The organism is Paenibacillus silviterrae, assembly GCF_030167925.1.
Lineage (GTDB): Bacteria > Bacillota > Bacilli > Paenibacillales > NBRC-103111 > Paenibacillus_G > Paenibacillus_G silviterrae.
In genome coordinates this window covers 3,675,001-3,732,518 of sequence record NZ_JASKUT010000001.1, presented here as the reverse complement: position 1 = coordinate 3,732,518, position 57,518 = coordinate 3,675,001, and the positions used below count along the sequence as shown (strand labels likewise).

At 52.1% G+C, this 57,518-nt stretch carries 60 protein-coding genes, 1 tRNA gene, 1 pseudogene and 1 riboswitch (2 of these 63 only partly in view); of the genes and pseudogenes, 60 read left to right on the top strand and 2 right to left on the bottom strand.

The features are described from left to right. Positions 1-22, bottom strand: the 5' portion of a protein-coding gene (locus QMO62_RS17125; RefSeq protein WP_284642823.1) for a hypothetical protein. It extends 497 nt beyond the left edge of the window; 22 of the gene's 519 nt are visible here — the first part of the coding sequence; its start codon is at positions 20-22; the stop codon falls past the left edge of the window. Between the two features lie 184 nt (positions 23-206). On the opposite strand from QMO62_RS17125, the gene QMO62_RS17120 reads away from it, so the two are divergent. The 10 genes from QMO62_RS17120 to rsmI all read left to right on the top strand — a co-directional run bounded on the left by QMO62_RS17120 (position 207) and on the right by rsmI (position 7,620). Further along, positions 207-404 (top strand): sigma factor G inhibitor Gin, encoded by a 198-nt coding sequence (locus tag QMO62_RS17120; RefSeq protein ID WP_284642822.1) that lies wholly within the window; start codon positions 207-209, stop codon positions 402-404. 97 nt (positions 405-501) lie between these two features. Then, complete coding sequence (locus QMO62_RS17115; RefSeq protein WP_284642821.1) at positions 502-1,968, top strand: aminotransferase class I/II-fold pyridoxal phosphate-dependent enzyme; 1,467 nt, start codon at positions 502-504, stop codon at positions 1,966-1,968. Between the two features lie 58 nt (positions 1,969-2,026). After that, entirely contained in the window at positions 2,027-2,665 is a 639-nt protein-coding gene (tmk, locus tag QMO62_RS17110) for a dTMP kinase (RefSeq protein WP_284642820.1), read from the top strand. A 183-nt stretch (positions 2,666-2,848) separates the two neighbouring features. Next, positions 2,849-3,178 carry a cyclic di-AMP receptor DarA gene (gene darA / locus QMO62_RS17105; RefSeq protein ID WP_284642819.1) on the top strand — a complete coding sequence of 110 codons (330 nt, stop codon included), beginning with the start codon at positions 2,849-2,851 and terminating at the stop codon, positions 3,176-3,178. A 22-nt stretch (positions 3,179-3,200) separates the two neighbouring features. After that, the gene (locus QMO62_RS17100) at positions 3,201-3,647 is read left to right on the top strand and encodes a YaaR family protein (RefSeq protein ID WP_284642818.1); all 447 of its coding nucleotides are present in this window, start codon (positions 3,201-3,203) and stop codon (positions 3,645-3,647) included. A gap of 45 nt (positions 3,648-3,692) precedes the next feature. After that, positions 3,693-4,670 carry a DNA polymerase III subunit delta' gene (holB, locus tag QMO62_RS17095; protein ID WP_284642817.1) on the top strand — a complete coding sequence of 326 codons (978 nt, stop codon included), beginning with the start codon at positions 3,693-3,695 and terminating at the stop codon, positions 4,668-4,670. A gap of 2 nt (positions 4,671-4,672) precedes the next feature. Continuing rightward, on the top strand, positions 4,673-5,476 hold the full coding sequence (locus QMO62_RS17090; protein WP_284642816.1) for a PSP1 domain-containing protein: 804 nt from the start codon (positions 4,673-4,675) through the stop codon (positions 5,474-5,476). Positions 5,477-5,507: 31 nt separating this feature from the next. Next, positions 5,508-5,867, top strand: coding sequence for a DNA replication initiation control protein YabA (yabA, locus tag QMO62_RS17085; RefSeq protein WP_284642815.1), 360 nt, complete (start codon positions 5,508-5,510; stop codon positions 5,865-5,867). Between the two features lie 60 nt (positions 5,868-5,927). Beyond that, positions 5,928-6,719 carry a tRNA1(Val) (adenine(37)-N6)-methyltransferase gene (locus QMO62_RS17080; RefSeq protein WP_284642814.1) on the top strand — a complete coding sequence of 264 codons (792 nt, stop codon included), beginning with the start codon at positions 5,928-5,930 and terminating at the stop codon, positions 6,717-6,719. Positions 6,720-6,735: 16 nt separating this feature from the next. After that, positions 6,736-7,620, top strand: coding sequence for a 16S rRNA (cytidine(1402)-2'-O)-methyltransferase (rsmI, locus tag QMO62_RS17075; RefSeq protein WP_284642813.1), 885 nt, complete (start codon positions 6,736-6,738; stop codon positions 7,618-7,620). Positions 7,621-7,782: 162 nt separating this feature from the next. Here rsmI and QMO62_RS17070 read toward each other — a convergent pair whose 3' ends face one another. Next, complete coding sequence (locus tag QMO62_RS17070; protein ID WP_284642812.1) at positions 7,783-8,037, bottom strand: AbrB/MazE/SpoVT family DNA-binding domain-containing protein; 255 nt, start codon at positions 8,035-8,037, stop codon at positions 7,783-7,785. 373 nt (positions 8,038-8,410) lie between these two features. Between QMO62_RS17070 and QMO62_RS17065 the strand changes: the two genes are divergently transcribed. The 50 genes and pseudogenes from QMO62_RS17065 to greA all read left to right on the top strand — a co-directional run. Further along, entirely contained in the window at positions 8,411-9,706 is a 1,296-nt protein-coding gene (locus tag QMO62_RS17065) for an HD domain-containing protein (RefSeq protein ID WP_284642811.1), read from the top strand. A gap of 110 nt (positions 9,707-9,816) precedes the next feature. After that, complete coding sequence (locus QMO62_RS17060; protein WP_284642810.1) at positions 9,817-10,584, top strand: TatD family hydrolase; 768 nt, start codon at positions 9,817-9,819, stop codon at positions 10,582-10,584. A 222-nt stretch (positions 10,585-10,806) separates the two neighbouring features. After that, positions 10,807-10,992: riboswitch (cyclic di-AMP (ydaO/yuaA leader) on the top strand. A 273-nt stretch (positions 10,993-11,265) separates the two neighbouring features. After that, complete coding sequence (locus QMO62_RS17055) at positions 11,266-12,405, top strand: resuscitation-promoting factor (RefSeq protein ID WP_284642809.1); 1,140 nt, start codon at positions 11,266-11,268, stop codon at positions 12,403-12,405. Positions 12,406-12,605: 200 nt separating this feature from the next. Further along, on the top strand, positions 12,606-13,163 hold the full coding sequence (gene rnmV, locus QMO62_RS17050; RefSeq protein ID WP_284644970.1) for a ribonuclease M5: 558 nt from the start codon (positions 12,606-12,608) through the stop codon (positions 13,161-13,163). Positions 13,164-13,219: 56 nt separating this feature from the next. Then, the gene (gene rsmA / locus QMO62_RS17045; protein WP_284644969.1) at positions 13,220-14,056 is read left to right on the top strand and encodes a 16S rRNA (adenine(1518)-N(6)/adenine(1519)-N(6))-dimethyltransferase RsmA; all 837 of its coding nucleotides are present in this window, start codon (positions 13,220-13,222) and stop codon (positions 14,054-14,056) included. Positions 14,057-14,137: 81 nt separating this feature from the next. Then, positions 14,138-14,983, top strand: coding sequence for a sporulation peptidase YabG (yabG, locus tag QMO62_RS17040; RefSeq protein WP_284642808.1), 846 nt, complete (start codon positions 14,138-14,140; stop codon positions 14,981-14,983). Positions 14,984-15,179: 196 nt separating this feature from the next. Beyond that, a complete protein-coding gene (veg, locus tag QMO62_RS17035) occupies positions 15,180-15,452 on the top strand; it encodes a biofilm formation stimulator Veg (RefSeq protein ID WP_284642807.1) in 273 nt (90 codons plus the stop codon). A 221-nt stretch (positions 15,453-15,673) separates the two neighbouring features. Further along, positions 15,674-15,853, top strand: a pseudogene (locus QMO62_RS17030) (small, acid-soluble spore protein, alpha/beta type); the annotation flags it as partial. 370 nt (positions 15,854-16,223) lie between these two features. Then, on the top strand, positions 16,224-17,078 hold the full coding sequence (ispE, locus tag QMO62_RS17025; RefSeq protein WP_284642806.1) for a 4-(cytidine 5'-diphospho)-2-C-methyl-D-erythritol kinase: 855 nt from the start codon (positions 16,224-16,226) through the stop codon (positions 17,076-17,078). Positions 17,079-17,216: 138 nt separating this feature from the next. Further along, positions 17,217-18,038 (top strand): pur operon repressor, encoded by an 822-nt coding sequence (gene purR / locus QMO62_RS17020; protein WP_284642805.1) that lies wholly within the window; start codon positions 17,217-17,219, stop codon positions 18,036-18,038. A gap of 12 nt (positions 18,039-18,050) precedes the next feature. After that, on the top strand, positions 18,051-18,443 hold the full coding sequence (locus QMO62_RS17015; protein ID WP_284642804.1) for a RidA family protein: 393 nt from the start codon (positions 18,051-18,053) through the stop codon (positions 18,441-18,443). Positions 18,444-18,559: 116 nt separating this feature from the next. Then, complete coding sequence (gene spoVG / locus QMO62_RS17010) at positions 18,560-18,844, top strand: septation regulator SpoVG (RefSeq protein ID WP_018759486.1); 285 nt, start codon at positions 18,560-18,562, stop codon at positions 18,842-18,844. 108 nt (positions 18,845-18,952) lie between these two features. After that, positions 18,953-20,356: a bifunctional UDP-N-acetylglucosamine diphosphorylase/glucosamine-1-phosphate N-acetyltransferase GlmU gene (gene glmU / locus QMO62_RS17005; RefSeq protein WP_284642803.1), complete on the top strand. Its 1,404-nt coding sequence runs from the start codon at positions 18,953-18,955 to the stop codon at positions 20,354-20,356. Between the two features lie 82 nt (positions 20,357-20,438). Continuing rightward, the gene (locus QMO62_RS17000) at positions 20,439-21,095 is read left to right on the top strand and encodes a 50S ribosomal protein L25 (protein ID WP_284642802.1); all 657 of its coding nucleotides are present in this window, start codon (positions 20,439-20,441) and stop codon (positions 21,093-21,095) included. Positions 21,096-21,398: 303 nt separating this feature from the next. Next, on the top strand, positions 21,399-21,962 hold the full coding sequence (gene pth, locus QMO62_RS16995) for an aminoacyl-tRNA hydrolase (protein WP_284642801.1): 564 nt from the start codon (positions 21,399-21,401) through the stop codon (positions 21,960-21,962). Between the two features lie 87 nt (positions 21,963-22,049). Continuing rightward, positions 22,050-22,280 (top strand): anti-sigma-F factor Fin, encoded by a 231-nt coding sequence (fin, locus tag QMO62_RS16990; RefSeq protein ID WP_284642800.1) that lies wholly within the window; start codon positions 22,050-22,052, stop codon positions 22,278-22,280. Between the two features lie 158 nt (positions 22,281-22,438). Continuing rightward, the gene (gene mfd / locus QMO62_RS16985; protein WP_284642799.1) at positions 22,439-25,969 is read left to right on the top strand and encodes a transcription-repair coupling factor; all 3,531 of its coding nucleotides are present in this window, start codon (positions 22,439-22,441) and stop codon (positions 25,967-25,969) included. Continuing rightward, positions 25,956-26,993: a peptidylprolyl isomerase gene (locus QMO62_RS16980; RefSeq protein WP_284642798.1), complete on the top strand. Its 1,038-nt coding sequence runs from the start codon at positions 25,956-25,958 to the stop codon at positions 26,991-26,993. Before mfd ends, QMO62_RS16980 begins: the two co-directional genes overlap by 14 nt. 232 nt (positions 26,994-27,225) lie before the next feature. Then, the gene (gene spoVT, locus QMO62_RS16975) at positions 27,226-27,768 is read left to right on the top strand and encodes a stage V sporulation protein T (protein ID WP_284642797.1); all 543 of its coding nucleotides are present in this window, start codon (positions 27,226-27,228) and stop codon (positions 27,766-27,768) included. Between the two features lie 146 nt (positions 27,769-27,914). Further along, entirely contained in the window at positions 27,915-29,573 is a 1,659-nt protein-coding gene (locus QMO62_RS16970) for a putative polysaccharide biosynthesis protein (RefSeq protein ID WP_284642796.1), read from the top strand. 33 nt (positions 29,574-29,606) lie between these two features. Then, a complete protein-coding gene (yabN, locus tag QMO62_RS16965; protein WP_284642795.1) occupies positions 29,607-31,199 on the top strand; it encodes a bifunctional methyltransferase/pyrophosphohydrolase YabN in 1,593 nt (530 codons plus the stop codon). Between the two features lie 68 nt (positions 31,200-31,267). Then, positions 31,268-31,540, top strand: a complete 273-nt coding sequence (hbs, locus tag QMO62_RS16960) for a non-specific DNA-binding protein Hbs (RefSeq protein WP_284642794.1) — start codon at positions 31,268-31,270, stop codon at positions 31,538-31,540. Positions 31,541-31,543: 3 nt separating this feature from the next. After that, positions 31,544-31,819 (top strand): RNA-binding S4 domain-containing protein, encoded by a 276-nt coding sequence (locus QMO62_RS16955; protein WP_284642792.1) that lies wholly within the window; start codon positions 31,544-31,546, stop codon positions 31,817-31,819. A gap of 946 nt (positions 31,820-32,765) precedes the next feature. Next, positions 32,766-33,047, top strand: coding sequence for a sporulation protein YabP (gene yabP, locus QMO62_RS16950; protein WP_284642791.1), 282 nt, complete (start codon positions 32,766-32,768; stop codon positions 33,045-33,047). After that, on the top strand, positions 33,044-33,631 hold the full coding sequence (yabQ, locus tag QMO62_RS16945; RefSeq protein ID WP_284642790.1) for a spore cortex biosynthesis protein YabQ: 588 nt from the start codon (positions 33,044-33,046) through the stop codon (positions 33,629-33,631). Before yabP ends, yabQ begins: the two co-directional genes overlap by 4 nt. A gap of 13 nt (positions 33,632-33,644) precedes the next feature. Beyond that, positions 33,645-33,974 (top strand): FtsB family cell division protein, encoded by a 330-nt coding sequence (locus tag QMO62_RS16940; RefSeq protein WP_284642789.1) that lies wholly within the window; start codon positions 33,645-33,647, stop codon positions 33,972-33,974. A 102-nt stretch (positions 33,975-34,076) separates the two neighbouring features. Next, positions 34,077-34,556 (top strand): S1 domain-containing RNA-binding protein, encoded by a 480-nt coding sequence (locus tag QMO62_RS16935; protein WP_284642787.1) that lies wholly within the window; start codon positions 34,077-34,079, stop codon positions 34,554-34,556. A 169-nt stretch (positions 34,557-34,725) separates the two neighbouring features. Then, a tRNA-Met gene (locus QMO62_RS16930) sits at positions 34,726-34,799 on the top strand. A gap of 381 nt (positions 34,800-35,180) precedes the next feature. Beyond that, the gene (gene spoIIE / locus QMO62_RS16925; protein ID WP_284642786.1) at positions 35,181-37,676 is read left to right on the top strand and encodes a stage II sporulation protein E; all 2,496 of its coding nucleotides are present in this window, start codon (positions 35,181-35,183) and stop codon (positions 37,674-37,676) included. 176 nt (positions 37,677-37,852) lie between these two features. Further along, a complete protein-coding gene (locus QMO62_RS16920; protein WP_284642785.1) occupies positions 37,853-38,608 on the top strand; it encodes a vWA domain-containing protein in 756 nt (251 codons plus the stop codon). Further along, positions 38,592-39,503: a protein kinase domain-containing protein gene (locus tag QMO62_RS16915; RefSeq protein ID WP_284642784.1), complete on the top strand. Its 912-nt coding sequence runs from the start codon at positions 38,592-38,594 to the stop codon at positions 39,501-39,503. The genes QMO62_RS16920 and QMO62_RS16915 overlap by 17 nt, the downstream gene beginning before the upstream one ends. Before the next feature lie 11 nt (positions 39,504-39,514). Next, positions 39,515-40,966, top strand: a complete 1,452-nt coding sequence (gene tilS / locus QMO62_RS16910; RefSeq protein ID WP_284642782.1) for a tRNA lysidine(34) synthetase TilS — start codon at positions 39,515-39,517, stop codon at positions 40,964-40,966. A gap of 55 nt (positions 40,967-41,021) precedes the next feature. Then, positions 41,022-41,561 (top strand): hypoxanthine phosphoribosyltransferase, encoded by a 540-nt coding sequence (hpt, locus tag QMO62_RS16905; protein WP_284642781.1) that lies wholly within the window; start codon positions 41,022-41,024, stop codon positions 41,559-41,561. Between the two features lie 71 nt (positions 41,562-41,632). Continuing rightward, a complete protein-coding gene (ftsH, locus tag QMO62_RS16900) occupies positions 41,633-43,603 on the top strand; it encodes an ATP-dependent zinc metalloprotease FtsH (RefSeq protein WP_284642780.1) in 1,971 nt (656 codons plus the stop codon). A 263-nt stretch (positions 43,604-43,866) separates the two neighbouring features. Beyond that, positions 43,867-44,805 carry a quinolinate synthase NadA gene (gene nadA / locus QMO62_RS16895; protein WP_284642779.1) on the top strand — a complete coding sequence of 313 codons (939 nt, stop codon included), beginning with the start codon at positions 43,867-43,869 and terminating at the stop codon, positions 44,803-44,805. Between the two features lie 36 nt (positions 44,806-44,841). Then, positions 44,842-46,464 carry an L-aspartate oxidase gene (nadB, locus tag QMO62_RS16890; protein WP_284642778.1) on the top strand — a complete coding sequence of 541 codons (1,623 nt, stop codon included), beginning with the start codon at positions 44,842-44,844 and terminating at the stop codon, positions 46,462-46,464. After that, entirely contained in the window at positions 46,448-47,317 is an 870-nt protein-coding gene (gene nadC, locus QMO62_RS16885) for a carboxylating nicotinate-nucleotide diphosphorylase (protein ID WP_284642777.1), read from the top strand. The genes nadB and nadC overlap by 17 nt, the downstream gene beginning before the upstream one ends. Beyond that, positions 47,314-48,081: a type III pantothenate kinase gene (locus QMO62_RS16880; protein ID WP_284642776.1), complete on the top strand. Its 768-nt coding sequence runs from the start codon at positions 47,314-47,316 to the stop codon at positions 48,079-48,081. Before nadC ends, QMO62_RS16880 begins: the two co-directional genes overlap by 4 nt. A gap of 74 nt (positions 48,082-48,155) precedes the next feature. Then, the gene (gene hslO, locus QMO62_RS16875) at positions 48,156-49,028 is read left to right on the top strand and encodes an Hsp33 family molecular chaperone HslO (RefSeq protein WP_284644968.1); all 873 of its coding nucleotides are present in this window, start codon (positions 48,156-48,158) and stop codon (positions 49,026-49,028) included. A gap of 45 nt (positions 49,029-49,073) precedes the next feature. Continuing rightward, on the top strand, positions 49,074-50,006 hold the full coding sequence (locus tag QMO62_RS16870; RefSeq protein WP_284642774.1) for a peptidyl-prolyl cis-trans isomerase: 933 nt from the start codon (positions 49,074-49,076) through the stop codon (positions 50,004-50,006). 104 nt (positions 50,007-50,110) lie between these two features. Continuing rightward, positions 50,111-51,052 carry a cysteine synthase A gene (gene cysK, locus QMO62_RS16865; RefSeq protein WP_284642773.1) on the top strand — a complete coding sequence of 314 codons (942 nt, stop codon included), beginning with the start codon at positions 50,111-50,113 and terminating at the stop codon, positions 51,050-51,052. Positions 51,053-51,159: 107 nt separating this feature from the next. After that, positions 51,160-52,713, top strand: a complete 1,554-nt coding sequence (locus QMO62_RS16860) for an anthranilate synthase component I family protein (RefSeq protein WP_284642772.1) — start codon at positions 51,160-51,162, stop codon at positions 52,711-52,713. 2 nt (positions 52,714-52,715) lie between these two features. Then, complete coding sequence (gene pabA, locus QMO62_RS16855) at positions 52,716-53,297, top strand: aminodeoxychorismate/anthranilate synthase component II (protein WP_284642771.1); 582 nt, start codon at positions 52,716-52,718, stop codon at positions 53,295-53,297. Next, on the top strand, positions 53,294-54,172 hold the full coding sequence (pabC, locus tag QMO62_RS16850) for an aminodeoxychorismate lyase (protein ID WP_284642770.1): 879 nt from the start codon (positions 53,294-53,296) through the stop codon (positions 54,170-54,172). Before pabA ends, pabC begins: the two co-directional genes overlap by 4 nt. 4 nt (positions 54,173-54,176) lie before the next feature. Beyond that, the gene (gene folP, locus QMO62_RS16845; RefSeq protein ID WP_284642769.1) at positions 54,177-55,013 is read left to right on the top strand and encodes a dihydropteroate synthase; all 837 of its coding nucleotides are present in this window, start codon (positions 54,177-54,179) and stop codon (positions 55,011-55,013) included. A 15-nt stretch (positions 55,014-55,028) separates the two neighbouring features. Further along, on the top strand, positions 55,029-55,391 hold the full coding sequence (folB, locus tag QMO62_RS16840) for a dihydroneopterin aldolase (RefSeq protein WP_284642768.1): 363 nt from the start codon (positions 55,029-55,031) through the stop codon (positions 55,389-55,391). Between the two features lie 5 nt (positions 55,392-55,396). Continuing rightward, a complete protein-coding gene (folK, locus tag QMO62_RS16835; RefSeq protein WP_372516681.1) occupies positions 55,397-55,912 on the top strand; it encodes a 2-amino-4-hydroxy-6-hydroxymethyldihydropteridine diphosphokinase in 516 nt (171 codons plus the stop codon). Then, on the top strand, positions 55,897-56,109 hold the full coding sequence (locus tag QMO62_RS16830; RefSeq protein ID WP_284642766.1) for a helix-turn-helix domain-containing protein: 213 nt from the start codon (positions 55,897-55,899) through the stop codon (positions 56,107-56,109). The genes folK and QMO62_RS16830 overlap by 16 nt, the downstream gene beginning before the upstream one ends. Positions 56,110-56,144: 35 nt before the next feature. Continuing rightward, positions 56,145-57,173, top strand: a complete 1,029-nt coding sequence (dusB, locus tag QMO62_RS16825) for a tRNA dihydrouridine synthase DusB (protein WP_284642764.1) — start codon at positions 56,145-56,147, stop codon at positions 57,171-57,173. 200 nt (positions 57,174-57,373) lie between these two features. Continuing rightward, positions 57,374-57,518, top strand: partial view of a transcription elongation factor GreA gene (greA, locus tag QMO62_RS16820; protein ID WP_284642763.1) — the 5' portion only. 332 nt of this gene lie beyond the right edge of the window; only the first 145 of its 477 coding nucleotides appear in the window; it begins with the start codon at positions 57,374-57,376; its stop codon lies off the right edge, out of view.

The window sequence follows — 57,518 nt, the reverse complement described above, 5'->3', positions numbered from 1 at the left end:
TCGATAGATGACGATCGTTCACTTAGTACCAGCCTGCCTTGTCGTTAGTTCTGTTATTCTTATCAATATATCGGTCTTCTTGTACCAAATTATAAGAACGAGGAACCCATTTTCCCCCACTTTCATAAAAATATATCATCAGGCTCAGGTTTAGATTTAAGAGAATCCGGCGATACTGATAGATAAAAAGAATAGAGGTGACAGCAATGGGTGACGCATTACAGCAAGAAATAACAAACTCTTGCATCATTTGCGGGCATAGCAAAGAAAACGGCATTATGATCATATCAACCTTCATCTGCGAGGATTGCGAGACCGAAATGGTAAGAACGGACGTGCGGGATGCGAAGTATCCGTTCTTCATCCATCAAATGAAGCAAATTTTATATAAAAAGAACGCCTAATTCAGCGTAAAATAGAGACTCTCAATCAACCGAAGGTTGGTGGGGGTCTCTTTGTTTGTTACAATACCAGCATACCTATAAGTAAAGGAGCATTAGCATGAGCACAGGAAAAGCTCCCTTATATGAACAGCTGCTTAAACATCGAACGGCGCGTCCGCACAGCTTTCATGTCCCGGGACATAAACTTGGAAAAGGGATACATCCGAGTGCAAAGGAAGTATTTCAGTCCCTTCTCGAAATCGACATGACGGAAATTCCGGGCTTGGATGATTTGCATCATCCGGAAGAAGCTATTAAGGAAGCACAGGAGCTGGCCGCCGCAGTATTCGGATCCGAACATACCCATTTCCTTGTCGGCGGTAGCACAGTCGGCAATCTTGCCATGATTATGGCGACATGCCAAGCAGGAGATCTTCTTCTTGTTCAAAGAAATGCACACAAATCCGTGATACACGGCTTGATGCTTTCCGGTGCACGGGCTGTGTTCATTACACCGAAGGTGGATCCCGATAGCGGCCTTCCTGTAGGCCTCACCTCAGAACAGGCGGCAGAGGCACTTGAGCGGTATCCGGAGGCCAAGGGCCTTTTGGTCACGAACCCAAGCTATTACGGGTTGGGAACATCCCTGCAGCCATTAGCAGAGCTGCTTCATAAGCAGGACAAGGTCCTGCTGGTGGATGAAGCCCATGGCGCTCATTACGGCTTACATCCTGCGCTGCCGCTATCCGCTATGGCCTCGGGTGCGGATGGAGCGGTGCAATCAACTCACAAGATGCTGACCTCCATGACGATGGGGGCGATGTTACATTTGCAAGGGGATCGGCTGGATCGTAAGGAAGTGGCACGCTACTTAGGTATCCTGCAGAGCTCAAGTCCATCCTATCCCATTATGGCCAGCCTCGATGTATGCCGCATGCAAATGCAGGAGCACGGAAGGGAGCTTCTGGATCAGGGGATCGGGCAGATTACTTATCTTGATGAGTGCCTAAGGAGCACAAAGCGTATACAAGCCTATCGGCCCAAATATCTGCCCAACCAGACACAGGATCCGTTCAAAATCTTACTCTATGATGCTGAAGGTCGCTGGACAGGCTTCGAGTTGAAGGAAAGGCTGGAGCAGCTGGGCTGCTACCCTGAAATGGCCGATCCGCGCTATGTCCTGCTGGTGTGTACCTTAGCGACTACGAAGGAGGATATGGATGCGCTGCTAACCGCAATAAGCCGCATCGAAGAGACAGCCGACCCGGCTTCCCAATCATCGCAACCGGTCCTAAGCACTCATTTGCAGATGCCGTCGCTGTCAGAGCCGGTGCATTTTCATAGAATTATTCGTACACAACAAGACATCGCTTACACGCGAATTGTCGAAGCAAAGGGACGGGTGGCTGCAGAGATGATTATTCCCTACCCGCCGGGAATTCCCCTTCTCTATCCCGGGGAGATCATTTCCGAACAAGCGATCGTATACCTGGAGCAATTGGCCCGAATGGGCTCCAGATTTCACGGTCATGATGTGGCTGCAACAGGCACGATACCAACCTATACGAGCGCTCAAGTTACCTGAATTGCCGGCGATGTGGTATAGTTAAAGGAATATCATCGAAATAGAGGAGCTGCAAGAAGTGAGACCGGGTTACTTTATAACAATTGAGGGCGGCGAAGGCGCAGGCAAAACGTCGGCCATACGGAAAATCGGCGAGCTTCTGGAGGAAAAGGGCTATGAGGTCATCACCACAAGAGAGCCCGGCGGCATCCCGATTGCCGAGAAAATCCGAGGCGTCGTCCTGGATCCCGCGCATACCTCTATGGATGGCAGAACAGAGGCTTTACTCTACGCGGCGGCCCGCAGGCAGCATTTGGTCGAGAAGGTCATTCCCGCTCTGCAAGCTGGAAAGGCCGTCCTATGCGATCGTTTCGTAGACAGCAGCCTGGCTTACCAAGGCCATGCCCGGGGGCTAGGGATCCCTGAGGTGCTTCGCATCAATGAGTTCGCGATCGAAGGCTGGATGCCGGACTTGACCATCCTGATGGATGTATCGCCGGAGGTGGGTCTAGCCAGGATAGACGCTGACCGGGGACGCGAAGTGAATCGGCTCGATATGGAGACGCATGATTTTCACCGGCGGGTCCGGGAGGGCTATTACCGGGTGAAGGACATGTTCCCTGAGCGAATACGAATAGTGAATGCGGATTTGCCGATGGAACAGGTTTTCGAAAGCTTGGCGATCCTGGTGAACCAAAACCTCCCTTCTAGAGTATAATGAAATAAAGCATCCTATCTTGCATTTTCCATATACATTAATGAAGGAATTTTCAGTAGGCTTGTCTAATTATTACTATAGGGAGTTAGCAACCTTTCATCCCAGACCTCACATATGTTGTAAACGTTTGCTGGCCCGACAGGTAGGATGGATTACTTCCCATATGTAAGGAGGCAGGTTATTATGAAATTAGTCATCGCGGTGGTTCAAGATAAAGACAGCAACCGATTGTCCAATGCACTGATTAAGGAAGGCTTTCGTGCGACGAAGCTGGCGAGTACGGGCGGCTTTCTTCGAGCAGGGAACACGACCTTCATGATCGGTACCGAGGATGAGCGGGTGAACGAGGTTCTCCAAGTCATCAAGGCGAATTGCAAAATCCGCGAGCAAATGGTTACACCGGTATCCCCTATGGGTGGCACGACCGATTCTTACATTCCTTTCCCTGTGGAGGTACAGGTCGGCGGTGCAGCGGTGTTCGTGATGCCGGTAGAGCGGTTCGAGCACTTCTAATTGAATTCAGGAGCGAAGACGCATGAAGATTAATCCGGGTTGGCGGCCGCTCGGCAAGGAACTGATCCGCAGTGACAATACGCATGCCCAGCAGACACAGCAAAAATCGTTCTCGGATATGATGAACCATCACCATGAACGGGCAAGCATGGAACAGCTGAAGCAGATCCTGCAGCAGATTGACAACCAAGGCCAGCGGCTGGCCAAGTCGATGACGGTGCGTGAGCTTCGCCAGTACAAGCTGCTGATAAAGCAGTTTCTGGAGGAGACGGCCAGACGCGGCGTTCAGCTTCGCGATACGCGCGGCTGGGACCGCCGCGGTCGTTCCAAGCGGTACAAGCTGCTGGAGGAGATTGATCAGGAGCTGCTGACCTTGGCGGATGAGATGCTGCTGAGTGAGCAGGGACGCATTGATTTATTGCATAAAATCGGTGAAATCCGGGGCATGTTAATTAATCTTGCCTTTTAACAAGAGCCGTCGGACAAGCCGGGTAAGGTAGGAGCAAGGAAAGCTATGTCTTTTAGGCAGGTAGAAGGTCAAGAGCGGGTCAAACGAATATTGCAAAACAGCTTACGGGCGGACAAGGTGTCCCATGCTTATATATTTACGGGTCCGGCGGGCACAGGAAGGCAAGCGATGGCGCTGGCGTTCGCCCAAGCGATTTATTGCAAGGTGCTGCCTGATGACGCATGCGGGGAATGCCTCGATTGCAGAAAGGTCGAGCACGGAAACCATCCAGATCTTCACACGGTCATGCCGGACGGCGCCTCCATTAAGATCGATCAAATCCGCGAGCTGCAGAAGCAGTTCTCGTACCGTGCCAGCGCCTCCGGCGTGAAGATGTACATTATTCATGAGGCGGAGAAAATGACCGTACAGGCTGCCAATAGCCTGCTCAAGTTTCTGGAGGAGCCGACATCGCAGATCGTTGCCATACTGATAACGGAGAATGGGAATGCTCTGCTGCCGACCATTCGTTCCAGAGCCCAATGGATATCATTCCTTCCCATGAACCGGTCTCAAATGACACAGCAGCTGCTGGAGGAGGGCTTGCCGCCGGCATTGGTGAAGGTGGCCGTGCACATGGCTGCCGGACCTGCAGCTGCGCGGGAACGTATTCAAACAAATGGGTTTGCAGAAGTCCGAAATCTAGTGATACAATTAACAAGAGAGAGCTTTACTCGGCTTCCGACGGCGCTGCTTACCGCGCAGCAGAAGCTGACGAAGGGCGCGCTCGCGGAGGAGCTGACTGCTTTCATGGACATGCTCATCTTATGGCTCAAGGATATGGTCCAGCTGCATCTGGGCAATCGGGAGGCGTTGGTGTACGCCGATCAAGCCGAATGGATGGCGCCGCAGGCTCTGACGTATCCCTTAGAGCATTGGATTGCGTGCCTGGAGCAGACCATCGACACGCAGAAGAAGCTGCGATTTCATGCTAATCCCCAGCTCATGCTGGAAACGATATTAATGCAGCTTAAGGGGGTGTAACGTTGTTTTCCGTTGTGGGGGTTCGATTCAAGAAGGCGGGTAAAATTTATTACTTCGATCCCAGCGACTTTCCGGTAGAGCAGGACAGCAGCGTCATTGTAGAGACAGCAAGAGGCATCGAATACGGGAAGGTCGTCATCGGACGCCGGACCGTTGGAGAAGCCGATGTCGTGCTTCCGCTCAAGAAGGTCATCCGGATTGCGGATACGCAAGACGCTCAGCTGGTAGAAGATAATAAGGCGGCGGCCAAGAACGCGTTTACCATATGCCAGGACAAGATTAAGGACCATCAGCTTCGGATGAAGCTGGTGGACGTTGAATATACATTTGACCGGAACAAAATTATTTTTTACTTCACCGCAGAAGGCCGCGTTGATTTTCGTGAGCTGGTGAAGGATCTGGCCAGTATTTTCCGAACACGGATTGAGCTAAGGCAAATCGGCGTACGCGACGAAGCGAAGATGCTGGGAGGAATCGGCCCATGCGGCCGGATTCTGTGCTGCTCCTCGTTTCTGGGGGACTTCGAGCCGGTATCAATCAAAATGGCCAAGGACCAGAACCTGTCGCTGAATCCGACGAAAATTTCGGGTTTGTGCGGAAGATTAATGTGCTGCCTGAAATATGAGCATGATAATTATGAAAGCGCAAAGGATGAGCTTCCACGAGTGGGCAGTGAGGTCGTTACCTCCTACGGGAACGGACGCTTGATTTCCTTGAATGTAAGCGAGCGCTTGGCCAAAGTACAAATTTTCGAATTGAAAAAGGTAATGGATCTTCCATTGGATGATGTAGTGGAACAGCACTAATGTTCTGTTGCTGCGGCCCTGAGGTGAAAGCGTGGATAAAAGAGACATTTTCGTGCAAATCGAGCAGATGGAAGAGCAAGTCGGTGCCTTTTATACCGAGCTTGGTCAAATGAAGAAGCAAATTATCGAGCTGTTGGAAGAAAACAAACGGCTTAGTATAGAAAACGGACAGCTGCGCAAGCTGTTAAAAAAGGATGCCGATCCCGTTCCTTCTCCAGATGAGGAGGAGGCGCAGGATCAATCCCCTTCGGTCAAAGAAGCGACAACCGGGGAAGGCTTGGACAATCTGGCCCGCATTTATCAAGAGGGCTTTCATATTTGTAATGTCTACTACGGACATTTGAGAACGGAAGGCGATTGCCTGTTCTGCTTATCATTTTTAAATAAATAAAGACCAGCCGTAGAGAGCTTCTCGCTCCTACGGCTTTTTTGGAGAAAGAGGAGTCGTGTGTTGGAGAACGGGAAGGTCACCTTGCAGCCTACGGAACGGATCGATGATTTACTTACGCATGATTTGCGAATCATTCAAAGCGATGAGGTGTTCAGCTTCTCGCTGGATGCCGTATTGCTGGCCAGGTTTTGTTATGTACCCCCTAGGGGAAGAATCGTCGATCTCTGTTCAGGCAATGGAGTGATTCCGCTGCTGCTGACGACGAGAACGAAAGCTCATATTACCGGTGTCGAGATCCAAGATCGGCTTGCCGATATGGCACGGCGCAATATCCGGCTGAATGGGCTGGAGGATCGGATTCATATGATTCACGGCGATCTACGGGATCCCGCGGCGGAGCTGGGCAACGGAGCCTTTGATGTGGTTACCGTCAATCCCCCCTATTTGCCGGTTCCGAACGGGGATCAGAACATGAACCCGCATTTTGCCGCGGCGCGGCATGAGGTGCATGCGACACTGGAGGACGTGGTACGGGCCAGCGCACGGCTGGTACGAAGCGGAGGACGTGTAGCGATGGTTCATCGGCCGAGCCGGCTGGTGGAGATATTCTGCACGATGAGGCAGTATCGTCTAGAGCCGAAGCGAATCCGGTTTGTGCATCCGCGGGCCGATCTCGAGGCAAATATGGTGCTAATCGAAGCGCTGCGTGACGGCAAGCCGGAAGTTAGGATGCTGCCTCCGTTAATCGTATACAAGAATAAGACGGAATACAGTGATGAGCTGATGGAGGTTTATTACGGCCGGAGCGAATCGCTCGCCCACAGTGATATCGGGCAGCATACCAGTACATAACCAAGGCGGGGAATCGATGAACATACAAAAAAGCTACGCGGAAGAAAAGCGTTACGGGAAGCTATACCTGGTAGCTACGCCGATCGGCAATCTGGAGGATATGACGTTTCGAGCCGTACGCACCCTCCGGGAAGTGGCGTGGATTGCCGCAGAAGATACGAGGCAAACCCGTAAGCTGCTGACCCATTTTGAAATCAACACCCGTTTGGTCAGCTACCATGAGCACAACAAACACGCAAGCGGGCCGGAGCTGATTCGTATTCTGCTCACCGGAGAATCCATTGCCTTAGTCAGCGATGCCGGCTTGCCGGCGATTTGCGATCCTGGCGCCGATCTGGCAAGAATGGCGATTGATGCGGGAATCGATGTCGTACCCATTCCGGGGGCTAATGCCGCACTTTCCGCATTAATCATGTCAGGTTTCTCGACGGAACGATTCCTGTTCCTGGGCTTCCTCCCGCGGGACAAGAAGCCGCTCGAGCAGGAGCTGACCCAGCTGCGCCGAGAAACCGGCACCATCCTCTGCTACGAATCGCCGCATCGGGTGGTAAAGACACTTACAGCGATTGCAGCTGTGCTGGGAGCGGATCGGGACATTAGCTTGATACGAGAGCTGACAAAGCGGTACGAAGAAGCGGTAAGGGGGACCGTGACCGAATGTTTGGAGCATTTGGAGGCGAACCCGCCGCAGGGCGAGTATGTTCTTGTCATTCGAGGCACCGACCCGGAAGCAGCAGCAGCGGAGGCCCCTGCGGACTGGTGGTCTTCGCTCTCACCCGAGGAGCATGTGTTACAATATGAGAGGGAAGGGCTTGACCCTAAGGAGGCTCTGAAGCGTGCAGCTCAAGACAGGGGTGTTCCCAAACGCGAGCTTTACCAGCTGCTTCGGGTGAAGGAGTAGAGAACTGCGCAGACTAAGGCGCCTGAGCTCCAGGAGCCTGGTCTGTGAAAAAAAAGAATCCCTAATTCGTTGATACGAACTAGGGACATAGAGGAGATATGAAAAAGGTTAGAATTACCATTAGTTAAGTTACTGCCTATATCTTATTATAACCTATTTTTTTTATTTTGTCACAGGTATTGGCATTTCCGTTAAACATTCATTGCATACAATTTTTCCCTTAAAGTAAGAGACGTTCTCGGCATTACCGCAGAAGATGCAAGCAGGCTCATATTTTTTCAGCATAATGCGCTCGCCGTCCACGTAAATTTCCAAAGCGTCCTTCTCACCAATACCCAACGTGCGGCGCAGTTCGATCGGGATAACAACGCGACCCAGCTCATCAACTTTACGCACGATACCTGTAGATTTCATCATAATAAAAATTCCCCTCTCCCGGAAGTGAAAATTGAGAAATTAATCGTCATCTTTCGACATAATTCTTAATTCCTATGATACCAACCATTCCCAAAATAGTCAACCTCAAATTACTAGTTTTCTATGTTAATTATTGGAGGCGAATGTAGGTAATTCAATTCTTTTGTGATACGATAAGAAAAAATGCTTAAAAACCGGTGTTTTTTCGCATAGAATGATGGATTGGCCTTAAAAGCAACTCGAAATAACTAGAATAAAATACCAAAAACCATATAAAACAATGGAAGTCTACAGTGACATGTTTCGACATATGTCTCGACATTGCTCAACATTTATGTCGAATAAAAGACGAAAAGAAAAAAGGAGATGTCCCATGGCGAGCCCGAGTCCCTTAAAGGAAGAAAAGGTTTTTAAAGACCCGGTACATAAATACATATACGTTCAGGATGAAACCGTGTGGGATCTCATCAACACCAAAGAATTTCAAAGATTACGCCGGATCCGGCAGCTGGGCACCTGCTTTCTGACGTTTCATGGAGCGGAGCACAGCCGTTTCTCCCATTCCCTCGGTGTGTACGAGATCACAAGAAAAATCATCAGCCAGTTTGAACGGAACCGATACGATGATTGGCCTAAGGAAGAACGCTTGCTCTGCCTATGCGCTGCCTTGCTGCATGATGTCGGTCACGGCCCGTTCTCCCACTCCATAGAAAAAACATTCGGAACGAATCACGAAAATTGGTCCTGCCGCATTGTCCTTGAAGAGGATACGGAGGTGAACCAGGTCCTCAGACGGGTCGCGCCTGACTTTCCCGAGAGGGTTGCCGGCGTGATCGCCAAAACCTACCATAAAGAAATTGTGGTTAGTCTCGTATCAAGTCAGCTGGATGCGGATCGAATGGATTATTTGCTTAGGGATGCGTATTTTACCGGAGTGAATTACGGCACCTTCGACCTGGAAAGAATTCTTCGTGTCATGCGGCCTTACCGCGGGCATATGGTGGTGAAGGAAAGCGGAATGCATGCGGTGGAGGACTATCTGATGTCCCGTTACCAAATGTACTGGCAGGTTTATTTTCACCCGGTTACCCGCAGTGCTGAGGTGGTTCTCCACAAAGTTTTCCAAAGAGCCAAACAGCTCTACGAAGAGGGATATCGCTTCCGATTCATGGTTTCCCCGCTGCTACGGCTGTTCCGCCAAGAGCTGACGGTGGCAGATTACCACATGCTGGATGAAGCGCTGATGCAAGCGGTTCTCATGCAATGGACGTTTGAAGAGGACGGCATCCTTGCGGATCTTTCCTCACGGTTCCTGAGCCGCAACCTGTTCAAGTATGTGACGTTGGAACGCATGGATGCTTCATTAGTAGAGGCATTGCGGACACAGATGCAGCAGCTTGGCGTGGATCCTGCATATTACCTTGAGATTGACTTCCCATCCGACCAATCCTATGATATTTATCGGCCGGGTGAGCAGGACGAAAAGCTTCCGATTCTTCTCTTGGATGAGGACGACAACCTGACGGAAATTTCCAGAAAATCCGAAATCGTTCGCTCCATCAGCGGAATCCAGATGGGGAAATACCATCTTTATTACCCGCAGGAGCTATTGCTGAATCACAGCCAGGCTCTGCTGCCCTCATTGAGGAAGCTCTTTGATTTGGAGTAATATCCATTATATAGAAAATACAAAAACAGGAACACAATGTGGCTGAACAGCCCCATGGGGAATGCCGGACTGGAATACATCTATATTGTAGAAACGTGAAGGAGAACTTTATGCTTACAGACACACATGCTCACTTGAACGCAGCACAGTTCGATGAGGATCGACAAGAGGTGATCGGGCGCGCATTAGCAAATGGCGTCACCCGTATAATCAATATCGGCTTTAACCGTGAAACGATTCCGACTTCCCTCGCGTTAGCGGAGCAATATGACTTCATCTATACAGCGGTCGGCTGGCATCCGACAGATGCAGCGGACATGCAGCCAGGCGATCTTGAATGGATTGAGGAGCTTTGTCGGCACCCTAAGGTGGTAGCAATCGGTGAAATCGGACTGGATTACTATTGGGATAAGAGCACGAAGGATATTCAGCTTCGCATTTTCCGCGATCAGATAAGATTGGCACGTAAAGTGGGAAAGCCCATTGTGATCCATAACCGGGATGCGCATCAGGATGTCGTTCAGGTGCTTCGTGAGGAAAAAGCTGCGGAAGTAGGGGGCGTGATGCACTGTTATTCCGGCAGCTGGGAAATTGCCAAGGAGTGCCTGGATATGAATTTTTATATCTCGTTCGGGGGGCCGGTCACCTTCAAAAATGCCAAGCAGCCGAAGGAGGTGCTAGAGAAGGTTCCGCTCGATCGTCTGCTCATTGAGACGGACGCTCCTTACCTCACCCCGCACCCGTTTCGGGGCAAACGCAATGAATCGGCATATGTCCGTTACGTTGCCGAGGCCGCGGCGGAAATCAAGGGGATTAGTACGGAAGACCTAGGTATGATAACATCCGACAATGCGTCCAAGCTTTTTAGACTAACATAGATTAAGTGCACATTTGACCACGCCCTTTTTTGTCGAAATAGGGATAAATGGAGCAAATCGGTGAAATCAGGAGATTTACGAAGAGGAAAGTATGTTTATTTGCAAAATACGGCTAAAAGAGTGAAAATTGGATGAAATTAACCCCAATTTCACGAGTTTGTATACTTTACAACTCAGCCGTACCATCGTAAACTCAATATTAACTTAATACAAATTACCAAATTTCCAACATCGCTGAGTTTCCGTAAGGGAAACGGGGGAACCGCATCGCGTTATGCAGCAGCTAGTCCATATGACTGCAGACGCATTTTCAGGGGTGAATCTTAGAAGCCTCAGCAGCTTCTGAGTAGGGCAACTCTCATGTCCGAATCCGTCAGCTAACCTCGTAAGCGTTAAGAGAGAGGTAACAATTGTCGTGTGCTGCTTTTTCATTTTAAGATTAAAATGAGAACAAGTCACGGGAAGGTTCCTCTTCTCTGGCTTGTTTTTTGTTGTCCACTTAGGGATATTCATCCCGGTCGATTCATACAAGTGAATCAAAGGAGGTGGGGACAAGGGCAAGTCTTAAGATCTGATGTTCAGATATAACGGCTGGACCTTGGTAATACCAAATAACCTTAGTCGCGTCAGATGAATCATGCAAAATAGTCGACGGCGGGGCTTTGAAGGAGGACCGAACAAGTGGGCGTTGTGACTCATGAACAAACCCATGTAAGACGATCATCCAGCATGACCTTCGCATTGCGATGGAAGCATGAAAACTTGCGTATGATTTCAGTTGCTGCGTTACTTTCATTCGCTATTGTCTTCATGTTCTTAATGATGTTGTACGGTACGGCCACTAAGCGCGTATCAATCGTTGTAGACGGTCAGGAGCAGACGTTCCAGACAAGGCATTCCGTTCTACAGCGCATACTGGATGAGCAAGGGATAGCCGTAAGCCAGAATGACAAGGTATCTCAGCCGCTGCAGGGTGCGGTCAAGTCGGGAGACCGTGTTGTCATCGAAAAGGCCATACCGGTTCAAGTTACGGCAGATGGAGAAACGAAGACGGTGTACACGGTCGCGAAGACAGTGGAAGCCGCGCTTGCCGAATCGAACATCGCCGTAGGGGAGCTCGATAAGGTGTCGCCGGGAATGGGAGAGCCATTATCGGGCGGTGCAGCCATCGAGATCGTTAGAGTGAAAAAAGAGACGGAAGAAATTACGGAATCGATTGCATTCGAGACCGTGAAGAAGAATGATCCCCAGCTGCTGAAGGGCAAAGAGCAAGTCGTACAGGAAGGTCAAGAGGGCGTTGTTCTGAAAACCAAGGAAAAAGTGTTTGAAGACGGTATACTCGTAGCAGAGCAAATCGTCGATGAAAAGGTTCAGTCCGAGAGTATCAAGAAAATCGTAGCGGTAGGTACGAAAAACCCGGTGGTTGTGCTGTCGTCCGGCTCCCCCACTGTGGATCAGGTAACCAAAGCAGGCGTTACCTTCGGCTATAAGCAGGTGATCAACAACGTCACCGTAACAGCTTATACCGCCAGTGCCGTATCGACAGGGAAAAGTGCAGAGCACCCTCAATACGGAATAACTTCCTCAGGCACGAAAGTGACAGAAGGCCGAACCATTGCAGTGGATCCGAAGGTGGTTCCCATGGGCTGGTGGGTTTACATTGAAGGTATCGGATTCCGCCGTGCGGAGGATACCGGCAGCGCGATCAAGGGAAATATCATCGATCTTTACTTTGACAGCTTACAGAATGCCCAACGTTTTGGTACGAAACGAGGGTACACAATGTATATCATCGGACCGAAGAAGCCGACAGCAGATTAATTGTGATGGACGGGATCAAACCGCTTGCGTGTATGAGCTCAACAGCGAAAATGAGCGGATAGCCGCCCTGTATGCATTATGGCAGGGCAGGGCAGAATCATGATATAGATAATGTGAGAAAGAAGAGGCAATCGCTTGCGTCCGACAAGGCGCAGGTCCTCTTCTTTTTTCGCTTTTCATGAAAGAGGTTGAAGAAGCGCGTGATCAAGGAAATCATTGTGGTAGAGGGCAAGGATGACACGGTTGCCATCAAACGAGCCGTGGAAGCGGAGACGATCGAAACCGGGGGCTCCGCCATTAACCAAAGCGTCATCAAACGCATTAAGCTGGCCCAGCAAAGGCGCGGCGTGATTGTTTTCACGGATCCGGATCATGCCGGTGAGCGCATTCGCAAGATTATAGCCTCCCGAGTACCTGGATGCAAGCATGCCTTCCTGACGCAGGAGGACGCAACGAGTAAAGGAGACATCGGTGTGGAGAATGCTTCGGTGGAAGCCATTCGCCGGGCCCTGGATAACGTTCGAACGGATTACGAGAGTAAGGCTACGGAAATTTCGTGGGAGGACCTTATGGACGCCGGGCTGATTGTTCACCCGCAAGCGGCGGACCGTCGCCTGAGGATGGGCAAGCTGTTAGGGATAGGCTACTGTAACGGTAAGCAGTTTTATAACCGGTGCCGGATGTTTCAAATCTCTCAAGAGGAGTTTCAGGCGGCGCTTGAGCAATTTTACGAAGAGACAGGAGAGCTGCAGCAGTGAGCAAAGAAGGACAAGCGGTCGAGGATATCGCTTCACCCAAACGAACGAAGGAATTAATGCAGAAATACGGCTTTACCTTAAAGAAAAGCCTGGGACAGAACTTTCTGATCGATCAGAATGTGCTGAATAAAATTGTATCCGCCGCAGAGCTTACAGCGGACAAAGGGGCGCTAGAGATCGGGCCCGGAATCGGCGCGCTCACGCAGCAGCTGGCGAAGAGGGCCGGCAAGGTGGTAGCCGTAGAGATCGACCAGCGCCTCTTGCCGATGCTGGCCGAAACGCTGGAGCCTTATCCCCATGCGGCTGTAGTGCATGGCGATGTGCTGAAGCTGGATTTGAAGCAGCTGTTTCAGGAGCGGTTTCAGGATGTGGGTCCCGTTAGTGTCGTGGCCAATTTGCCCTACTACGTTACAACTCCGATCATCATGAAGCTTTTGGAGGACAAGCTGCCCCTGGAGAACATCGTTGTTATGATCCAGAAAGAGGTTGCCGATCGAATGGCGGCAAAGCCCGGTGGTAAGGAGTATGGAAGCTTGAGTATTGCGGTCCAATACTATTGCGAACCCGAGATTGTTACCATTGTTCCGCATACTGTGTTTATTCCCCAACCGAATGTGGACTCGGCCGTGATCAAGCTCAAGGTAAGGAAGGAGCCGCCTGTACAGGTAGAAAATGAAGCTTTCTTCTTCGACGTGGTTCAGGCCAGCTTCGTGCAGCGTCGCAAAACGATATATAACAACTTAAGCTCGAAGTATTTCACCAAAGAAACAAAGGATCAGCTGACGGCCGTTCTGGAGGAAGCGGGTATTGAGCCCTCCCGGCGGGGAGAGACGCTTTCCATTGCGGAATATGCCCGTCTTAGCACCATTCTGGCTCGCGTACTGTGTAGATAAGGCGTTAGAGGGTAACATGTCGTAACGCAATGCACCATTTGCCCAGATCCGCCATACGATACACGAGGAGGCGATGAAGCCATGAAGCAGGGAGACCTGGTCACTCGGAAGTCGTATGGCGGCGACGTCATTTTTAAGATTCAGGACATCAAGATGCAGCAAGCGATTCTTCGCGGAGTGGAGCTGCGATTAATGGCGGATGCGCCGATCCTGGATCTTGAGCCTACAACGGCAGAATACACACAGAATCTATCAGGAATGCGGCCGCATTGGGCCGAATCCATGCGCAGGAACCAAGTGGTCCCCGCGATGACTCCAGGCATAACGGGGAAGGGCACTTCCGGTTATTTTGAAATGCCGGGAAAGGTGCTGCATCTGGACGGAGACGCATCGTATTTGCGTAAATGCATGGCGCTGTACGGTGAGCTGCGGGTACCCGTAGAAGGATACTATGTACCTGAAGCCAATATGGCGGAAGCACTGTACCGGCTGCTCCCACAGGTTCGTCCCGATATCGTCGTCATCACGGGACACGATGGCATCCTGAAGCATAGGAACGGGCAGGACATTTCTCAATTAAGCAGCTATAAAAATTCACATAATTTCGTTAATGCGGTTCGTGTTGCGCGGCAGTATGAGAAAAACCGCGATACCTTGGTTGTGGTTGCAGGGGCCTGCCAATCCCACTTTGAGGCTTTGCTGCAGGCAGGGGCCAATTTCGCGAGCTCTCCGGCACGTGTCTTGATACATGCACTGGACCCGCTATGTATTGCTGCTAAGCTGGCTTTTACACCGATTCAGGAAACCGTAAACCTCGTGGACGTAATTAGCTTGACGCATAGCGGACTTGAGGGGCTCGGAGGGTTGGAAACCAAGGGGAGCTACCGCAGAGGTGTGCCCAGAATTACGTATTCTAGTACAAAATAAGCGCCTTAGGGCGTTTTTTTTTTGTAAATATCGACAAATGTGTGAACATGGCAAGCCGGAATTTGCCTAAAAACCCGCTGTTACAAGGATTTTTACCGTTGACAACAAGATTGTCATACTGCTATAATTATCGGTTTAAATTGACATACTATATCCATTGGGTTATAATCTTATAGGAAAGAGGTGGTAGTTGACAATGGCAAAAAATGCGCTGTTGGAAATCAAACGTAGTTTGGAACCTCATGTCGGACAGAAGATTATGTTAAGAGCTAATGGTGGTCGTCGTAAGACGATCGAACGATCCGGTGTTTTGGAGGAAACCTACCCTTCCGTTTTTATTGTAAAGCTCGATGAAGAGCAGCACGCTTTTAAGCGAGTCTCTTACAGCTATGCAGACATTTTGACGGAGTCCGTTGAGGTCACGGTATGCAACGACAACGGACAAATGCGTATTACGATACAACAATAGCTATATATTTGTGCTATAGGCGACTATCCGGCCAGGGATAGTCGCTTTTTCGTTGTTGAAATGAGTTTGTACCACCCCGGGATGTATAAGATATCCCAATGGCTTGGACTTTATACGCTATAATATGAGTTTTTGGGAAAAGATGAAAGCTGTGAGGGTGCATGGCTTACCGATGCTTGTACCATACTATGAATTAACTAGAACAAGGAGGATTGATCGATATGTCACGCAGAAATCGCCGCGGTGTGATGTCGGAAGATTTTAAATACGAGCTGGCCAAGGATTTGGGTTTCTATGATACGGTGAAGCAGGAAGGCTGGGGAGGCATCCGTACGAAGGATGCAGGGAACATGGTAAAGCGCGCATTGCAGATCGCGGAGCAATCGATGAAACAGGCGCAGCAGCCTGGTACCCAGATGCAAGGACAGGCTCGGCCCGTTCAGCAGCCCGTCTCAAGCCAGGTGCAGCAGCCCGTTGTCATGACACTGCCTCCATCGCCGTATGCGCAGCCGCAATCGTTCATTCCGCAGCAGGGAGCCGGACAAGCCTTCGGAGCACAGCCTTTCACAGGGTACGGCACGACGTATCGCCCGACTTCGGCAGGGCAAGAAGGAAATCCGTACAGACAGTAAAAATCGATAGGAGGAAAAGCTAGAGCGCGCAAGAGGTGGCTTTAGCTTTTTTTGTTGCGCTAAATGGTATAATATAGGGAATATAAACATTTGCCGTAATGAGGCGCAGACTAGACACAGTGCGAAGAAGGTGGCCTGGATGAAAGTATTCGAGAAAGCTCCGGCAAAAATTAATTTGTCATTGGATGTTTTATATAAGCGCGAGGACGGCTACCATGAGGTGGAGATGGTTATGACCATGGTGGACCTGGCCGATCGGATCGAGATGCAGGAGCTGCCGCGGGACACGATTATCATCTCCAGCCAGGCCGGATACATACCGCTGGACGAGAAGAATCTTGCTTTTCAGGCAGCTAGGCTGATTAAGGAACGTTACGAAGTAAAGCAGGGAGTCTACATTCATTTGGATAAAAAAATTCCGGTGGCCGCAGGCCTTGCAGGGGGAAGCAGTGATGCAGCGGCCACACTGAGAGGCTTGAATCGGCTGTGGAAGCTCGGAATCCCGGTGGACGAGCTTCAAAAGCTTGGAGCGGAGCTCGGCTCGGATGTGCCTTTCTGTGTGACCGGGGGGACGGCGGTAGCCAGAGGGCGCGGGGAGAAGCTGGAGCCAATCGAATCGCCTCCGCAATGCTGGGTCGTGTTGGCCAAGCCGCCGATTAATGTGTCCACCTCCGAAATTTACGGAAAGCTGAGGGCAAATGAAATCAGCCGACACCCCTCCACGGCGAACGTGCTCGAAGCGATTCGGTCCAAACGCTTCGGCCAGCTCTGCCAAGAGCTTGGCAACGTGCTGGAAGAGGTCACGCTGGACCTTTATCCGGAGGTGAAGCAGCTGAAGGATTGCATGATACGGCTTGGAGCGGACGGGGTGCTGATGTCAGGCAGTGGTCCAACGGTGTTCGGCTTGGTCTCCAAGGAGGCCAAGGTGGCGAGGATTTATAACGGATTACGGGGCTTTTGCAAGGATGTTTATGCGGTTCGCCTGCTAACTTAACACTGTGTCATGTTTGTGTTATGTTGATGTGAGACTAATTTTCATGGCTCACTTGAACAAAGGCGTACATGAATGATATATTTTCATTATAATATTCGGAAATTGATAACGATTATGCACACTAACGGGGGTGTACCAATGAAAAAGTTAAAAAGAAGCGCAAGATTGGTCGAGATGACGCAATACTTGCTTTTTCGCCCCCATACCTTAATTCCATTAACGACCTTCGCAGACCGATATAATTCAGCCAAATCCTCTATCAGTGAGGACCTCGCGATCATTAAGGAAGTGTTCGAGGATGAGGGACTTGGAGAGCTGCAAACCTTAGCAGGAGCAGCCGGCGGCGTGAAATTTATTCCGAAAGTGTCGAAGGCGAGCTCGCTGGCCTTCATTCAACAAATTTGCCGTCAGCTGGAACAGCCGGAGCGTATTTTGCCGGGCGGTTACTTGTATATGTCGGATATTATGGGGCAGCCGCTTATTCTTAATGAAGTAGGCCGGATGTTTGCCTCCGTGTTTGCTGCGAAGGACATTGACGTTGTGATGACGGTGGAGACGAAGGGGATTCCGCTTGCTTATGCTACGGCCTCCTTTTTGAACCTGCCGGTTGTCATCGTACGGCGTGACAATAAGGTAACGGAGGGCTCGGCCGTTAGCATTAACTATGTTTCGGGCTCGAATAAACGAATTCAGACGATGTCTCTTTCCAGACGGGCGCTGAAGGAAGAGTCAAGTGTCCTGATCATCGATGATTTTATGCGTGTAGGCGGTACGATTCATGGCATGATGGATCTTCTTCAGGAGTTTAAAGCAACGGTGAAGGGTGTCGGCGTATTCGTCGAATCGGGAGAAGTCGAGGAGCATTTGGTGGAAAACTACATCTCTCTAGCGAAGCTGTCGGCTGTGGATCCCAAGACGAAGCAAATTTCGGTAGAACCAGGAAACTATTTCACAGAATAGGAGTGAATCCTAATGACATTACACAAAGTTGCAACAGAAGGAGCGCCGGCGGCCATCGGACCTTATTCGCAAGCAATTCGTTTTGGAGATCTGCTGTTCACCTCCGGGCAAATCCCTTTGGGCTTGGACGGACAAGTTGTAGAGGGCGGCATAGCAGAGCAAACACATCAGGTATTTCGTAATTTGAAAGCGGTACTCACGGCCGGCGGAGCGGATTTCAAGGATGTCGTGAAGGCGACTGTGTTCATTAAGGATATGAATCAGTTCGGGCAAGTTAATGAAATCTACGCTTCCTATTTCGGAGACCATAAGCCGGCTCGTTCAACTGTGGAAGTAGCGAGACTTCCCAAGGATGTGCTTGTCGAAATAGAGCTTATTGCGGCGGTCACTGTCGAATCCGCGTAAATATATAAAGTATTTATAAAATCGAACGATTTCCAATATTTTGAGCAGGAATTTGCACTAAAATGTGGAATTTATAGCACAAGTCTCTAAGATGGATAATAAGGTGGTGAACACAAGTGCAGATTACTGACGTCAGGCTTCGTAGGGTGAACTCCGAGGGTAGAATGAAAGCCATTGCATCCATTACCATTGATAACGAATTTGTGGTTCACGATATTCGTGTAATCGACGGTAACAACGGTATGTTCGTAGCAATGCCGAGCAAACGTACACCGGATGGCGAATTCCGTGATATCGCCCATCCGATTTCTTCTACAACCCGTGAGAAGATCCAAGCTGCGGTCTTAGCGGAGTACGAGCGGGCCGCTACGGAAGAAGAGGTTATCGAAGAGGGAGCCTAATCGAAACCAAGAGAGAGCCGAACAGGCTCTCTTTTCTTTTTGCCCTATCTCAAGTAAGATAAGGAGTGGGTTTCTACGGAAAGTTTAGAGATGGGGAGTGAAGAGCCGGTGAAATTGTTCGGTATTGTACTGGCGGCAGGTCAAGGAAAACGTATGAAGTCGAAGTTATATAAAGTGCTTCATCCCGTATGCGGCAAACCGATGGTAGGACATGTCGTATCGGCGCTGGAACAGCTCCAGACGTCAAGAACGGTTGTTATTGTCGGTCACGGGGCCGAAGCAGTGAAGGGATATTTGGGAGAGCGGGCGGAATACGCTCTTCAGGCAGAGCAGCTAGGAACGGGCCATGCCGTGCTTCAGGCGAAAGAGCTGCTGGCACGGGAGGAAGGCTTGACGATCGTCATTTGCGGAGATACCCCGCTCGTGTCGGAAGAGACGCTGCGCAGCATGATCCAGCTTCATCAAGAGAAGGGAGCCGCTGCGACCATTCTTACGGCATTGCTGGAGGAGCCTGCGGGCTATGGGCGAATTATCCGCGATGAACGCGGCTTCGTTGCCCGGATCGTGGAGCAGAAGGACTGCTCGGAGCAGGAGCATCTTGTAAAGGAGATCAACACAGGCACCTATGTGTTCGATAACCGCAAGCTGTTCGAGGCGCTTGCTCAAGTGAAGAATGACAATTCGCAGAACGAGTATTACATTACCGATGTGATCGGGATTCTGGTAGCTGCCGGCCACGTGGTGGAGGGCTCGATCCTGAAGGAAGAGGCGGAAGCCATCGGCGTCAACGATCGTCTTGCGCTGTCCCAAGCGGAGCAGTTCATGAAGGAGCGAATCAATCGGCGGCATATGCTGAATGGCGTTACCTTCATTGATCCCTCCAGCACCTATATTGAGGCGGATGTACAAATCGGCTCTGATACCGTGCTTCAACCGGGCACGGTGCTGCGAGGAACGACCGTGATCGGCGAGGACTGCGTCATTGGGCCTCAGGCGGAGATCAAGGACAGCCGGATCGGCAGCGGCGTCACGATTAAGCACTCGGTGCTGGAAGAAGCGGTAGTCGGTCAAGGCACTTCCGTCGGCCCGTTCGCGTACTTGCGGCCGGGAGCTGATCTTGGCGAAAATGTGAAGATCGGTGACTTCGTAGAGATCAAGAATGCCAAGCTGGCGGACGATGTGAAGGTGTCGCATCTTAGCTACATTGGGGATGCCGTCATCGGTCGCAACGTAAACTTCGGGTGCGGAGCGATCACGGTCAACTACGACGGCTTCAACAAACAGCTGACGGAAGTCGGAGAGGATGCGTTTATCGGCAGCAATGTGAACTTGATTGCTCCGGTGAAGGTAGGACAAGGTGCATATGTGGTGGCGGGGTCCACGATTACGCATGATGTCGAAGCGGGCGACCTGGCCATTGCGCGGGAGCGCCAAGTGAACAAAGCAGGCTACGCGGATAAGCTGAGGGCGAAGTTCGCGGCCAAGAAGAAAGCAAAAACGGAAAAGTCGTAAGCTCGGGTTTTAGAACCTCCTTCATTTGGGCAAAGTAGTAGAAGCTACCTTAAATGGCCTATTCTGAAGGAGGTTTTTCAATATGGCAGTTACTTTACAAGCAGAAGCACGCAATGCCAAACCGACGAAGAGTGAACGTAAACAGCTCCGCGCCCAAGGAAAGGTGCCGGCTGTCGTATATGGAAAGAAAGTAACGCAGACATCGATTGCGATCGATCAGAAAGAGCTTCTGGCTCTGCTTCGAACCAGCCCGAATGCAGTGATCGAGATGGATCTGCCTCAGTGGGGTAAACAGCCCGTGATGATTAATGAGGTGCAGCGTGACCCGGTCAGCCGTCAGCTGCTCCATGTCGATCTGCATCAGATCAATATGGATGAGCCGGTGAACACAACGGTTCGTCTGGAAATTGTCGGGGAGCCCGCAGGCGTGCAGGAGGGCGGCATCCTTCAAATTCAAAACCACGAGGTGGACGTACGCTGTCTGCCGACTCAGATTCCGGCCAGCATCCCTGTTGACGTGTCCGGACTCGCGATCGGCTCCAGCTTTCTGGTCTCCGATCTCGTGCTGCCGGCCGGCATCGAGCTGAAATCTACGCCTACCGATGTGATCGCAACCATCCTGGCTCCGCAGAAGGAGCCTGCGGCCGAGCCGGTGGATGACGAGCCGGCTGCAGAGAAGGCGGATACACCTGCGGGTGCCGGAGAAGAGGCGAACGAAGAGGTTAAGGCTGAGGCTTAGTTTTGGTGTTTTTGGCATTTGCTTAAAGAAGGCTAAGGGAAAGGCAAAAAAACAAAAACACAAAAACTAAGGTATATAAGAAGAGACATAGGCGTCTGCAGGTTGCAGACGCCTTTTTTGGCTTGGGTGTGTTATTTTGCAAGGAATGGGGTAAGGAATGATAAGGAAGAAACATGGAAACGCTAGGTAAAGATCCTTCATGGGAAGTTCGTGTCGAATTTGGGCTTATCGGGATCAAGATGGTATAATAGAGTTGTAGATTGATAGGCTGACGAGGCAGTACCGGAAGGAGCAGGAACGCAAGTGAAATGGTTTGTAGGGCTTGGCAATCCGGGCAAGCAGTACGAAACGACGCGCCATAATATCGGTTTCATGGCGATTGACCGGTTTGCAGAAAAGCATGGCATTAAGGTTACGCAAAATAAATGCAAGGGATTGCTCGGTGAAGGGCATGTAGCGGGGGAGAAGGTATACCTTCTGAAGCCGATGACATACATGAATTTATCCGGCGAGTCGATGCGGGCGTTCATGGACTTCTACAAAGCCTCAATCGAGGACCTGGTGGTCATCTATGACGATATGGATACGGCCTTCGGAAGCATTCGCTTGCGCTATCAAGGCAGTGCCGGAGGGCATAACGGGATCAAGTCCACCATTCAGCATCTCGGCACGCAGTCCTTTAACCGGATCCGCATGGGGATTTCCCGTCCGACCATTCCCGGCTATGATATCGCGGATTATGTATTGAGCCAGTTTTCGAAGGAAGAGAAGCAGGGGATGTCTCAGGTGCTCGATACGACTTGTGACGCCATGGAATTTGCTCTGCAGCATTCCTTTGAGAAGACGATGGCGAAATTTAACGGTTAGCTGGGCAGGTAGGCTAATTTTCTCCCGAATTGGTCATAATGAGTAAAAGCGATTGCTGAATTCATTAGTTCGGAGGAGGAACAGCCTGTGTCCGTTAAATACACTTGCCGTCATTGCCAAACGTCGATTGGAGAGATCCAGCAGGATGGGGTCAGCGAGTACCAGCTCGGCTTTCATTTCTTGACCCCTGAAGAGCGGAGAGATATAATATCGTATGACCCGAATGGGGATGTCACCGTCAAAGTGGTTTGTGATTACTGCAAGGAAGCGCTGGAAGCCAATCCGGAGCTGATGCTGCTGGGAAGTCCTCTGCAATAGCCGGAGGAAGGCAGCGCCGCAGTATTTCTTTCCTAGTAAAACGGCCTGGGCGAACTCGCTCTAGGCTTTTTACGTGTTAGGTACATGTATATAGGAAGCACCTAAACATCGAGATAGAATGAACTTGCATGGTTTACGTGGTGAGAGGGGTGTCTTGTTTGCAAGCTTTAATCCAGGCGTTCTCGGCTGATACGGATTTCCGCAGTGTGGCGGAAGGAGTCCGGGCAGGCATGCGGGAACAGTTGATCGCCGGACTGTCCGGATCCTCACGGCAGGTCATGCTCGCAGCCCTGCAGCAGGAGCTGCAGCAGCCGCTGTTTATCGTAACACACAATTTATTCGCCGCACAAAAAATGTTCGAGGATCTCGCCGAGCTCGTCCCGCGGGAGCAAGTGCTGCTCTTCCCGGCCCAGGAGCTGCTGGCCGCCGAAGCGGCGATAGCAAGCCCCGAGCTGCTGGCTCGCCGGATTGATGCGCTGACGAAGCTCGCGGACGGCTTCCGCGGCATCGTGGTGGCGCCTTATGCCGGTATGCGCCGTATTCTGCCGCATCGGGAATCCATCGCAGCAGCTAAGGTCGAGATCAAGACAGGCGACTCCCTCCAGCTGGAGGAGCTGGTGCACCGATTGGTGGAGCTCGGTTACGAGCGTGTGGAGCGGGTAGAGAACAAAGGGGAGCTAAGCGTGCGAGGAGGAATCATCGACGTATTCCCGCTAACCTCGCCGAACCCCTATCGGATCGAGCTGTTCGATATCGAAGTGGATTCCATACGTTCCTTCGATGCGGCGGATCAGCGCTCTATCGAGAAATTCGAGGAGCTGGTGCTTACGCCGTGCCGCGAGATCGTGGCTGACCGTAACCGTTTACAATCGGCGGCTCAGCATGCTTATGAGCTTCTTCAGCAGCAGCTGGAGAAGATGACGGACCGCACGGTGAAGGACAGACTGCTCGAAGGCATGGGTCATGAAATCGAAATGCTGCGCCAGGGCCAAATGTTCCAAGGCATATTCAAATACGTATCGCTGCTGTATCCGGAACGGCAAACGCTGCTGGACTACATGCCAAAGGATACGGTACTGCTCTTGGATGAGCCGTCCCGGTTGCTGGAGACCGCCAAGCAGCTGGAGAAAGATGAAGCGGAATGGATGACCATGTCGCTCCAAGACGGCAAGTGCCTGCCGTCGCTAGTTCTCTCCAAGCCGTATGAATCGCTGCTGCATCGCAAGCCGTACCCTACGCTTTACATGTCGATCTTCCTGCGGCAGGTACCGCAAACGCAGCCGCAGAACATCGTGAATCTGACGACAAGGGCGATGCAAAATTTCCACGGGCAGATGAACCTGCTTAAGACGGAGATGGAGCGCTGGAAGAAGGCCGGTACCCAGGTCATCATCCTCGGCAGTGACGAGGAGCGGGCAGACCGGATCCGGCGGGTGCTGAACGATTATCAGATCGAGCCGCCGCTTATTGTGGAGGGCAACCTGCAAACCGGCTTCGAGCTGCCGAGCGTCCATTTGGTGGTAATCACCGAAGGGGAAATCTTTACCCAGAAGCAGCGGAAGGCGCGCAAGGTCGAGAAGAAGATCGAGAACGCGGAGCGCATCAAAAATTATCAGGAGCTGAAGGTCGGCGACTATGTGGTGCACGTCAACCACGGCATAGGGAAATTCGTCGGCATCGGCACGTTAGAAATCAACGGCATTCATAAGGATTATTTGCACATTATGTACGCCGGCGGCGACAAGCTGTCGGTGCCGATCGAGCAGATCGATCAAATTCAGAAGTACGTCGGCGCCGAGGAAGGCAAGGAGCCGAAGATTTATAAGCTGGGCGGCACGGATTGGAACCGGGTTAAGAGTAAAGCGCGCTCGGCGGTGCAAGACATCGCAGATGACCTCATTAAGCTGTATGCGGAACGCGAGGCCACCGTCGGTTATGCCTTCTCGCCCGATAACAATTACCAGCAGGAATTCGAAAGCATGTTCCCGTACGAGGAAACGACCGATCAGCTGCGAGCGATAGTGGAGATCAAGAAGGACATGGAGCGTCCGCGCCCGATGGACCGCCTGCTCTGCGGTGACGTAGGCTATGGTAAAACGGAGGTGGCGATCCGTGCGGCCTTCAAGTCGGCTATCGACGGCAAGCAGGTTGCGGTACTGGTTCCGACCACCATTCTAGCCCAGCAGCATTACGAGACGTTCCGCGAGCGATTCTCGGGGTATCCTTTCAACATTCAAGTGCTGAGCCGTTTCCGTTCCAAGAAGGAGCAAACGGAGACGATGAAAGGGGTCAAGAACGGTACGGTTGACGTTGTGATCGGAACGCACCGGCTGCTTTCGGCGGATGTGAAGTTCAAAGATCTGGGCCTTCTGATCGTGGACGAGGAGCAGCGCTTCGGCGTTTCCCACAAAGAGAAGCTGAAACGGTTTAAGACCAATGTGGACGTGCTGACGCTAACGGCAACGCCGATTCCGCGCACACTGCACATGTCCATGCTGGGGGTTCGCGACCTGTCGGTCATTGAGACGCCGCCGGAGAATCGATTCCCTGTACAGACGTATGTGCTGGAGCACAGCTTCGCTTTGGTGCGCGAGGCGATCGAGCGCGAGCTGGCGCGAGAGGGCCAAGTCTTTTACCTGTACAACCGGGTTCAAGGCATTCACCAGATGGCGGAGCAAATCTCCATGCTTGTTCCGGATGCGCGGGTTGCGGTAGCTCACGGGCAGATGGGCGAGCAGGAGCTGGAGAAGGTCATCCTCGATTTTCTCGACGGGGAGTTCGATGTGCTGGTCAGCACCAGTATTATTGAAACCGGGGTCGATATCCCGAATGTCAACACACTGATCGTCCATGATGCCGACAAAATGGGGCTGTCCCAGCTGTATCAGCTGCGCGGCCGCGTAGGTCGCTCCAACCGTGTGGCGTACGCTTACTTCACGTACCAGCGCGACAAGGTGCTCACAGAGGTAGCGGAAAAGCGTCTGCAGGCGATAAAAGAGTTTACAGAACTTGGATCAGGGTTTAAAATTGCCATGAGAGACTTGTCCATCCGCGGAGCCGGCAATTTGCTTGGTGCCGAGCAGCACGGCTTTATTGCTTCGGTCGGCTTCGACCTTTACTCGCAGATGCTTGCAGAGGAAATCAAGAAGCGGAAGCGGGAGCTCGAGCTTGGTGGCGAAGCGGTTCATGAGGAAAAGGCCTGGTCGACGCAAATTGATATCCCGATCGATGCATACATCCCGGGAGATTATATTTATGACAGCGTCCAGAAGATCGAGATCTACAAGAAGGTCGCAGCGACTAAGTCATTGGAAGAAATTGCAGAGCTGCATGATGAGCTCGTCGATCGGTTTGGCGATTTGCCTCAGGCGGTGTTCAACCTCCTGACGGTAGCTAAGCTTCGTGTATACGGCAGCGAGTACGCGATTGAGACGATTTCGCAAAAAGGAGCGGATTACGAGCTTCGCATTCATCCAAGCCAGAACGGTAATTTGGACGGACAGAAGCTGTTCCAGCTCGCCGGAGAATTTGAGAATCGGGTCAAGCTCATTTCAGGCCCTCAAATTATTATCGAACTGAAAGGCAAGGGTCTGAAGCCAGAACAAACCATCGAATTACTCGAAAGGTTTCTGGTACAATACAAGCGTGCGCTGAAATCGAAGGGAGAGCTGCAGAATGTGGCCAAGTAAAAATAAAAAGGTAGCTAAGGGGCTTACCGCCCTGATGGCTGTAGTACTAACGTTTGCTGTAGCAACGGGATGCGGAAAGAAAGATGAACAGGCGGCGGCTCCGGGTCAGCCGGGCGAAGTCGTCGTAACTTATAAGGATGGCGGACAGGTTACCCGCGCCGAATTTGATAAGTTTTTGGGGATCAACACCTTCTTCTATAAAGATTACGCTCAATTTAAAGAAGACCCTGCGTTTCAACAGGATATGATGAAGCAGCTCGTTACCTTCAAGGTGCTGTCTTCCCGTGCCGATGATAAGGCGAAAGCGGAAGCCGATAAGAAGACCAAGGAGCAAATGGAGCAGATAAAAACGTTCCTCGACATGCAGGGCGGCATGGACCAGCAGTTGAAGGATGCCAGCCTCACGAAGGAAGACGTGGAGCAGTTTATACTGCGCAGCAATCAGGCCATTGTCTCCATTGAGAGCAAGGTAACGGATCAACAAATGCAGGATTCCTACAAGAAGCGGCTCGAGCAGGATAAAAATGCTTATGATGTAGCGACTGTGAGCCATATTCTGATCGGCACCTCGGATCCGGCTACGGGCCAGGAGAAGCGTACGAAGGAAGAAGCGCTGAAAATTGCGAAGGAAGTACAGGATAAGCTGAAGAAGGGCGGCGACTTCGCCGCACTGGCCAAGGAGTATTCCGAGGATCCGGGCTCTAAGGATCAGGGCGGCAAGTACGAGAACGTCGAGATCTCCCAATGGGTACCGGCGTTTAAGAAAGCAGCTGCCGAGCTGCCGCTCAATACGGTTAGCGAACCTGTAGAAACGGAGTACGGCTACCACGTGATGAAGGTAGAGTCCCGCAAGACGAAGACGTTCGATGAGGTCAAAGACTCTTTGCGTTCGGAAGCGGCGGAAACGACTGTATACGACTTTGTCGAGAAGGAATTGCCTACGCTTATTGAGAAAAACAACCTGCCGAAGCCGGAGGACAAGCCGGCGACACCGGCAACACCGGCTCCTGCTCAGCAGAAGTAATTACCAAGGCACCCGTTACCGGGTGCCTTGTTTTGTTTTCTTTTTTTTGGACATAATGTAAACAGCGGCGGCAAGTACATAGACCCCAGCGGACACACCGCCCGCTAAGGCAGTACATGCATAAGTTATTGGGAATCGAAGAATACTATGGTTAGTCGAATTCCCTCCATTTGTATACAATGGTTTATCCAGTCGTATCAAACTCTTCAAGGAAAGTGAGGCATCTAGAATTATGAAAGCAACTGGAATCGTTCGTCGTATCGACGATCTTGGCAGGGTCGTAATTCCAAAAGAAATTCGCCGCACACTGCGCATTCGTGAAGGGGATCCGCTTGAAATCTTCGTGGATCGCGATGGAGAAGTGATTCTGAAGAAGTACTCGCCCATCGGGGAGTTGGGGGATTTTGCTAAGGAGTATGCCGAGTCTTTATATGAAAGCACGAACCACATTACGATGATTTCGGACCGGGATACCATTATTGCAATCGCCGGCGGTTCGAAGAAGGATTTCTTGGAAAAACAAATTGGCGCGATCGTCGAGCAGTGCATGGAAAATCGCAAAGCCTCCTTGGAGAGCGGAGCGGGTACTTACGAAATCATTAAGGATGTTAACGAAAACTACAGCTCGTACGTAGTGGCACCGATCGTCGCCGGCGGAGACCCGATTGGATCGGTTATTCTTGTCAACAAAGACGAGAATGTGAAGATGGGGCAAATGGAATTGAAGATGGCCGAGACCGCTGCCGGTTTCTTGGCCAAGCAGATGGAACAATAATGCGACTAAGGGCTTCCTGAATCGATTCCTTTCGCGGGACGAGGTTCGGGAAGCTTTTTTGTGCTTGGGAAATGAGGCGGGCTTGGGGTATAATGAGGCGTTGAAGTAGTGGAAACTAGCCATGCGGAACGCAAAGGGGAAGCGGGATGGAGAGAAGGACGAAGGGGACTCAGCCTGGAGAGACCTTGTTAAAAGGAGCGGCAGTGCTGGGTCTGGCGGCGGTAGCCTCCAAGCTGATCGGAACGCTGCAGAAAATACCGCTGCAAAATATTGCCGGGGATGAAGTATTCGGCATTTATAATGCCGTGTATCCTTTATACATACTGATTTTATTTATGGCAACGGCTGGATTTCCCCTGGTCGTAGCGAAATTCGTCGCCGATTATACGGCGGAGGCAAGGTATGGGGAAGCCAGACGGGTACTCAAAGTATCTTTGGTAATGCTGTCGGTCACCGGTTTGGCGGGCTTCGCGGGCTTATACTGGGGAGCGGACCGGATTGCCGGATGGATTGGCGTACCTCAGACGGCGCTCGCCATTCGCAGCGTCTCCTTCGCTCTCTTGCTGGTGCCTTTGCTTTCGGCCCTTCGCGGGTATTATCAAGGCTTCCATGACATGGTGCCGACCGCTTGGTCGCAGGTGGTGGAGCAAACGGTAAGAGTCGCGGCAATGTTCGGGCTTCTGCTCTGGTTTATGCATGTAGGGTATGGGCCTGAGTGGATCGCCGCAGGCGCGACCTTTGGCTCGGTAGCCGGTGGGGTCGGCGGGCTGTTCGTGCTGCTGTGGCTGTGGCGCCGAAGCCCAAGCCCAAGGGGGATGGTGAAGCGGGGGGAAGCAAGGCTGTCCTGGAAGGAGCAGCGCCGGCTCGATATCCGACTGCTGGGGAGGCTTGTGCTGTATGCCATCCCAATCTGCTTAGGCTCGATTGCGCTCCCCGTATTGACCTTGGTCGATTCCTTTTTGGTTCCGAGAGTGCTGATTCATAGCGGTCTGAGCGAGATGGAGGCGTTATATCAATTCGGTCTTTATAACCATGGGATCCCGCTGGTCAGCCTGGCCGCCATGATTGCCTCCTCCTTGACCGGAGCCTTGGTGCCGGCCATTGCGGAGGCCAAGCGGCGCGGGGATGCTTTGGCGGTCCGGCAGCGTACGGCCATGTCGCTGAAGGTGACGTGGCTCATCGGGTTGGGGGCTTCCGTCGGGCTTGCCATGCTGGCGGAGCCTATGAACATCATGTTCTACGAGGGACCCGAAGGAACGACGGCGATGGTGATCCTGTCGTTCACCGCGGTTTTCTCGGTGATGCATATTATCGCCGGCAGCGTGCTGCAGGGCTTCGGCGCCATCGTGGCGCCGGCGGTGTACCTGCTGCTCGCCGCAAGCGTCAAGATCGCCGCGGGCCTCGCCCTCGTGCCGCGCTACGGCATCGACGGCGCCGCTGTCGCCGCCGTCGTCGCCTACGCGCTCGCGGGCACGCTCGCGAACGCGCACGCGCTGCGCGCCACCAGCGTCCCGGCCGCGGGCGGCCTCACGGCCATGAAGCCGCTGCTCGGCATCGGCTTCATGGCGCTCGGCCTGCTGGCCGTGACGCACGGCGCAGCGCCTCTGCTCGCGCGGCTCCCCGCGGCCCTGCCCGGGCGGGCCGTGGCCACGGTCACCACGCTCGGCGGCGTCGCCGTAGGGGCGCTCGCGTATGCGCTCGCCCTGCTGAAGCTCGGCGTCATTACGGCCGCCGAGCTTCAGCTCATTCCACAGCTGGCGGGGAAGCCCCTCGCTCTGCTGCGCAAATTGAAGCTGCTGCGCTAAGGCGGCAGCAGCAAACCAAGGAGGCGATTGCCTATGTTTACCCAGCAACCGCAAATTACGGTCGTCGGCCTCGGTACCGGCGACGAAAGCCAGCTCACGCTCGGCGTCCTGAGCGTGCTGATTGGCGCCGGTCAGCGGTCCGGCGCCATCTGGCTGCGCACCCGGGAGCATCCCGTGGTGGCGATGTTTGAGCGGATGCGGATTCCCATCGCATCCTTCGACAAGGTTTACGAAGCGCATGACCGCTTCGAGGAGGTCTACGAGGCCATTGCGGACGCGCTGATCCGTAAGGCGAAGGAGCCTGCCGGCCCGCAAGCCGAGATCGTGCCGAACCCGGCAGCGGAGGCGCTGTCCGCCTATTTGCCTGCCGATGCCGGTACCTCCGGCATCGTGTACGCCGTCCCGGGTCATCCCATGGTGGCGGAACGGACGGTGCAGCTGCTCAAGGAGCGCTGCCCTCAGGAAGGTGTAGCCCTCACGATCTTGGGCGGCGAAAGCTTCCTCGATCAGGCGTTCGTCCGCCTTGGACTGGACCCCATTGAAGGGTTTCAGCTGCTGGATGCAACCTCGCTCTCGGCCTATACGCTCAATCCGCTTTTACATACGATCATCGGGCAGGTGTACGATACGCTGACGGCTTCTGACCTGAAACTCACGTTGATGGAGCTGTACCCGGACGACTATGTTGTGACGGTCGGACATGCTCTTGGGGTGCCGGGACAAGAGGAGATTCACGAAGTGCCGTTATATGAGCTCGATCGGGTGAAGGGCTACGGCAACCTGTCGCTAGTCTGGGTTCCTCGTACAGAGCAGGATGCTGTGCGCAACCGGACATTTGCCCGACTGCATGAGATCGTCGAAATTCTCCGCAGCCCCGAGGGCTGTCCTTGGGATCGGGAGCAAACGCACCAATCCATCCGTAAGAACCTCATTGAGGAAGCCTATGAGGTCATCGAAACGATTGACGAAGAGGATCCGGATCATATGTGCGAGGAGCTCGGCGACCTGATGCTGCAGATCATGCTGCACAGCCAGATGGAGGCTGAGGAAGGCGTATTCTCGGTATTCGATGTCATTGCAGGCCTGAATGAGAAGCTGATTCGCCGTCATCCTCACGTATTTGGGGAGACGCAGGCGGAGGACGCCGAGGAGGCTCTCGTGAACTGGCAGGCGATCAAGGAGGAAGAAAAACGCAACAAGGGGATCGATCCGAAGGAGCAGTCCGTTCTGGACGGCGTTCCGCGCGAGCTGCCGGGCCTGATGCGGGCGTACAAGCTGCAGAAGAAGGCGGCTGAGGTCGGCTTCGATTGGAGCACGCTGGAGGAGGTGCTGCCTGTTGTCGAATCCGAGCTGCAGGAAGTGAAGGATGCGATCGCGCACCAGACGAAGGCAGAGCAGAAGGAGGAGCTTGGCGATCTGTTTTTTGCCGTAGTGAACCTTGCGCGGTTCTTGAAGGTAGAGCCGGAGGAAGCAATGGCTGAGGCCAACCGCAAGTTTTTGACCCGCTTTCAATATATCGAGCAGCAGCTGCGTTTAAAGGGCAAATCTTTTGACCAGACTGATTTATCAGAAATGGAGTCTTTGTGGCAGCAGGCAAAAAAAAATCAGATAAATCGACAAGACTAGCAGGAATTTCCTGAGTCGCAAAGAATACATAGGGTAAGCGCCATATTTAGAGGAGGATATCGAAGAACATGAACAAAACAGATTTGGTCAACAGCATTGCTGAAAAAAGCGGCTTAACTAAAAAAGATGTAGAATCCGTATTGAACAGCTTCCTGGGCGAAGTTACCGACGCGCTGGCGAACGGTGACAAAGTGCAACTGATCGGCTTCGGTACATTCGAAACTCGCAAGCGTTCCGGACGTGTAGGACGCAACCCGCAAACAGGCAAAGAAATTTCCATTCCTGAATCCAAGGTTCCGGCATTCAAGGCTGGCAACAAGCTTAAAGAAGCGGTTAAGTAAGGAATGCGTTTAGATAAGTTTCTGAAGCTGTCCCGGCTTATTAAGCGCCGCACGGTGGCGAAGGACGTGTCCGATCAGGGCCGTGTCTGGATCAACGGACGGGACGCCAAGCCCAGCAGCACGGTGAAGGTCGGGGACGAGCTGACGATTCAGTTCGGCCAGAAGAACGTCACCGTCCGCGTAGAGCTTCTGTCGGAGTCGACTCGCAAGGAAGATGCGGCGAAGATGTACACCCTGCTGAAGGAAGAAATGCATAAGAAGGATGACTGGTCCTTGTGACCGGTCCTAAGAGACCGAGCAAATGCTCGGTCTCTTTTTATTTGATATGTAAGATGCTCTTTGAAGCGCGAAGCGAACGAAGAACAAGAATCGGGAATATCAAAAAAGGCTTCCTCTTTAGCCACGAAAGCATTTCTGTGAAAGGGCTTCGCCAGTAAGTTGAGATTACCCACTCCTGCCCTTGCTCAAAGACCGTCACGTGTTGGGTAAGGAATGGAATGCTGCTATAGTGCAGAAATCTACGATCCCAAGCGAAGTTCAGAACGAGATTTGTGAGAATAGGCATCTTTAAGAGAGAGTAATGGCTGAGAACGTTATAATTGGCCCAAGAATGTTGTATATACGCAGAAATCCTCTTGTTTTTGATTAGTTAGCATTAAAAAGTTGCATATTCGCAGAATTATGCTAGTTCAAAGATGAGCAGGCCGTGCCCCAAACCTATCCCTCCCCATGCACCAGAAGTAGGAAGTCTTTAAAAGAACGTCCGGGCCGGAGGTTTTCTTTTAATATCAGAAATTATAAATTATAAGTTTTGAGCGGATCCCAAGGATTCTGATGTTTCAAGAAAAGCTTCCTCTTGGCCATGAATGCACTTCTGTGAACGGGCTTCGATAGAAGTTTATATTGCCTCGCAAACGCTGCCCCTCCATGTTTGCATTGCAACGAACTGCTGATACTTGGTTCTAAACTCGGACTTGCCCCATATATTTTTACTAAACAAGCTATGCTTGGTTTGGTCTTGAACCTATTTAGCGCAAGCGTAGAGTCGTGCAGAACAACGTAGAGTTTACGCGCCGCCTCTGAAATCAGGTTCTAACCGCTGTGCGGTTTGCTGAGAGAGAAGCTGATTTCAAGAGCGGCCAGAGGGGCGCACGACTCGGGGCTTCCAAGTGAATAGATTCTGTCGCGCCAAACCAAGCAAAGCGTATCAAGGAGGCCTCATCCCATGCCAGAGCCGGGCAAAGTCAAACGTCAAGAAATCAAAATGCTCAACCGTAAGCTGCTCGAAGTATCCGGTGTACTCAATGTAGAGAGCTTCGACAGCGAAGAATTTCTCCTCGAGACCGAATGCGGCTTTCTCATGATCCGGGGGCAGAACTTACATATCAAAAACCTAAGCCTTGACCAAGGCTTGGTGGCCATCGAGGGGTATGTCAATGAGCTGGCCTATCTCGACACAAACTCCCAAGGCAAGCCCAAGGGATTTCTGGGTAAGCTGTTTAAGTGACCCTGGACGTCCAATTCCTGACGCTCGGGTCCATGTTCTCGGGGGGGCTTGTGCTGGGGACGCTATACGACCTGTACCGGGTACTGGCCGGCCAGCTGAAAGTACCCTTATGGCTCAAAGCGCTCCTTGACCTTCTGTATTGGGTGATCGGTACCGTAGTCGTCTTTTACCTGCTCTATGAAAGCAATCAGGGAGAAGTCCGGCCGTTTGTTTTTCTAGCCATCGGAATTGGGATCTGCTTCTACTTCGGGCTGCTGAGCCGTATCATCATCCGCATCTTCCTTTGGCTGATCCGTGCGGTTATCTCCACTTACCGTTTTATCCTTCGCATGATCGACTTGTTGATTGTGACGCCAATTGTATGGTTATACAGGGTATTTGTGATCTTTTTAGGATTTTTATCCGCGATGGCTATTTTCCTGTATAAAGTTGTGTTACAATTGCTTTATCCTGCGTGGAAATTGCTGTTATGGCTTGTACGCCCATTGTGGCGTGCGCTGCGAGGCATACCTGTACCCGCATGGATGAAGAGAACCGGTCATGCTTTCTCAGCCTTATGGGGTTGGCTTTTTGACCGTAAGTAGGAGGATTCGATCGTTGCAAGCAACTTCAAAGTCAATCCAGGCGGATATGCAGAGCAAAGGATCAGGTCGAAGAAAGCGGATTCTCCTGATTGGGCTTGCTTGTTTTTTCAGCTGGGCCGGGATTACCCTGTGGAATCAGCACGGGAAAATCGGCGAACGGAGCATGAAGGTAAGCGCACTCGATCAGAAGCTGTCTGAAGTTCAAAAGGTAAACTCCGATTTGAACCGGGATATTCAGCGACTCAATGACCGCGAATACCTCGAGCAGATCATCCAGAGGGATATGAACTACGTGAAGGAGAACCAGATTCTCTTCCATCAGGTCAAGCCTCAGAAGAAGTAGGGCATGCACCAGTTGACCGCTTTACTTTCGTAAGTTATAATCGGCATTAGCCGGAAACTGGCTTCTTTTTCTCAATTATTTAAGGGAGGAACATTTTACTTTATGGCAATTGAAGTGGGCAGCAAGCTGCAAGGCAAAGTCACAGGGATTACTCACTTTGGGGCGTTTGTTGAGCTTTCTGAGGGGGTTACAGGCCTTGTGCACATCTCGGAGATCGCAGATAATTACGTCAAGGATGTAAACGATCATCTGAAGCTGAACGACATCGTCACTGTCAAAGTGATTAATGTGGACAAAGACGGCAAAATCGGATTATCGATCAAGCAAGCGGTGGATAAGCCGGTGGATGCAGCTCCAACTAGACCTGCTCGTTTCGAACGTCAAGGCGGCGGCGGGGATCGCGGCGGTTTTAACCGTGGCGGAGATCGTGGCGGCCGTGGCGGTGGTAGACCTCCCGGACCGAAGTCAGTTACGTTCGAAGATAAGATGGCCCGTTTCCTAAAGGATAGCGAAGACCGTATTTCTTCTCTGAAGAAGAACACAGAGGGCAAACGTGGTGGACGCGGCGCTCGTCGTGACTAATAGATGGAAGATCGGAAGCCGTCTCGCTTACTGCGGGCGGCTTTTTTTATAACATCAGAATTTATAAGTTTTGAGAGAAGCTCAATGATTCTGATGTTTCATGAAAAAGCTACCTTTGCAGCGGACTCTTGACAGGCACTTCAGCCTATTATATACTCATGTTTGTCTTGGCGGCGTAGCTCAGCTGGCTAGAGCGTACGGTTCATACCCGTAAGGTCGGGGGTTCGATCCCCTCTGCCGCTATACGAAAGACCCTATCCTGCGATTTCCTTCGCGGATAGGGTCTTCTTTTGTTGTCCTCCCGCCCTCGCATCTTGTCGCAGCGCTCGGCAGAAGACTTCTTTTGTCGTATCGTTACTCCGGGCCCTCCGAATCGACAGGTTGTAACGGAATCAGTGCCGTTCTGCAAAGACTTTTACACAAACGTACGTTCCAGTTAGGGTTTCTCGCCGTTTTGTGGTACCGCTTACAACGTCCGGCCTGACTGCGCTCCACACATTTCGCACACCCAACCGATTTTGTCGGAAAAAACTTTGGTACCGCCAACTCATTCTGACAAACTTCCTGAAGGTTACCCGGTATACTGGGTGACACGAATAAGTTCATAGGCGGTGTATTATACATATGCAAAGAAAACAGGTTTTAGTACAGGTGGAGAAAGTGTGGATCAATTTCTGGAGCAAGCTAGGTCAAGGCACAACCCGTATTTTCGTAGAGAACCGCATGGTGCAGTCGCTTGTCGCGAAGAAGTGGTCGATCTTGCTGCTGATGATGGGCTTCCTGCTTGGACGGGCCATGATCCTGGACGAGCTGTCTCCCTTTGCAATCGCTTATTTTGCCGCGATGTACTTTTTACGGAAGGAGCTGCTTTACTGGTCGGGGTTGTTCTTAGCCGCAGGCAGCTTGTTCTCGGCCGATCCGAAGCATATGGGCTATCAGGTTTCCACGATGCTTGTGTTCCTCCTTATTCAGAAGGGAGTGGAGCGCTTCGAAAGGTCGGATATCTCTTATGCGCCTGTCATCGTGTTCGCCGCGTCGTTCTTCGTACAGCTGTTCGCTCACTTGGCTGCCGCGGAGCTATCCTGGTATAACCTGATGATGACCGGCGTAGAGTCGATGTTAAGCTTAATTTTAACGCATATTTTCCTACAAGCCATTCCGGTGTTCACCTTAACCCGCAGAAATTACAGCTTGAAAAACGAAGAAGTGATTTGCCTGATCATCCTGCTTGCCTCCGTCATGACGGGTACGGTAGGCTGGACCGCGGGCCCGGTAACCGTGGAACACGTTTTGTCACGCTACCTGATTCTCTTGTTCGCCTTGGTAGGGGGCGCTCCCTTGGGTGCATCCGTGGGAGTGATCACCGGGCTCATTCTAAGTCTCGCGAGCTCAAGTGCCATCTACCAGATGAGCTTGCTTGCTTTTGCCGGTATGCTTGCAGGCTTGCTTAAGGAGGGCCGCAAAATGGCCGTGGCCCTCGGCATGCTGCTCGGCTCCTCGATCTTGTCCATTTATATCGGCAACCAGACCGAGGTGCTCAGCTCCACATGGGAGTCGGTTGCTGCGGTAGCGCTGTTCCTGCTGACGCCTCGTAGCGTGATTCAGACACTGGCAAAGTATGTTCCCGGCACTCAAGAGAACCTCAAATCGCAGCATGATTACGCCAAACGCGTTCGCGATATAACGGCGAGCCGGGTGGAGCAGTTCTCGGAGGTGTTCCGCCAATTGTCCCGCAGCTTTAAGCAAATTACCGCCGAGGCGCAGCCGATTCGAAAGGAAGAGGAAGTTGGCCATTTCATGAACTCCGTAGCGGAGAAATCGTGCTCCACCTGTTGGAAGCGCAAGCAATGCTGGGATGAGAAGTTTTATCAAACCTATAAATTCATGACCGATATGATGACCGAGGTGGAGGTTCGCGGGGAGATGAGCCGCAAGGACATTTTGCCGGAGTGGAAGAAGGTTTGCCTTAAGCCGGATCAGGTGCTTGATGTGATGAAAGCCCAGTATGATCTGTACAAGAATGACCAGCATTGGAAAAAACAAATCATCGATAGCCGCCAGCTCGTGGCCGAGCAGCTATCCGGTGTGTCTCAGGTCATGGAGGATCTGGCCAAGGAGATCAAGCGGGAGGGGCAGGAGCTGTTCATGCAGGAGGAGCAGATCCGCAGTGCGCTAGAGGAGCTTGGCTTGTCGATCCACAGCATCGATGTCATCAGCCTGGATGAAGGAAATGTTGAGATTGAGATTATTCATCAATATACGAAGGGCTTTGACGAATGCCGCAAAATTATCGCTCCGCTGCTTTCCGAAATCCTAGGAGAGAATATCGCAGTGAAAAATGAAACGGCCCTTGAACGCCGCGAGGGCTACAGCACAGTGCTCTTCGGCTCGGCCAAGGAATTCGAGGTGGAAACCGGGATTGCCGGCGCGGCGAAGGGCGGCGACCTGCTATCCGGAGACAGCTTCAGCACGATCGAGCTGGGCAACGGGAAATTTGCCGTAGCGTTAAGCGACGGGATGGGCAACGGAGAACGGGCCCGCGCGGAGAGCAGCACCGCCTTATCGATTCTGCAGCAGCTGCTGCAGTCCGGCATGGATGAGAAGCTGGCCATCAAATCCGTCAACTCAGTCCTTATGCTTCGTTCCTCCGATGAGGTATATGCCACAGTGGATGTAGCCTTGATCGATCTGTACAACGCGCAAACGACGTTTATGAAAATCGGCTCGACCCCAAGCTTCATTAAGCGGGGGAACGAGGTATTCCCGGTAACGGCCAACAATTTGCCGGTCGGCATTTTACATGATATCGACGTGGATCTGGTGAGCCTTCAACTGCAGGACGGCGACATTCTGATCATGATGACGGACGGCATCTATGATGCGCCAGGGCATGCGGTCAATAAGGAGCTGTGGATGAAGCGCTTGATTTCCGAGGTCGATGCCACGGTGCCGCAGGACATTGCAGATATTTTGCTGGAGCGGGTCGTCCGATATCATCATGGGGACATTTATGACGATATGACGGTGGTTGTGGCCAAGGTGGAAAAGTTCCAGCCGGAATGGGCTACCATTCGCTGGCCGGGCATGCAGCGTATCGAGCGGCCTCGGACGGTAAGCTAGAGAAAAGGATTGTTCTTGTATGCCTTTAGGGGCGCCAGGAACAATCCTTTTTAACGTATCAGGTTTATTTCCAGATTAGGAGGTCTAGGCTTTGCCATAACCGATCCATATTCCCCAAGTTTAGAATTCTCTTATCATGGCAAAGCTAGATAATAGAATAGCGGGGGGGATGGATCGTGAAGCAAATTTTATTGATTACAGACGGCTGCTCGAATGTGGGCCTCAGTCCGGTGATGGCGGCGGCTCATGCCAAAGCCGAAGGCATCGTTGTGAATGTCATCGGAATCACGGACGGGCAGGAGCTTGGAGAGCAGGGAGCCGCCGAAATTCAGGAAATCGCGCGGGCCGGAGGCGGGATGAGCCGGATCGTTTCTTCAAGACAGCTTTCCCAAACCGTACAAATGATGACTCGCAAAACCGTCGTGACTACCATACAACAAGCCGTGAGTAAGGAGCTGAAAAGCATTCTGGGTGACAGCAAGCTGGAGGCATTGCCCCCGGAGTCCCGGGGAAGGGTCGTGCATGTGATCGATGAGCTGACGGAAACGAGCCGGATTCAGGTCGCTTTGCTGATCGATACCAGCGCCAGTATGAAGCCGAAGCTGCATGCCGTCAGGGAAGCGATCTACGATCTGCAGCTGAGCTTGCAGGCCAGGAGCGGGGAAAGCTTGATCTCGGTATTTCACTTTCCGGCAAATCTTGCAGGGGATCAGGAAGTGGAGATGGATCTGGATTGGACAAGCGACCTTGCAAATTTAAACCGTTTGTTTTATAAATTAAGCATGAAGGGCACTACCCCGACGGGTCCGGCAATACTGAAAGTAGTTCATTTTATGGCGGACCGAGCCGATGAAATACATAGGACAAGTCGAACGGCGGCAGAGAAGCCGGCTGCCGGCAAGGAAGGGATGCTGAGTGACTACGTCGTTTGAGCCCGCGTTATCCGCGGGGGCGATCGTTCAAGGCAAATGGAACAAGGCTCAGTATCGCGTGGAACGGCTGCTGGGTGAAGGTGCGAACGGTAAGGTTTATTTGGTGCGTCTTGGGAAGCAGCTCTACGCACTCAAGATGGGATATGATGCACTCGACCACCAGTCTGAGGTAAACGCGCTCAAAGCGCTGTCGAAATCATCCACTTCGTTCAGTCAGTACCTATTGGATGTGGATGATTTCCAAATGGAGGGCACAGACTATCCCTTCTGCGTAGTGAAATATATTCGCGGTCAGACGCTGGGGGAGTTCCTAAGGCAGAATGGGAGCGATTGGATTCGGCTCGTAGGGCTCAATTTACTGCGCAAGCTGACGGAGCTTCACAGTCAAGGATACATATTCGGCGACCTTAAGCTGGAGAACATGATTGTTACCGGCTATGGGGACGTCGAGCTTATCGACTTTGGAGGCGTCACCGAGAAGGGAAGGTCCGTGAAGCAGTTTACGGAGGTTTATGACCGGGGCTTTTGGGGGGCGGGTTCCCGCAAAGCCGAGGAGTCCTATGACTTGTTTTCCTTCGCCGTACTGCTTCTGGCAAGCGGCGATACGGAGCGGAAGCTGCAGCGCTATTCCGGGTTTCTGCCGCAGAACCGGCAGGTGGATCTGCTGCTCGAAATGCTGGGGCGCAGTCCATCCCTTGCCGGAGTCGCTCCCCTGATTCGCCGAATGCTGCAGGGAGAGTACGCAACCTCGAAGCAAGCAATGCAGGACTGGCGTAAAATCAGCTTGGCCGGGAAGCGCACCAAGCTGCGGGGACAGGTCGGCAGCTGGCTCAAGATTTGCTTTTTTGCCTCGCTCGCATTGTTTGCAGCCGCTTTGTTTATGGTTTTTCAATAGGAAGTTAAGGCATGGATACGAAAGGTACGTTGATGATGGAATCCGATTTGGCCGTACGCATTGAGCAGCATATCAGCTCTGAGCGATTTTTTGAACGAGGAGAGAGCATCGTGGTGGCGGTTTCCGGAGGTCCGGACTCCGTTGCGCTGCTTCATCTCCTTTTTGTGCTTGCGCCCCGATGGGAGCTTCGTATTGTCGCAGCTCATGTCAATCACGGGTTTCGGGGTGAGGAGTCGGACCGCGAGGCTTTATTTGTCGAGCGCCTTTGCGATGAATGGGGGATGCCCTGCGAAATCGGAACGATTCGTGTTCCTTCTTATATAGAAGAAACGGGAGAGAATGCTCAGGTGGCAGCCAGAGAGCTAAGGTATGCTTTTCTATCCGAGGTGGCGGGCCGAAATCATGCAACGCGTATAGCGCTGGCACATCACGCCGACGATCAGGCCGAAACGCTGCTCATGCGTATTGTCCGCGGCACATCGCCTTCAGGGCTAGGCGGAATTCCCGCCCGAAGAAAGCTTCGCGAAGGTTTGGAACTTGTACGCCCCCTTCTACGTATATACAAGGAGGAAATTCTGAGGTATTGCGAGGCCCACGGGCTTTCCTACTGCATCGACAGCAGCAACCTGGAGCAGAAGTATGCACGCAATCAATTTCGGCTCAGCGTGCTTCCTTATCTCAGGCAATATAACGGCAACTTGGAGGAGGCGCTTGTAAGGCTGGCGGAAGTGGCGGCTGCCGAGAATGAATATATGGATCAGAAAGTATTCTCTTTATATAAGCAATACGTAAGAGCGGAAAACGGTTTCTATTCCTGGTCGGCAAAATGGTTTGCGGATGTGCCGCTTGCTTTACAAAGGCGTTTGATTAAACTAATATTAAGTTATCTCTCTGCAGGGCCTGATTCCATAGATTTCCTGAATGTAGAGAGGATCCGAACGGATGTTCTGAGGCGTGCCCCTTCCAATTATCGATATCCCGTTGCTCAGAACATTGTTCTGACCCGGGAATATGATCGTGTGCTAATTCATAGGATGGTGGTACCACCTTCTCCGTACGCATATCCGCTCCAATGGGGACAGACGGAGCTGGACATCCCCGAAGCGGAGATACGTCTGCACTGTGTGTGGATGGAGACCGGCCGCCTGGAGGGATCATCTGCGAATCACATGACAGCTTTTTTCGATGCCGATGCCTTGTCCTTCCCGCTTACAGTAAGAAGCAGGCAACCGGGGGACCGAATGCGGGTTGCCGGACTAAACGGCTCCAAAAAGGTAAAAGATATGTTCATCGACAGCAAAATACCGCCTTCCGTCCGTGAACGGATTCCTATGATTACGGATGCCTCGGGGGAGCTCATCTGGGTGCCGGGGGTAAGACGTTCAGCTGCCGCCGCCGTTACGGAACAGTCACGCTGTGTATTACGAATGATGCTGCTTATGCCGGGAGGCTTAAACTCCTGATGCAGGCCTTCATATACTATAGTTTTTGATTTCATCACAAGTAGGAGGTTCTCTCTTGCAAAACGACATTCAAGAAGTTCTTTACTCGGAGCAAGTGATTCAAGACAAAGTAAGGGAAATGGGGGAAATGATCAGCCGCGATTTCGCAGGACGCAATCCGCTTGTCATTTGCGTGCTGAAGGGCGCTTTTATTTTCATGTCCGATCTCGTAAAGCAGATTACGGTTCCGCTGGAGATTGACTTTATGGCTGTCTCGAGCTACGGGCAATCGACTAAGTCTTCGGGCGTCGTAAAGATCATTAAAGATCTGGACGTGCCTGTGGAAGGACGACATATTCTGATCGTGGAGGATATTATCGACAGCGGGCTGACGCTCAGCTATTTGATTGATGTGCTGGAGCGGCGCAATGCCCTTTCCATCACGGTTGCAGCTTTGTTCGATAAGCCCGCGCGCAGGACGGTGGAGCTTGATGCCGATTATAAGGGCTTCGTTATCCCTGATGCCTTCGTCGTCGGATATGGCCTCGATTACGCCGAAAAGTACCGCAATCTGCCGTATGTCGGGATCCTGAAGCCGGAAGTGTACTCCCAATAGCATTTCTTGTGATGGCAAGACTTGCTGTGGTACAATATACAAAGTTGCCGTTTTTTGAGAGGAGGTAGGGGATGAATCGGATTATTCGCAATACAGGCTTTTATCTGCTCATTTTTTTGGTCACGGTGGGTATCGTACATTTCATCAGTCAGCAAAATGATCAGAAGGCCGCTATTAGCTATGACCAGCTTCGTACGGCGCTGATCGAGAAGAATGTCGAGACCATCGTTGTCAAATATGACGCTCAAACTTATTTAGTTCGGGGGAAATTTAAGACTGCCGAACCAGACAAGAAGAACTTTGAGACCCGGGCGCCGTATGATACGACGGAACTGATGGCCTTAATTAACAAGGCCGACATTCCAGTAGGCAGTGTGCACATCGAGAAGATGGAAGGGGACAATGTTTGGATCAGCTTCCTTACCTCCATTATCCCATTCGTCATTATTTTCATCCTGTTCTTCTTTCTATTGAATCAGGCGCAGGGTGGCGGCGGTAAAGTCATGAACTTCGGTAAGAGCCGAGCCAGACTTTATAATGAAGAGAAGAAGCGGGTTACTTTTGAGGATGTTGCGGGTGCCGATGAGGAGAAGCAGGAACTTGTAGAGGTTGTAGAATTCCTGAAGGATCCTCGAAAATTCGCAGCGGTTGGAGCAAGAATTCCAAAAGGGGTTTTGCTTAACGGACCTCCGGGTACGGGTAAAACACTCCTTGCTCGTGCAGTAGCCGGTGAAGCTGGAGTTCCTTTCTTCAGTATCAGCGGTTCCGACTTCGTAGAGATGTTCGTCGGTGTCGGTGCTTCCCGTGTACGGGATTTGTTTGAGAACGCTAAGAAGAACGCCCCTTGTATTATTTTTATAGATGAAATCGATGCCGTAGGTCGTCAGCGCGGCGCCGGACTCGGCGGCGGACATGACGAACGCGAGCAAACGCTGAACCAGCTCCTTGTGGAGATGGACGGCTTTGGCGCGAATGAAGGCATCATTATCGTGGCTGCCACGAACCGTCCGGATATTCTGGACCCTGCTCTCCTTCGTCCGGGCCGATTTGACCGTCAAATTACGGTTGACCGTCCTGATGTAAAGGGTAGAGAAGCCGTCTTGAAGGTGCATGCGCGCAATAAGCCGCTGGCCAAAGACGTGAAGCTGGATTCGTTGGCTCGCTACACTACCGGGTTCACCGGTGCTGATCTGGAGAACCTCTTGAACGAGGCGGCTCTGATTGCAGCCCGCCGTAACCGGAAAGACATCTCGATGGATGAGTTGGAAGAAGCCTTCGACCGCGTTATTGTCGGTACGCAGAAGAAGAGCCGTGTCATCAGCGAACGGGAGAAGCGGATGGTCGCTTTCCACGAGGCTGGACACACCATCGTCGGCTATCATGTTGAGAATGCCGAGGCAGTCCACAAAGTGACGATCATCCCGCGCGGACGCGCTGGCGGATATGTCATGATGCTGCCGAAGGAAGGCGAAGACCGAATGATGAATACCAAGTCGGAGCTTCTTGACAAGGTAACCGGTCTCCTTGCCGGGCGCGTAGCGGAGGAGCTGTTTATCGGCGAGATCGGTACGGGCGCTTATAGCGACTTCCAACGCGCAACAACTATCGTACGGAAAATGATCATGGAATACGGGATGAGCGAGAAGCTCGGACCGATGCAGTTCGGTACCTCCCAAGGTCAAGTATTCCTCGGACGCGATATTGGACACGAGCAGAACTATAGTGATTCCATCGCTTACGAGATCGACCAGGAGATGCAGAGCATTATTCGCAACTGCTATGCTCAAGCCAAGGAAACTCTCACAAAGTACAGCGATCAGGTGCGTTTGATTGCCGAAACGCTGATTGAGAAGGAAACGCTGGAGAAGGAACAAATTCGCCAGCTGATCGAGAATGGCAAGCTGGATGGAAACGGTGGAGAAGAAGGTGGCTCCATTACGATTCAGACCGACGATGTCAAGGTCAACATCCAAGGGCAGGCCCAGGATAAGCAGCCAAACGAGAAGCCATCCGACGAGGATGATAAGGGAAATAAAGAGTAACGTAAACAGAGGAAAAACCGGTTGCCGCGAGGTGCCGGTTTTTCCTTTTATCTACCGGGGTAAAATGGCGGCTTCCGCGAGAAACTACATCTAAGAAGTAAGAGTCGGTATGATAGTAAGGATTACACTGAAATTTTAAAGGAATTTCTAGGTATTTAAGCATTGACACCGGGTATTTCTCCGTGTAAATTAGGTGTAAATCTTTAAGATGCTTGTGAACATTTTCACCAAGTCTAAGGGGTTACTTAAAAGGAAGGTGTCCTATGGAAGCATTGGCATTGGAGCGCAAGGCGGAACAAAATAGAGAATTAAAAGAACGCATTGCTCAGCTGAAGAAGGAAAGAAACGCTATTATTCTTGCCCATTATTATCAGCGTGACGAAATACAAGAGGTTGCTGATTTTCGCGGTGACTCTTTCCTGCTGGCGCAGAAAGCGGCAACGACGGATGCCGATGTCATTGTTTTCTGCGGAGTTCATTTTATGGGAGAGAGCGCTAAGATTTTGGCCCCGAACAAAACCGTTCTGATTCCGGATGAGCGGGCAGGCTGTCCGATGGCCGATATGGTCAACGTGGACGGACTGAAAGCACTGAAGGCAAAGCATCCGAACGCCAAAGTGGTAGCTTACATTAATACTTCGGCTGACGTTAAAGCGGAAACGGATATTTGCTGTACGTCCGCCAACGCCATCAAGGTCATCAACTCCGTCGACTCCGACGAAATCATCTGGGTTCCGGATAAAAATCTCGGGGACTACGTTTCCAAGTTTACGGACAAGAAGATGATCATCTGGGAAGGCTACTGCAACACCCACGATATGCTTACCGTCAAAGACGTAGAAGAAATGAAGGCTCAATATCCGAACGCCCAGTTTGTCGTTCATCCGGAATGCCGTCCTGAGGTTGTGAAGATGGGTGACTTTGTCGGCAGCACTACCGCTATTATTAAATACTGTAAGGAATCCGATTGTCAGGAATTTATTGTCGGGACGGAAGACGGAACCGGTTATCAGCTTCGGTTAGACAGCCCGAACAAGACGTTCCATTTTGCAACGAAATACTTGGTTTGCCCGAACATGAAGGTAAATAACCTGAAGAAGGTTGTTAAATGCCTGGAGACGATGAAGCCGCAAATTTACGTACCGCCGCACGTAGCTGAGCAAGCCAAAGCATCCCTGGAGCGCATGCTGGAAGTAAAGTAGCATGCGCTACTTTCCTGTTAGACAGGTGGAATTCATATGATACCGCGTTATTTGGTCGACTTCAACATAGGGGAATTGCCCCATGTACATACGGATGTCATTGTGATTGGAGTCGGTATTGCCGGTTTATTCACGTCCTTAAAGGCCGCCGAGAACCATAAGGTCCTCATTATCACGAAGAAGTCGCTGCTGGACAGCAATACCCGCTACGCGCAGGGCGGTATTGCCGCCGTCATCTCCGACGAGGATTCCCCGGCCTATCATCGTCAGGATACCTTGATCGCTGGTGCGGGGCTTTGCTCCTCTGCAGCGGTAGATGTGCTTGTTCATGAAGGACCGGCCGGCGTGAACGATCTGATCAAGCTCGGCACGGAATTCGATATGGAGGACGGGCATTACGCTTTGACGAAGGAGGGCGCCCACAGTCAGCGGCGCATTCTTCATGCACAGGGCGATGCGACTGGTGCGGAGATCGTAAGGGCACTCTCGGAGAAGACGAAACAGGACCCGAACATCGAGATTTGGGATGATCACTTTGTTATTGATTTGATAACCGAGAATGGGGAGTGTCTCGGGGCTCTGGTTCAGAGGCCCGACGGAGGACGAGTGTTCGTCAGGGCCAACGCAACGATTCTATGCACCGGCGGAGCCGGGCAGCTGTACCGTTATACGACAAACCCTGATATTGCAACCGGTGACGGCATTGCCATTGCTTACCGGGCTGGAGCGGACATTCGGGATGTGGAATTCGTTCAATTCCATCCAACCTCCCTATGTTATCCGGGAGCACCCCGATTCCTCATTTCGGAGGCGGTACGCGGCGAAGGGGCGGTGCTTCGTAACATTAACGGAGAGCGCTTTATGGAGAAGTACCATCCCCAGCTCGAGCTTGCCCCGCGGGATATCGTAGCAAGGGCGATCGTCAGCGAGATGGAAAATACGAAGTCAACCTTTGTATATATTGATTTCACTCATGAGTCGGAGGAAACGGTGAAGCATCGGTTCCCTACGATTTATGAAACATGCCTGCATCATGGGCTGGACTTATCCTCCGATTGGATTCCTGTTGCTCCCGCCGCCCATTACATGATGGGGGGAGTAGAGACCGACCTGTATGGGGAAACGGCGGTAAAGCGCCTTTTTGCTTGCGGGGAGGTATCCTCTACAGGGGTTCATGGTGCCAACCGACTGGCCAGTAATTCACTCTCGGAGGCGATTGTGTTCGGGCGCCGAATTATTGAGCGGATTAACGAATTGCCGCCGCTTGAGAGAGAGCTAGACGTTCGCGGCAGCCAGGCGCGTAAGGACATAGCGCTTACACCGGTGGTAGAGAAGAAGCTGAAGCTGCAGAAGGTGATGCTTCGCTATGTCGGCTTAAAGCGGTCGGAAAGCGGCCTGCTGAAGGGTTATGAAGAGCTGAAGCGGCACCTGCCGCTGCTTGATGCGCATCTGAACAAACGGGAGGAGTACGAATTCGCCAATCTGCTCACCTGTGCCCTGCTGACCACGCAAGCAGCCTTGATTAGAGAAGAGAGCCGCGGGGGACACTATAGGGAAGATTTCCCGGAACGGGATGACTTGGTATGGCGAAAGCATACGGTGTTTAACCGAATCCACGGCATTACGGAGGGACGCATCGACGATGTTGGAGCTGAATAGCAGAACGCTGAACCAAAACCTGCAGCAGTGGCTTGATGAAGATATCGCCATGGGGGACGTTACGACCATGACGACGATTCCTGCCGGTCAGGAGTCGAAAGGAATTATTCATGTGAAAGATCAGGGCATCCTGGCCGGGCTGCCTGTCGCTCAAGCGGTTTTTGCACTGGTAGACCCGAATCTACAATTTCAGGCGCTGGCTCAAGATGGGGATGCCGTCTCTTACGGTACGGTGATTGCTGAAGTAAGCGGAAGCACTAGAAGTATCCTGCTCGGAGAGCGTCTGGCCCTGAACCTGATGCAGCGCATGTCCGGTGTGGCAACGCGGACACGTCAGTTCGTCGATCGGCTGGAGGGACGCCCGGTTCGTCTTGTGGATACGCGAAAGACGACTCCCGGGCATCGCATGCTGGAGAAGTATGCAGTTCGCGTCGGTGGCGGGCATAACCACCGGTTCGGCTTGTTCGATGCCGTGATGATTAAGGACAATCACATCAAAGGCGCCGGCGGCGTAGCTCAGGCTATTCAGGCGGCAAGAGCTAACATACCTCATACCATGAAGATTGAGGTGGAGGTCGAAAGCTTCGAGCAGCTGGAGCAGGCGTTGTCTGCCGGAGCGGATGTGATCATGCTCGACAATATGGCGCCGCAGCAGATGAAGGAAGCGGTACATCGTATTAAATCCGCCGCTCCGCATATAGTGGTAGAAGCCTCCGGTTCCGTAACGCTGGATACGATTCAGCAAATTGCGGATTCCGGAGTTGATGTGATCTCGGTGGGACGACTGACCTATTCCGTTCAAGCTCTGGACATCAGCTTGGATCTGAATGACCGGAAAGGGGTCCGGCCGTGATTTTAGTTATTGATGTAGGAAATACGAATATCGTTCTAGGTATTTATGAGGGGAAGCAGCTCCTGCATCATTGGAGGCTCAGCACGAATCGTTCGTCAACCGTAGACGAGTACGGCATGACCATCTACAACCTGTTTCATCACGCTAAGATCGGCTTGGAGCAGGTTGAGGGTGTCATCATCTCGTCCGTTGTGCCTCCGCTCATGTTTCAATTGGAGAACTTATGTTCAAAATATTTAAAGAAAACGCCGCTGGTAGTAGGGCCAGGTGTGAAAACCGGGCTCAATATCCGCTATGAGAACCCAAGAGAGGTCGGCGCGGATCGAATCGTGAATGCGGTGGCGGCCATTGAGCTGTACGGTCCCCCTTGCATCGTCGTCGATTTCGGCACAGCCACCACCTTTGATTATGTGGATGAGAACGGACAATACATAGGAGGGGCTGTAGCCCCGGGCATCGGTATTTCCACCGAGGCGCTTTACCAGAGGGCGGCGAAGCTGCCGCGCATCGAATTGATTAAACCGAAGAGCGTCGTCGGGCGCAATACGGTGTCCTCCATGCAAGCCGGTATCATTTACGGCTTCGCAGGACAGGTGGACGGGATCGTCGATCGGATCAAACAAGAATTCCCGGGCCGTCAGCCTAAAGTGGTTGCTACGGGCGGGCTGGCCGAGCTGATCGCTTCGGAGTCCCGCACCATTGAGCTGGTGAACCCGCTGCTGACACTCCAGGGACTCCAAATTATTTATGAACGGAACAGCTAAGCAGCTGTGAAACCGCTCAATAGCTTCAAAACGAAAGAGACCATACTGTGGATAGATCAAAGGAGAACATTCCGGTGCAGGACTATTTATTGCGAGCGACAGCGCTCAATGGGAAGGTAAGGGCTTTTGCCATACTAACGAAACAGCTGGTAGAGGAGCTGCGCAGCAGACACCAGACGACTCCGACAGCAACAGCCGCTCTAGGGCGAACGGCCTCGGCTGCGGCGATGATGGGAGCCATGCTTAAAGGAGACGAGCGGCTCACCGTGCAAGTCAAGGGCGGCGGCCCGATCGGTCAAATTGTCGTGGATGCCGATGCCCGGGGCGAGGTACGGGGATATGTGGGTAATCCGGACGTTGACTTGCCGCTCAATGCTGTCGGCAAGCTGGATGTAGCCGGAGCGGTAGGGACCGACGGATTCCTTTATGTGACTAAGGATCTTGGCTTGAAGGAGCCTTACAGCGGCAGTATCCCGATCATTTCCGGGGAGCTTGCGGAGGATTTCACCTACTATTTCGCCAAATCGGAGCAAACGCCGTCCGCCGTAGCTTTAGGTGTACTGGTGGACGTGGATTATACAGTGAAAACAGCAGGAGGCTTCATCGTTCAACTGCTTCCGGGTCTTACCGACAAGGAAATTTCGGAGATCGAACAGCAGCTGAGCCACATTCCTCCGATCACTACGCTTCTGGAACGAGGCGAAGATTTGGAGAGCATCCTTCAGACATTGCTGCCGGATGTGCAAATTTTGGAGCGCCGTGAGGATGTCCGCTTCCAGTGCAAATGCTCGAGAGACCGGGTAGAAAGAACGATGATCAGCTTAGGCCGCGCAGAGCTGGAGAGCCTTCTCGAGGAGGAGGGCCGGGCGGAGCTGGTTTGCCATTTTTGCAATGAGAAATATCAGTTTACAGGCGACGATCTAAGGGAATTAATTCAGCAGCTCTAAGCAGCACCAGCTTGGAAAGCTTGGATCTACGAGGGGAACCGAGGAATGCAAAATCGAACGATTGTATGGGGTATCATTGCGGTATTGCTGATCGCCGTTATCGTCCTTTCCTCCGTATTGTTGTACAATTCCTACAAGCAGCCTGCCGCCGATATGAAACCGGATCAAAGACAGCCAGAAGGCAATACACGGACCATTGCCACCATTGGAAACCAGACCATTACCTTAAGACAGTTAGAAGAGCAGCTATTGAACAAATATGGCCGGGAACAGTTGAATCAAATCATTGATCATGAAGTCATTCGCTTGGAAGCAAACGCGCAAGGAATTTCCGTACAAGAAAAAGAGGTTCAGCAGGAATTGAAACGGATGCAGCAGGGATATGAGAGCGAATCGCGCTTTTACGAGGCGATGAAGGAGCAGCTTGGCTTGACCCCTGAAGCGATTCAACAGGACATTACGTATCGGCTGCTGGTCGAGAAGCTGACCATTCGGGGCGTAACGATCACGAACGAGGAAGTGGATGCTTATCTCGCGGCTCATCAGGACGAGTTTAAGCCGAATATACGGCTGCGTCTGCAGCAAATTGTCGTCAGCAACCGCGATCAAGCCGCTAAGGTGCTGAATGACGCAGCCAAAGGAATCCCCTTCGAGCAGATCGCTAAGGAACGTTCCTTGGATGATTTTACGAGAGATGCGGGCGGAGACCTCGGTTGGGTAGAGGCGGATGATCCTTTCGTTCCGGGGGCTCTCATGAAGACCGCCAAGGGGATGAAGGCGGGCGAGATCAGCAAGCCGATTGAAGAGAGCGGACAGCTCTATATACTTAAGGTAAAAGAAAGAAAAGAGACATCCAAGGGAAGCCCCGAGGAAATTCGTGAACGAATTCGTAAGGAGCTTGCCTTGAGAGAAGCGCCGCCTATGCAGGAAATGATCAAGGAGCTTCGAAAAAAGTGGAACGTAACTGTTACGCTTTAGCAGGATAAGTATTGACAACTTATGGGCATGTTGATAATATGAGATTATAATACCTAGCGTTTTACTCGGATATTATTTTTTCATAGTCGAAAGGGGATTGCACAATGGCTAAGCTGGTTCAAAGCGTTACACAACTGATCGGAGATACACCTTTGGTGAAGCTCAACCGTGTCGTGCCGGAAGGCAGCGCGGAAGTTTACGTGAAGCTGGAATTCCAAAACCCGGGTGCGAGCGTTAAGGATCGGATCGCCATCAGCATGATCGAGGTTGCAGAGCAGGAAGGCCGTATTAAGCCGGGCGATACGATCGTTGAGCCTACCAGCGGTAACACCGGTATCGGTCTTGCCATGGTCGCTGCAGCGAAAGGTTATAAGGCTATTCTTGTTATGCCGGAGACCATGAGTATGGAGCGCCGCAACCTGCTTCGCGCTTACGGTGCTCAGCTGGTGCTGACGCCTGGAGCGGAAGGCATGAAGGGTGCCATTAAGCGTGCGGAAGAGCTGCAAGCAGAAAACCCGAATTACTTTATGCCGCAGCAGTTTAAGAACCAAGCGAACGTGAAAGTTCACCGCGAGACGACCGGTCCTGAGATCGTACAGGCGATTCAATCGCATGACGGCAAGCTGGACGCTTTTATCGCAGGTATCGGTACCGGCGGTACGATTACAGGCGCGGGCAGCGTGCTTCGCGAGAACTTCCCGAACATCAAGATTTACGCGGTTGAGCCTGCTGCATCCCCTGTATTGTCAGGAGGCAAGCCAGGTCCTCATAAGATTCAAGGAATCGGCGCAGGCTTCGTGCCGGATATCCTGAATACCGGCATCTATGATGGCGTGATTCCTGTAGAGAACGACGATGCGTTTGAAACATCCCGTCGTGTCGCTAGAGAAGAAGGGATCCTCGGCGGAATTTCGTCGGGTGCAGCTATTTTCGCGGCCTTGAAGGTAGCGAAGGAGCTTGGAGCCGGCAAGCGGGTCGTAGCGATCATCCCAAGTAACGGGGAGCGTTACCTTTCCACACCATTGTATCAATTCGAAGAGCAATAATAGAGAAACCGACACAGACTTCCCCCTCAGGAACAGTTGAGGGGGAAGTCTTTTTCAAGTATACTTATCCCAATATCGTAAGTAGGGGAGAAGGGTGGGCGCGGAGCATGATCCTGACAACATATGAAGACTGGCTTCGGTGGTCGCGGACATATTCCGTGCTGCCTCTAGTGATCAAACATAGCTTACCCCAAGATCGGCTGATTTCCTGGCAGCGGGCTTGGGAGGAAGCATCAACGGAGTCGTTTGTCCTGGAAAGCGGGAAGGGCGGAAGATATACATTCCTCGGATTGAAAGCCTCCTCCGTCATTCGAGGGACGGATCGCCGGGCTGCCATCACAGAAAGCGACGGCACCTTGAGTATGGCGGATGGCAAGCCGCTCGATCTGGTGAAGGAATGGATGGCACCGTACCGTTCACCTCGGGTGGAAGGCGCCCCCAAGTGGATCGGCGGCTGCATAGGCTTCTGGGGATATGACGTCATACGTACGATCGAGAAGCTGCCGTCGCAGGCGAAGGCGGATCTTCCGATTCCGGATTATGCCTTTCTCCGGGTGGACGAGCTCTGGGTTCTTGATCATCAGGAGAACCAGCTGTACTGCGCGGTTCATCAAGCTAATCAGCCTGAGTCAGGTCTTGATGAGGGGCTGCGCGGTAAGTATGAACTGGCCTTACAGCAGGCGCAGAGAATGAAAGAGCTCTGGGATCGGCTTGCCGGTATTCAATCGGACACCGCAGCTCAGAAGGCTTATCAGGACAAGCTGGATTCCGTTGCTAAGGACCGGATGCAAATCGATGTGGAATCGATCCCGGGGATCGTTCCCGATTTTACGAAGGAAAGCTATTTGGCGGCTGTTCGCCGCATTCAAGAGTATATTGGCGCGGGCGACGTATTCCAAGTGAACCTATCGGTTCGGCAGCATAAGAAGCTGAGCCAAAGTCCTGAGGAGATCTATGAATGGCTACGGGTCGTGAACCCTTCTCCTTATATGGGGCTGCTGCGTTTCGGTGATTATCATCTCGTCTCGGGCTCACCGGAGCTTCTGGTCCAGCTTGAGCGGGGCAAGGTTCGGACAAGGCCCATTGCGGGTACACGTCCGAGAGGGAAGAACGAAGACGAAGATCGGGAGCTGGCCAATGAGCTCATCCTCCATGAGAAAGAACGGGCCGAGCATATCATGCTCGTCGACCTTGAGCGCAACGACTTAGGGAGAATTTCGACCTACGGTACGGTTCGCGTGAAGGATTTTATGGTCATCGAGTATTATTCCCATGTGATGCATATCGTCTCCGAGGTCGAAGGGGAGCTGGCGCCGGGCAAGGATGCATATGATGTCATCGCGGCGACGTTCCCGGGAGGAACCATTACCGGGGCTCCGAAGATCCGCACTATGCAGATCATTGAGGAGCTGGAGCCGGTTCGACGGGGACCGTATACGGGGTCCATCGGATGGATTGACTATAACGGCGATATGGAATTTAATATAGTGATACGAACATTAGTTGCTGCCGGGGATACCGGTTATGTTCAGGCCGGAGCGGGTATCGTCATCGACTCTGTGCCTGAGCGGGAATACATCGAGTCCATTAATAAAGCCAAGGCGATGTGGAAGGCAATTCAATACAGCGAGCTGCACAGCTGCGCTACGGGAGGAATGTAATCATGATTTTGGTCATCGACAATTACGATTCGTTTACTTATAACCTGGTGCAGTACTTGGGCGAGCTGGGGGAACAGGTAGTGGTACGCCGTAACGATGAGATTGATCTGGACGGGATCGAAGCATTGAAGCCGGATCATATTCTGATTTCGCCCGGACCATGTACACCGAATGAAGCGGGAATCAGCCTGGCGCTGATTGAGCGGTTTAAGGGAGAAATTCCGATCTTGGGTGTATGCCTCGGCCATCAATCCATCGGACAGGCGTTCGGAGGAGATGTCATTCGTGCCGAGAAGCTGATGCACGGCAAAACCTCTCCGATTCTGCACGACGGGAAGTCCATTTTCGAAGGTCTGCCTTCGCCGTTTACGGCTACGCGCTACCATTCCTTGATTGTGAAGAAAGAGACGCTTCCCGATTGCTTGGAGATCAGTGCGGAAACCCCGGAAGGCGAAATTATGGGACTACGCCATAAGGAATATCCGATCGAGGGTGTCCAATTCCATCCGGAATCCATCATTACGGACCACGGACATCAGATGCTGCGCAATTTCCTGAAACGGACGGCTGTGGGCAAGGCATGAAGCTTTATGTGAATGGTAACATCATAAACGAAGAGCAAGCCGTGGTCTCGGTATTCGATCACGGTTTTCTTTACGGGATGGGCTTGTTTGAGACGTTTCGCACGTACGGCGGCCGCCCTTTTCTATTGGAACGGCATTTGGAGCGACTGACTGCGGGCTGTAGGGAGCTAGAGATTCAACATGCTCCGAAGACTTGCGAGGTGAACCGGATCGTTCAAGAATTACTGGAGGCGAATGAGCTGACAGACGCTTATATTCGGTATACGGTCACAGCGGGAACGGATGTTCTGGGTCTACCTTCGGACGAATACAAAGAGCCGACAACGGTTATCTATATGAAACCTCTTCCTCAGCCTAACGAAGCTCTCTACGAGAAGGGAAAAGCGCTGCAGCTGCTGAAGCTTCGCCGTAATACACCGGAGGGACCGCTTCGGCAAAAGTCGCTTCACTATATGAACAACATTCTGGCTAAGCGGGAGCTTGCGGGATACCCTTACGCCGCAGGGGCAGAGGGGCTGATGCTGGATGCGGGCGGCCATATCGCTGAAGGCATCGTGAGCAATGTGTTTTATCTGCAGGGGAAGCGGCTTTGTACCCCATCCACCCACACCGGCATTTTGCCCGGCATTACCCGAAGGTTCGTTTTGGAGCTGGCTGCGGATTGGGGTCTGCACCCGGAGGAGGGTTTCTATCGATGGGAGGAGCTGCGAGCGGCCGACGAAATTTTCATCACCAATTCCATCCAGGAGCTCGTTCCGATCACAACACTATATGACAGTCAAGGCGAGAGCTTTACCGTGAGCGAAGGGAAAGCAGGGCCAATTGCGAGGCAGCTGCTAGGTAGGTACCGATCGGCGGCAAAAGGAGGAGTATAGCGACATGACCTTAGGGCGATTGAACTGCAAGCATCAAACGCTACCTCTGAACGAAAGAACCTTGATCATGGGAATTTTGAATGTGACTCCCGATTCGTTCTCGGATGGAGGACGCTATGTGGATATAGATACGGCAGTGGAGCGTGCGCGACTTATGGTTGCAGAGGGCGCAGACATCATTGATATCGGTGGGGAATCCACCAGGCCGGGAGCGGCGATTGTAACGGAAGAGGAAGAGCTTCGGCGTGTGATTCCCGCGATTCGTGCCATTAGAGAAGCGGGTCTTACGACCCCGATTTCGATAGATACGTATAAGGCGGAAGTAGCCCGGCAAGCGCTGGAAGCCGGTGCGGATATCATCAATGATATTTGGGGTTTGCAAAAGGACCTGGATATGGCGTCCGTTGCGGTGTCCCACAACGCCCCGATCGTGCTTATGCATAATCGAGATGAGGCGGTGTATGCTAACTTTATCCATGACGTAATAGAAGACTTGCGGCGCACCGTAGACCGGGCGCATGAAGCGGGAATCCGCGATGACCAGATCATTCTCGATCCCGGGATCGGCTTTGCCAAATCGCACGAGCAAAATCTTCAGCTGATGAACTATTTGGACCGGATTGTGGCTCTCGGGTATCCGGTGCTGCTGGGCACCTCCCGCAAAAGGATGATTCATCGTACGCTGGAGCTTCCCCCTGACGAGGTCGTCTTCGGTACGGGGGCCACTGTGGTATACGGCATTGTCCAAGGCTGCCGCATCGTACGCGTGCATGATGTGCAAGCAATGAAGAGAACGGCTGTCATGACGGATGCCATGCTGGCTCAGAAAGAGCTCGAATAGAGGAGAGTGCCCCTGTTGGATAAAATTACAATGTCAGGCATGCAATTTTACGGATACCACGGTGTATTTGCCGAGGAGAACAAGCTGGGAGCGCGCTACGTTGTCGATGTGGAGCTTCATCTGCCGTTAGATCGGCCGGGGCGTACCGACAGCATTGAGGACACGGTGAACTATGCCGAGGTGCATGAGCTGATCAAGCGGATTGTCGAGGAAAAAACGTTCCGCTTGATTGAGGCATTGGCCGAGCATATTGCATCCGAAGTGCTGCGAACTTATACTAGTATAAATGCGTTGACTGTTCGCGTCGTGAAGCCCCACCCTCCGGTGGCGATTCATTTTGACGGTGTGACAGTGGAAATTCATAGAAAGCGGGCATAACGAACATGGATGACGAAATCGCCCGACTACCAGAGCATACTGCATACATTGGTTTAGGTTCCAACATGGAAGACAGGGAAAGGTATCTACGGGAAGCAATGCGACGGCTGGAGGACCATCCGGCGATACGGATTACCGGACAGTCGGGTATATATGAGACCGATCCGGTCGGTTATACGGAGCAAGACCCGTTTTTGAATATGGTCATAGAAATTCGTACGTCCTTAACGGCTCAGGCGTTGTTTGGACGTATGGTAGATACGGAACAAGCGTTAGGGCGTCAAAGGGATATCCGCTGGGGTCCGCGGACCATTGATTTGGATCTGCTGTTGTTCGATGATTGCTCTCAAGATGACCCGGCATTAATCCTGCCTCACCCGCGTATGTTGGAACGCGCCTTTGTTCTGGTGCCTCTTCTGGAGGTCATGCAGAAATCCGCCCCCGAGCAAGCAGCTAGATTAAACCTATACTTAGAGCGGGCGGAAGGAAAGGAAGGCGTGAAATTATGGAAAAAAATATAGCGATAGCACAGCGCATTCGCGCATTCCGCAAGCTGAAGGGATTGACACAGAATGAGCTGGCCGACCGGCTCGAAATCTCTATAGCCGTTCTAGGCTCGATTGAGCGGGGAACGCGAAGACCCGATCCCAAAATTATTCGTAAAATTTCGGATGTGCTCGGGATTGACCCGGAAGAGCTTACAGCTACTGTCAATTGAACGCGAAATAAACCGCTCGAAAGGAGTGAAACCATATGACGTTACAAATCGGCAATGTCATTGCCCCGAACAAAGTAGTGCTGGCCCCGATGGCCGGCGTATGCAACCCGGCGTTTCGCCTGATTGCGAAGGAATTCGGCTGCGGCTTGGTTTGTGCGGAAATGGTCAGCGACAAAGCCATTTTGCACGGTAACAAACGATCGATGGAAATGCTGTTCGTCGATGAGCGGGAAAAGCCGCTAAGCCTGCAGATTTTCGGAGGAGATACGGAGACGCTGGTGGAAGCTGCGAAAATTGTCGATCAGCAGACGAACGCCGACATCATCGATATTAACATGGGCTGCCCAGTCCCGAAGATCACCAAGTGCGACGCTGGGGCCCGTTGGCTTCTAGACCCGGGTAAAATCGAACAGATGGTAACCACCGTAGTAAAGGCGGTCAATAAGCCCGTAACGGTGAAAATGCGGATCGGCTGGGATGACGAGCATGTCTATGCCGTTCAGAACGCCAAGGCTGTAGAGAACGGCGGCGGCTCCGCCGTATCGGTCCATGGGCGCACACGCGTACAGATGTATACGGGGAAAGCGAACTGGGATATCATCAAGGAAGTAAAGGAGTCCGTGTCGATCCCGGTGATCGGGAACGGTGACGTATTTACTCCGGAGGACGCGCAGCGCATGCTGGACCATACCGGCGTGGACGGTGTCATGATCGGACGGGCCGCCTTAGGCAATCCTTGGATGCTGTACCGGACCATTCAATATTTAACGAAGGGCGAGCTTCCGCCGGACCCGACGCCGCAGGAGAAAATCCGCATTGCGATTCTGCACATGGATCGGCTCGTTAATCTGAAGGGCGAGCATGTCGCCGTGAAGGAAATGCGAAAGCATATGGCTTGGTATCTTAAAGGGCTGCGTGGAGCGGCGCGAATCAAAGACGCCATTATGGAGCAGACGCGGCGCGACGATATGGTTATGCTGTTAGACCGTTTTGTGGAGCAGATGAACGATAGTGGTGACGAAGAAGGGGCTGCCCCTGATGAGATCACGGTTTCCTATCACTGACACTGACCAGAAATTCGGGTGTTTTGGCTTACATTGACATTTGGAAAAGCTTGAAATATAATCAGTCAATAGTAATTTCAAGGCATCGTTCTGAGTCATCAGGGCATGGGTCGTTCATATATTATCATTATCAGTGAATTCATAGCGGGTAATGCAGCTCGAGATATGAAAATCTTTCACACGACGGGAGATATGTAGTAATGAGCGAGAAACAGGTCATCCTAACCCAAGAGGGTCTTAAGAAGCTTGAGGAAGAATTGGAGCATCTGAAATCGGTGAAGCGCCGCGAGGTGGCGGAGCGGATTAAAATCGCGATCGGCTACGGAGATATCAGCGAAAACTCCG

What these genes read in the sequence shown, in the direction of transcription:
- QMO62_RS17120 (WP_284642822.1), top strand. Translation starts at nt 207, where the DNA reads ATGGGTGACGCATTACAGCAAGAAATAACAAACTCTTGCATCATTTGC.
- QMO62_RS17115 (WP_284642821.1), top strand. Translation starts at nt 502, where the DNA reads ATGAGCACAGGAAAAGCTCCCTTATATGAACAGCTGCTTAAACATCGA.
- darA (WP_284642819.1), top strand. Translation starts at nt 2,849, where the DNA reads ATGAAATTAGTCATCGCGGTGGTTCAAGATAAAGACAGCAACCGATTG.
- QMO62_RS17100 (WP_284642818.1), top strand. Translation starts at nt 3,201, where the DNA reads ATGAAGATTAATCCGGGTTGGCGGCCGCTCGGCAAGGAACTGATCCGC.
- holB (WP_284642817.1), top strand. Translation starts at nt 3,693, where the DNA reads ATGTCTTTTAGGCAGGTAGAAGGTCAAGAGCGGGTCAAACGAATATTG.
- rsmI (WP_284642813.1), top strand. Translation starts at nt 6,736, where the DNA reads ATGAACATACAAAAAAGCTACGCGGAAGAAAAGCGTTACGGGAAGCTA.
- QMO62_RS17070 (WP_284642812.1), bottom strand. Translation starts at nt 8,037, where the DNA reads ATGATGAAATCTACAGGTATCGTGCGTAAAGTTGATGAGCTGGGTCGC.
- QMO62_RS17065 (WP_284642811.1), top strand. Translation starts at nt 8,411, where the DNA reads ATGGCGAGCCCGAGTCCCTTAAAGGAAGAAAAGGTTTTTAAAGACCCG.
- QMO62_RS17060 (WP_284642810.1), top strand. Translation starts at nt 9,817, where the DNA reads ATGCTTACAGACACACATGCTCACTTGAACGCAGCACAGTTCGATGAG.
- rsmA (WP_284644969.1), top strand. Translation starts at nt 13,220, where the DNA reads ATGCAGAAATACGGCTTTACCTTAAAGAAAAGCCTGGGACAGAACTTT.
- yabG (WP_284642808.1), top strand. Translation starts at nt 14,138, where the DNA reads ATGAAGCAGGGAGACCTGGTCACTCGGAAGTCGTATGGCGGCGACGTC.
- veg (WP_284642807.1), top strand. Translation starts at nt 15,180, where the DNA reads ATGGCAAAAAATGCGCTGTTGGAAATCAAACGTAGTTTGGAACCTCAT.
- ispE (WP_284642806.1), top strand. Translation starts at nt 16,224, where the DNA reads ATGAAAGTATTCGAGAAAGCTCCGGCAAAAATTAATTTGTCATTGGAT.
- purR (WP_284642805.1), top strand. Translation starts at nt 17,217, where the DNA reads ATGAAAAAGTTAAAAAGAAGCGCAAGATTGGTCGAGATGACGCAATAC.
- QMO62_RS17015 (WP_284642804.1), top strand. Translation starts at nt 18,051, where the DNA reads ATGACATTACACAAAGTTGCAACAGAAGGAGCGCCGGCGGCCATCGGA.
- QMO62_RS17000 (WP_284642802.1), top strand. Translation starts at nt 20,439, where the DNA reads ATGGCAGTTACTTTACAAGCAGAAGCACGCAATGCCAAACCGACGAAG.
- QMO62_RS16980 (WP_284642798.1), top strand. Translation starts at nt 25,956, where the DNA reads ATGTGGCCAAGTAAAAATAAAAAGGTAGCTAAGGGGCTTACCGCCCTG.
- spoVT (WP_284642797.1), top strand. Translation starts at nt 27,226, where the DNA reads ATGAAAGCAACTGGAATCGTTCGTCGTATCGACGATCTTGGCAGGGTC.
- QMO62_RS16970 (WP_284642796.1), top strand. Translation starts at nt 27,915, where the DNA reads ATGGAGAGAAGGACGAAGGGGACTCAGCCTGGAGAGACCTTGTTAAAA.
- yabN (WP_284642795.1), top strand. Translation starts at nt 29,607, where the DNA reads ATGTTTACCCAGCAACCGCAAATTACGGTCGTCGGCCTCGGTACCGGC.
- hbs (WP_284642794.1), top strand. Translation starts at nt 31,268, where the DNA reads ATGAACAAAACAGATTTGGTCAACAGCATTGCTGAAAAAAGCGGCTTA.
- QMO62_RS16955 (WP_284642792.1), top strand. Translation starts at nt 31,544, where the DNA reads ATGCGTTTAGATAAGTTTCTGAAGCTGTCCCGGCTTATTAAGCGCCGC.
- yabP (WP_284642791.1), top strand. Translation starts at nt 32,766, where the DNA reads ATGCCAGAGCCGGGCAAAGTCAAACGTCAAGAAATCAAAATGCTCAAC.
- QMO62_RS16935 (WP_284642787.1), top strand. Translation starts at nt 34,077, where the DNA reads ATGGCAATTGAAGTGGGCAGCAAGCTGCAAGGCAAAGTCACAGGGATT.
- spoIIE (WP_284642786.1), top strand. Translation starts at nt 35,181, where the DNA reads ATGCAAAGAAAACAGGTTTTAGTACAGGTGGAGAAAGTGTGGATCAAT.
- tilS (WP_284642782.1), top strand. Translation starts at nt 39,515, where the DNA reads ATGGATACGAAAGGTACGTTGATGATGGAATCCGATTTGGCCGTACGC.
- ftsH (WP_284642780.1), top strand. Translation starts at nt 41,633, where the DNA reads ATGAATCGGATTATTCGCAATACAGGCTTTTATCTGCTCATTTTTTTG.
- nadA (WP_284642779.1), top strand. Translation starts at nt 43,867, where the DNA reads ATGGAAGCATTGGCATTGGAGCGCAAGGCGGAACAAAATAGAGAATTA.
- nadB (WP_284642778.1), top strand. Translation starts at nt 44,842, where the DNA reads ATGATACCGCGTTATTTGGTCGACTTCAACATAGGGGAATTGCCCCAT.
- nadC (WP_284642777.1), top strand. Translation starts at nt 46,448, where the DNA reads ATGTTGGAGCTGAATAGCAGAACGCTGAACCAAAACCTGCAGCAGTGG.
- QMO62_RS16870 (WP_284642774.1), top strand. Translation starts at nt 49,074, where the DNA reads ATGCAAAATCGAACGATTGTATGGGGTATCATTGCGGTATTGCTGATC.
- cysK (WP_284642773.1), top strand. Translation starts at nt 50,111, where the DNA reads ATGGCTAAGCTGGTTCAAAGCGTTACACAACTGATCGGAGATACACCT.
- QMO62_RS16860 (WP_284642772.1), top strand. Translation starts at nt 51,160, where the DNA reads ATGATCCTGACAACATATGAAGACTGGCTTCGGTGGTCGCGGACATAT.
- pabA (WP_284642771.1), top strand. Translation starts at nt 52,716, where the DNA reads ATGATTTTGGTCATCGACAATTACGATTCGTTTACTTATAACCTGGTG.
- pabC (WP_284642770.1), top strand. Translation starts at nt 53,294, where the DNA reads ATGAAGCTTTATGTGAATGGTAACATCATAAACGAAGAGCAAGCCGTG.
- folP (WP_284642769.1), top strand. Translation starts at nt 54,177, where the DNA reads ATGACCTTAGGGCGATTGAACTGCAAGCATCAAACGCTACCTCTGAAC.
- folK (WP_372516681.1), top strand. Translation starts at nt 55,397, where the DNA reads ATGGATGACGAAATCGCCCGACTACCAGAGCATACTGCATACATTGGT.
- QMO62_RS16830 (WP_284642766.1), top strand. Translation starts at nt 55,897, where the DNA reads ATGGAAAAAAATATAGCGATAGCACAGCGCATTCGCGCATTCCGCAAG.
- dusB (WP_284642764.1), top strand. Translation starts at nt 56,145, where the DNA reads ATGACGTTACAAATCGGCAATGTCATTGCCCCGAACAAAGTAGTGCTG.